The sequence below is a fragment of the Janthinobacterium sp. MP5059B genome, assembly GCF_001758645.1.
Taxonomy (GTDB): domain Bacteria; phylum Pseudomonadota; class Gammaproteobacteria; order Burkholderiales; family Burkholderiaceae_D; genus Janthinobacterium; species Janthinobacterium lividum.
Window position 1 is genome coordinate 57,672 of sequence record NZ_LRHX01000009.1, and the last position, 57,301, is coordinate 114,972.

Annotated in this window: 50 protein-coding genes (2 of these 50 only partly in view); 27 read left to right on the forward strand and 23 right to left on the reverse strand. The window is 61.7% G+C overall.

The window, feature by feature from the left end; all coding sequences use genetic code 11:
- Positions 1-539, forward strand: partial view of a GGDEF domain-containing protein gene (locus tag JAB1_RS12180; protein WP_070280104.1) — the 3' portion only. The gene continues 523 nt to the left of window position 1, outside the view; the window shows 539 of its 1,062 coding nt (coding positions 524-1,062); the start codon falls outside the window, past its left edge; its stop codon occupies positions 537-539.
- On the opposite strand, the gene JAB1_RS12185 is transcribed toward JAB1_RS12180, so the two are convergent.
- A complete protein-coding gene (locus JAB1_RS12185; RefSeq protein ID WP_070280105.1) occupies positions 536-886 on the reverse strand; it encodes a hypothetical protein in 351 nt (116 codons plus the stop codon). The genes JAB1_RS12180 and JAB1_RS12185 overlap by 4 nt on opposite strands.
- Before the next feature lie 123 nt (positions 887-1,009).
- Here JAB1_RS12185 and JAB1_RS12190 point away from each other — a divergent pair, with 123 nt between their 5' ends.
- Positions 1,010-2,020 (forward strand): hypothetical protein, encoded by a 1,011-nt coding sequence (locus JAB1_RS12190; protein WP_139144536.1) that lies wholly within the window; start codon positions 1,010-1,012, stop codon positions 2,018-2,020.
- A 163-nt stretch (positions 2,021-2,183) separates the two neighbouring features.
- Complete coding sequence (locus JAB1_RS12195; RefSeq protein WP_070280107.1) at positions 2,184-3,335, forward strand: AI-2E family transporter; 1,152 nt, start codon at positions 2,184-2,186, stop codon at positions 3,333-3,335.
- A gap of 1 nt (position 3,336) precedes the next feature.
- Here JAB1_RS12195 and JAB1_RS12200 read toward each other — a convergent pair whose 3' ends face one another.
- The 3 genes from JAB1_RS12200 to JAB1_RS12210 form a co-directional block, all read right to left on the reverse strand.
- On the reverse strand, positions 3,337-5,070 hold the full coding sequence (locus JAB1_RS12200; protein ID WP_070280108.1) for a methyl-accepting chemotaxis protein: 1,734 nt from the start codon (positions 5,068-5,070) through the stop codon (positions 3,337-3,339).
- 350 nt (positions 5,071-5,420) lie between these two features.
- The gene (locus JAB1_RS12205) at positions 5,421-7,034 is read right to left on the reverse strand and encodes a hypothetical protein (protein ID WP_070280109.1); all 1,614 of its coding nucleotides are present in this window, start codon (positions 7,032-7,034) and stop codon (positions 5,421-5,423) included.
- A 41-nt stretch (positions 7,035-7,075) separates the two neighbouring features.
- On the reverse strand, positions 7,076-7,990 hold the full coding sequence (locus JAB1_RS12210; RefSeq protein WP_070280110.1) for a DMT family transporter: 915 nt from the start codon (positions 7,988-7,990) through the stop codon (positions 7,076-7,078).
- Between the two features lie 102 nt (positions 7,991-8,092).
- On the opposite strand from JAB1_RS12210, the gene JAB1_RS12215 reads away from it, so the two are divergent.
- The 6 genes from JAB1_RS12215 (at position 8,093) to JAB1_RS12235 (ending at position 15,984) form a co-directional block, all read left to right on the forward strand.
- Positions 8,093-8,881, forward strand: a complete 789-nt coding sequence (locus tag JAB1_RS12215) for a helix-turn-helix transcriptional regulator (RefSeq protein ID WP_092613323.1) — start codon at positions 8,093-8,095, stop codon at positions 8,879-8,881.
- Between the two features lie 116 nt (positions 8,882-8,997).
- Positions 8,998-9,597: a MarC family protein gene (locus JAB1_RS12220; protein ID WP_070280111.1), complete on the forward strand. Its 600-nt coding sequence runs from the start codon at positions 8,998-9,000 to the stop codon at positions 9,595-9,597.
- An 18-nt stretch (positions 9,598-9,615) separates the two neighbouring features.
- A complete protein-coding gene (locus JAB1_RS12225) occupies positions 9,616-10,161 on the forward strand; it encodes a DinB family protein (protein WP_070280112.1) in 546 nt (181 codons plus the stop codon).
- Positions 10,162-10,385: 224 nt separating this feature from the next.
- Positions 10,386-10,556 carry a hypothetical protein gene (locus tag JAB1_RS29885; RefSeq protein ID WP_175445054.1) on the forward strand — a complete coding sequence of 57 codons (171 nt, stop codon included), beginning with the start codon at positions 10,386-10,388 and terminating at the stop codon, positions 10,554-10,556.
- A gap of 208 nt (positions 10,557-10,764) precedes the next feature.
- A complete protein-coding gene (locus JAB1_RS12230; protein WP_070280113.1) occupies positions 10,765-12,471 on the forward strand; it encodes a methyl-accepting chemotaxis protein in 1,707 nt (568 codons plus the stop codon).
- A gap of 174 nt (positions 12,472-12,645) precedes the next feature.
- Positions 12,646-15,984, forward strand: coding sequence for an AAA domain-containing protein (locus JAB1_RS12235; protein WP_254672070.1), 3,339 nt, complete (start codon positions 12,646-12,648; stop codon positions 15,982-15,984).
- 90 nt (positions 15,985-16,074) lie between these two features.
- Here the strand turns inward: JAB1_RS12235 and JAB1_RS12240 are convergent, their stop codons facing one another.
- The gene (locus JAB1_RS12240) at positions 16,075-17,541 is read right to left on the reverse strand and encodes a heavy metal sensor histidine kinase (protein WP_254672071.1); all 1,467 of its coding nucleotides are present in this window, start codon (positions 17,539-17,541) and stop codon (positions 16,075-16,077) included.
- Entirely contained in the window at positions 17,538-18,248 is a 711-nt protein-coding gene (locus JAB1_RS12245) for a heavy metal response regulator transcription factor (RefSeq protein WP_070280115.1), read from the reverse strand. The genes JAB1_RS12240 and JAB1_RS12245 overlap by 4 nt, the downstream gene beginning before the upstream one ends.
- A 138-nt stretch (positions 18,249-18,386) precedes the next feature.
- On the opposite strand from JAB1_RS12245, the gene JAB1_RS12250 reads away from it, so the two are divergent.
- Both JAB1_RS12250 and uraH read left to right on the forward strand, forming a co-directional pair.
- The gene (locus JAB1_RS12250) at positions 18,387-18,881 is read left to right on the forward strand and encodes a heme-binding protein (RefSeq protein ID WP_070280116.1); all 495 of its coding nucleotides are present in this window, start codon (positions 18,387-18,389) and stop codon (positions 18,879-18,881) included.
- Positions 18,882-18,892: 11 nt separating this feature from the next.
- Positions 18,893-19,303, forward strand: a complete 411-nt coding sequence (uraH, locus tag JAB1_RS12255) for a hydroxyisourate hydrolase (RefSeq protein ID WP_070280117.1) — start codon at positions 18,893-18,895, stop codon at positions 19,301-19,303.
- Positions 19,304-19,310: 7 nt separating this feature from the next.
- Here uraH and JAB1_RS12260 read toward each other — a convergent pair whose 3' ends face one another.
- Positions 19,311-20,009, reverse strand: coding sequence for a glutathione binding-like protein (locus tag JAB1_RS12260; protein ID WP_034781272.1), 699 nt, complete (start codon positions 20,007-20,009; stop codon positions 19,311-19,313).
- 177 nt (positions 20,010-20,186) lie between these two features.
- Here JAB1_RS12260 and JAB1_RS12265 point away from each other — a divergent pair, with 177 nt between their 5' ends.
- The gene (locus tag JAB1_RS12265) at positions 20,187-20,612 is read left to right on the forward strand and encodes a hypothetical protein (protein ID WP_070280118.1); all 426 of its coding nucleotides are present in this window, start codon (positions 20,187-20,189) and stop codon (positions 20,610-20,612) included.
- Positions 20,613-20,616: 4 nt separating this feature from the next.
- On the opposite strand, the gene JAB1_RS12270 is transcribed toward JAB1_RS12265, so the two are convergent.
- Entirely contained in the window at positions 20,617-22,269 is a 1,653-nt protein-coding gene (locus JAB1_RS12270; RefSeq protein ID WP_070280119.1) for a methyl-accepting chemotaxis protein, read from the reverse strand.
- Between the two features lie 288 nt (positions 22,270-22,557).
- Between JAB1_RS12270 and JAB1_RS12275 the strand changes: the two genes are divergently transcribed.
- Positions 22,558-22,986, forward strand: a complete 429-nt coding sequence (locus JAB1_RS12275) for an EamA family transporter (RefSeq protein WP_070280120.1) — start codon at positions 22,558-22,560, stop codon at positions 22,984-22,986.
- A gap of 73 nt (positions 22,987-23,059) precedes the next feature.
- A complete protein-coding gene (locus JAB1_RS12280) occupies positions 23,060-23,425 on the forward strand; it encodes a hypothetical protein (protein ID WP_034781254.1) in 366 nt (121 codons plus the stop codon).
- A gap of 112 nt (positions 23,426-23,537) precedes the next feature.
- Here JAB1_RS12280 and JAB1_RS12285 read toward each other — a convergent pair whose 3' ends face one another.
- Positions 23,538-23,963 (reverse strand): hypothetical protein, encoded by a 426-nt coding sequence (locus JAB1_RS12285; RefSeq protein WP_034781252.1) that lies wholly within the window; start codon positions 23,961-23,963, stop codon positions 23,538-23,540.
- A 171-nt stretch (positions 23,964-24,134) separates the two neighbouring features.
- Between JAB1_RS12285 and JAB1_RS12290 the strand changes: the two genes are divergently transcribed.
- Positions 24,135-24,977: a helix-turn-helix transcriptional regulator gene (locus JAB1_RS12290; protein WP_254672072.1), complete on the forward strand. Its 843-nt coding sequence runs from the start codon at positions 24,135-24,137 to the stop codon at positions 24,975-24,977.
- A 54-nt stretch (positions 24,978-25,031) separates the two neighbouring features.
- Here JAB1_RS12290 and folE read toward each other — a convergent pair whose 3' ends face one another.
- Both folE and nudC read right to left on the reverse strand, forming a co-directional pair.
- Positions 25,032-25,598: a GTP cyclohydrolase I FolE gene (gene folE, locus JAB1_RS12295; RefSeq protein WP_034781250.1), complete on the reverse strand. Its 567-nt coding sequence runs from the start codon at positions 25,596-25,598 to the stop codon at positions 25,032-25,034.
- A 74-nt stretch (positions 25,599-25,672) separates the two neighbouring features.
- Entirely contained in the window at positions 25,673-26,512 is an 840-nt protein-coding gene (nudC, locus tag JAB1_RS12300) for an NAD(+) diphosphatase (RefSeq protein WP_083299706.1), read from the reverse strand.
- A gap of 291 nt (positions 26,513-26,803) precedes the next feature.
- On the opposite strand from nudC, the gene JAB1_RS12305 reads away from it, so the two are divergent.
- From JAB1_RS12305 to JAB1_RS12325, 5 genes are all read left to right on the forward strand, one after another.
- Complete coding sequence (locus JAB1_RS12305) at positions 26,804-29,149, forward strand: catecholate siderophore receptor Fiu (RefSeq protein WP_070280121.1); 2,346 nt, start codon at positions 26,804-26,806, stop codon at positions 29,147-29,149.
- Between the two features lie 384 nt (positions 29,150-29,533).
- Complete coding sequence (locus JAB1_RS12310; RefSeq protein WP_034781235.1) at positions 29,534-30,847, forward strand: dicarboxylate/amino acid:cation symporter; 1,314 nt, start codon at positions 29,534-29,536, stop codon at positions 30,845-30,847.
- A gap of 108 nt (positions 30,848-30,955) precedes the next feature.
- Positions 30,956-31,948, forward strand: a complete 993-nt coding sequence (locus JAB1_RS12315; RefSeq protein ID WP_070280122.1) for a porin — start codon at positions 30,956-30,958, stop codon at positions 31,946-31,948.
- A gap of 121 nt (positions 31,949-32,069) precedes the next feature.
- The gene (locus JAB1_RS12320) at positions 32,070-33,980 is read left to right on the forward strand and encodes an ATP-binding protein (RefSeq protein WP_034781230.1); all 1,911 of its coding nucleotides are present in this window, start codon (positions 32,070-32,072) and stop codon (positions 33,978-33,980) included.
- Positions 33,973-35,316 (forward strand): sigma-54 dependent transcriptional regulator, encoded by a 1,344-nt coding sequence (locus tag JAB1_RS12325; RefSeq protein WP_034781227.1) that lies wholly within the window; start codon positions 33,973-33,975, stop codon positions 35,314-35,316. Before JAB1_RS12320 ends, JAB1_RS12325 begins: the two co-directional genes overlap by 8 nt.
- On the opposite strand, the gene JAB1_RS12330 is transcribed toward JAB1_RS12325, so the two are convergent.
- Entirely contained in the window at positions 35,317-36,054 is a 738-nt protein-coding gene (locus tag JAB1_RS12330) for a metallophosphoesterase family protein (RefSeq protein ID WP_070280123.1), read from the reverse strand.
- Positions 36,051-36,617, reverse strand: coding sequence for a GNAT family N-acetyltransferase (locus JAB1_RS12335; protein WP_070280185.1), 567 nt, complete (start codon positions 36,615-36,617; stop codon positions 36,051-36,053). The genes JAB1_RS12330 and JAB1_RS12335 overlap by 4 nt, the downstream gene beginning before the upstream one ends.
- Before the next feature lie 177 nt (positions 36,618-36,794).
- Here JAB1_RS12335 and JAB1_RS12340 point away from each other — a divergent pair, with 177 nt between their 5' ends.
- Positions 36,795-37,643: a MipA/OmpV family protein gene (locus tag JAB1_RS12340; protein ID WP_081345816.1), complete on the forward strand. Its 849-nt coding sequence runs from the start codon at positions 36,795-36,797 to the stop codon at positions 37,641-37,643.
- Between the two features lie 6 nt (positions 37,644-37,649).
- Here the strand turns inward: JAB1_RS12340 and JAB1_RS12345 are convergent, their stop codons facing one another.
- A complete protein-coding gene (locus JAB1_RS12345; RefSeq protein WP_070280124.1) occupies positions 37,650-38,159 on the reverse strand; it encodes a GNAT family N-acetyltransferase in 510 nt (169 codons plus the stop codon).
- 254 nt (positions 38,160-38,413) lie between these two features.
- On the opposite strand from JAB1_RS12345, the gene JAB1_RS12350 reads away from it, so the two are divergent.
- The 3 genes from JAB1_RS12350 (at position 38,414) to JAB1_RS12360 (ending at position 43,486) form a co-directional block, all read left to right on the forward strand.
- On the forward strand, positions 38,414-39,331 hold the full coding sequence (locus tag JAB1_RS12350; protein ID WP_070280125.1) for an ABC transporter ATP-binding protein: 918 nt from the start codon (positions 38,414-38,416) through the stop codon (positions 39,329-39,331).
- A 10-nt stretch (positions 39,332-39,341) separates the two neighbouring features.
- Positions 39,342-42,923 (forward strand): M1 family aminopeptidase, encoded by a 3,582-nt coding sequence (locus JAB1_RS12355; protein WP_070280126.1) that lies wholly within the window; start codon positions 39,342-39,344, stop codon positions 42,921-42,923.
- 134 nt (positions 42,924-43,057) lie between these two features.
- Entirely contained in the window at positions 43,058-43,486 is a 429-nt protein-coding gene (locus JAB1_RS12360; protein WP_070280127.1) for a hypothetical protein, read from the forward strand.
- 6 nt (positions 43,487-43,492) lie between these two features.
- Here the strand turns inward: JAB1_RS12360 and JAB1_RS12365 are convergent, their stop codons facing one another.
- The 6 genes from JAB1_RS12365 to ssb form a co-directional block, all read right to left on the reverse strand.
- Positions 43,493-44,716 (reverse strand): MFS transporter, encoded by a 1,224-nt coding sequence (locus tag JAB1_RS12365; protein ID WP_070280128.1) that lies wholly within the window; start codon positions 44,714-44,716, stop codon positions 43,493-43,495.
- Between the two features lie 19 nt (positions 44,717-44,735).
- A complete protein-coding gene (locus tag JAB1_RS29560; RefSeq protein ID WP_070280129.1) occupies positions 44,736-45,494 on the reverse strand; it encodes a nucleotidyltransferase domain-containing protein in 759 nt (252 codons plus the stop codon).
- Positions 45,491-46,576, reverse strand: coding sequence for a DUF455 family protein (locus JAB1_RS12375; RefSeq protein ID WP_070280130.1), 1,086 nt, complete (start codon positions 46,574-46,576; stop codon positions 45,491-45,493). The genes JAB1_RS29560 and JAB1_RS12375 overlap by 4 nt, the downstream gene beginning before the upstream one ends.
- Positions 46,577-46,684: 108 nt before the next feature.
- Entirely contained in the window at positions 46,685-47,875 is a 1,191-nt protein-coding gene (locus JAB1_RS12380) for a hypothetical protein (RefSeq protein ID WP_139144537.1), read from the reverse strand.
- Positions 47,876-47,940: 65 nt separating this feature from the next.
- Entirely contained in the window at positions 47,941-48,165 is a 225-nt protein-coding gene (locus tag JAB1_RS12385) for a hypothetical protein (RefSeq protein ID WP_131688859.1), read from the reverse strand.
- Between the two features lie 283 nt (positions 48,166-48,448).
- Positions 48,449-48,958 (reverse strand): single-stranded DNA-binding protein, encoded by a 510-nt coding sequence (ssb, locus tag JAB1_RS12390; RefSeq protein ID WP_034781209.1) that lies wholly within the window; start codon positions 48,956-48,958, stop codon positions 48,449-48,451.
- Between the two features lie 381 nt (positions 48,959-49,339).
- On the opposite strand from ssb, the gene uvrA reads away from it, so the two are divergent.
- Positions 49,340-52,189, forward strand: coding sequence for an excinuclease ABC subunit UvrA (gene uvrA, locus JAB1_RS12395; RefSeq protein ID WP_070258657.1), 2,850 nt, complete (start codon positions 49,340-49,342; stop codon positions 52,187-52,189).
- Positions 52,190-52,252: 63 nt separating this feature from the next.
- Here uvrA and JAB1_RS12400 read toward each other — a convergent pair whose 3' ends face one another.
- Together JAB1_RS12400 and JAB1_RS12405 are read right to left on the reverse strand one after the other, a co-directional pair.
- A complete protein-coding gene (locus JAB1_RS12400; protein WP_070280131.1) occupies positions 52,253-52,786 on the reverse strand; it encodes a hypothetical protein in 534 nt (177 codons plus the stop codon).
- A 317-nt stretch (positions 52,787-53,103) separates the two neighbouring features.
- The gene (locus JAB1_RS12405) at positions 53,104-54,975 is read right to left on the reverse strand and encodes a phosphoenolpyruvate carboxykinase (GTP) (protein WP_070280132.1); all 1,872 of its coding nucleotides are present in this window, start codon (positions 54,973-54,975) and stop codon (positions 53,104-53,106) included.
- A 356-nt stretch (positions 54,976-55,331) separates the two neighbouring features.
- Here JAB1_RS12405 and JAB1_RS12410 point away from each other — a divergent pair, with 356 nt between their 5' ends.
- Complete coding sequence (locus tag JAB1_RS12410) at positions 55,332-56,345, forward strand: D-2-hydroxyacid dehydrogenase family protein (RefSeq protein WP_070253896.1); 1,014 nt, start codon at positions 55,332-55,334, stop codon at positions 56,343-56,345.
- On the opposite strand, the gene JAB1_RS12415 is transcribed toward JAB1_RS12410, so the two are convergent.
- Positions 56,333-57,106, reverse strand: a complete 774-nt coding sequence (locus JAB1_RS12415) for an L-asparaginase (protein ID WP_070280133.1) — start codon at positions 57,104-57,106, stop codon at positions 56,333-56,335. The two genes, JAB1_RS12410 and JAB1_RS12415, sit on opposite strands and share 13 nt — an antisense overlap.
- A gap of 178 nt (positions 57,107-57,284) precedes the next feature.
- On the opposite strand from JAB1_RS12415, the gene JAB1_RS12420 reads away from it, so the two are divergent.
- Positions 57,285-57,301, forward strand: partial view of an asparaginase domain-containing protein gene (locus JAB1_RS12420; RefSeq protein ID WP_034781194.1) — the 5' portion only. 469 nt of this gene lie beyond the right edge of the window; 17 of the gene's 486 nt are visible here — the first part of the coding sequence; its start codon is at positions 57,285-57,287; the stop codon falls past the right edge of the window.

The following is a 57,301-nucleotide window of genomic DNA, read 5'->3' on the forward strand; positions in this document are numbered from 1 at the left end:
GCCTGGCGCTAAATATCTATTTTCTCGTCTTGCGCATCCACAACTACCGCGCCCAGCGCGAACTGGCGACGATGGCCTACAAGGATGGCTTGACCGGGCTCAACAACCGACGCATGTTCACGCAAAGCGCCCGCACCTTGCAGCGCACGGCGCGCACGCCTGCGTATTTCCTGATGATCGACATCGACGACTTCAAGCAAATCAACGATGTGTATGGCCATGACGTGGGCGACGAGGTGCTGAAAAAGATCGCCGAGGTCATCGGTGGGCTAGCGGGCGAGCACCTGTGCGGCCGCCTGGGCGGCGAGGAGTTCGCCGTCATTTACCTGGGCGAAAAGAACGCGGCCTGCGCCTTTGCCGCGCAACTGGTCGATGCCGTCGAAGCGGCCTTTGTGCCGGAACGCAAGGTGTCCGTCAGCATCGGCATCGCGGAACTGATCAAGGAAACGGACTTGTCGCACAGCTACCGGCGCGCCGATGAATCCTTGTACCAGGCCAAGAAAAACGGCAAGAACCGCTACGTGCTCAACGCCGCCTAGGCATTGGCGTCCTGCTTGGCATCGAGCAGCGCCAGCAAGGCTTGCGGGGAAATCTTCCAGGGATCGCGCTGCTCGGGATCTACCTCGTACCAGCTGTCCTGGGCCCCGATCTTGAGGATCGTCAAGGGGATGTCCTTGCTCTCAAAGAACGCCAGCATGCGGCGGATCAAACGGCTCACCTTGGCGTGGTCATCCAGAAACAAGGGACAGGTATAAAAACAGCCCGTCTCTCCCATACGCAACAGTTTGGCCGAGCCGACGCGCGAGCGGCCCAGATATTTGTGCAGGAACTCGGTCACTGCCGCATCGTCGACAGGGATACTGCAGGAAATAGTAATCTGGGCCATGGCAGCGAGAACAGTGATTCAATAGCCAAGCTTAGCAGAAAGCGATTTATTCCTGAAATGCTAAGATCGCTGCCCGCGCATGCCCGCAAGCCGTCCGGCATGGCGTCTCGACAAGGATAGCCATTGAACACCCGAGGAAACATCACTTTTCGCATGCTGTCGCTGTGCGCCACCCTGTGCCTGCCGCTGTCCAGCATGGCGCAAGCCATTCCTGCCGAGGATGCCGCCTTCGTGGCCGCCACCGTGCCTGTCCCATCGCCGCTGCTGCGCCTGAGCGCGCATCCCGAGATCCGCGCCGACGTCTTGAAACTGCTCGGCTATGCGCGCGGCAGCTATACGCAGGGCGATACCCTGATCGCGCGCCAGGTGCTCGACAGCATGCATTCACTCGATGACATCACGCGCACCATGCTGCCCGACGGGCGCTCGGTGCTGGCCTCCATCGATGCCAGCACCGACGGTGCATGGCGCGCCGCCATGCTGTTCGATCCGCAACGCAAGCTGTTGGCGCTGGGCCTTGTCAACGGCCATTGCCAGGCCGCCATCGGCGACGCCGCGCCCGCCTGCCTGCCATCCACGCATGCCGTGCTGACGCTGTTCCTGCCGCCCGGCGCGGAGGACGAGATGGCCGCGCCGCTGCTGGTCTGGGCGCGGCAGTTGCCGACTATGCTGGCACAGGCTGCGCCGGAACAGCGGCAAAGCATTGCTGTGGTGGAATACATCACGACCCGCCCCGGCCAGCCCGGCTGGGAACAGCGCGACGTGCCGCCCGGCTTTCCCGCCAGCTTGCTGCACCTGCTGCTGCCGAATGCGGAACTCAACAGCAGTTCCAGCGGCGGCAAACTCATCGCGCCGGGGGGCCTGGCGGGTTTGCCCATGCGCACACCCACGGAAGCGGCCGAGGCCGGCGACGAGCCCATGCCCGATGCCAGCATCACCCTGCGCAGCTATGCCGATTTCCATTGGGTGCTCAACACCTATGCCAAACTGGCCAAGGGCGCGCAAGTGAAGGGGCATGAGGAGAAGGTCGTGTTCACGGGCAGCGATACGAGCGGCCGCTACACGGTGACCTTGCGCGAGCCGGACAAGGAAAACGGCGTCTTCATTACCGTAGCCAGCTGGCGGACAAAATAAGCGGAAACAGACAGGGAAAACATTGCCATTCCGCACAAGGGCATGGCATTTTGGCATTTTGCGGTATGATTTCCGGCCGTGCGGCGCGGCCCGATCCCTGCCTTGCCCACCCTGTCCTTCAAGCCAGCCACGCTTGCGTAGCATCCTGCCCTAAGGAATTCATATGTTCGGTTTTAACTTGCGCGTCGCCAAGATGGTGTGGACGGCTTTTCTCGTCGCTTTTTTGTTATTCATCACGTACAAGGTGTCGTCGACCCTGATCGTGGTGGTGTTCGCGGTGTTCTTCAGCTACCTCGTGTATCCGCTGATCGGGCTGCTGGAGCGTTATGGGCCGAAGCGCCTGCCGCGCACGGCCAGTATCGGCATCGTCTTCCTGGTGGTGATCTTGCTGGTGGCGGTGCTGGGGTCGATCTTCGGGGCGCGGATCGAGGAAGAGGCGATCAAGCTCAGCGATCAATTGCCGACCTTGCTCAAGGGGAATAATTTTGCCGAGCGCATTCCTTTGCCGGAATTCATGGAACCGTTGCGCGCGCGCCTGCTGTCGTTCATGCAGACACAGCTGAGCAGCGGGACGGGACAAGCCATGCCGCTGGCGAAAGAACTGGGCTTGACCGTCATGCATGCGGCCAGCAACCTGATCTATCTGGTGCTGGTGCCCGTGCTGAGCTTTTTGCTGATCAAGGAAGGGCCGGACATGCGCGACGGCTTGCTCTCCTTGCTGAACCGCCCGAACAAGAAACTCTGGGGCGCCATCATCGATGACCTCGACATCTTGCTGTCGCGCTATGTGCGCGCCCTGCTGCTGTTGTCGATCGCCACTTTTGTGTCCTACAGCATCGCCTTTTCCCTGATGGGCGTGCCGTACAGCCTGCTGCTGGCCGGCGCGGCCGCCTTGCTGGAATTCATCCCGTTTGCCGGCCCGCTGGCGGCGGCCGTCATCGCCGTGGTCGTGGCCGGTTTCAGCGGCTTCGAGCACGTGTTCTGGTTGATCGGCTTTATTGCCGCCTACCGTTTGTTCCAGGATTACGTGGTCAACCCATACTTGATGAGCGAAGGCGTTGAAGTAAGCCCGCTGATGGTGATCGTCGGCTTGCTGGCAGGCGACCAGCTGGGTGGCGTGGTCGGCATCTTCCTGTCCGTGCCCGTGATGGCGGCCATCAAGATCGTCTTCGTGCGTGCCAGGGCGGCCTTGCAGGCGCGCCATGATGCGCATGAGAAAGCGGAACAGGCGGCGGAAGAAGCGCGCGCCCAGGCCCTGGCCGAGGCGGCGCGCTTGCAGGAACAGGGCAGCAAGGCCACCCTGCCAGCGCAGTAACTTAGAACTCTTCCCACTCGCCGCTGTTGTCGGCAGCAGGCTTGGCGGGACGCGGTTTTGCGGCAGCGACAGGTGCAGCAGCGGCGCGGGCCGGCGCCAGGCGCAGCGCCGGGCGTTTCAAGGCCGTGCTGGCGGCGGCCACGACAGGCTTGCGCAAGGCAGGCTTGGCCGCTGCCGGACCGCTATGGTTGGCGTCGAGTTTAAAAATGCTGACCATCTCGGCCAGCGCGGCCGCCTGCTCCTGCATGGATTCCGAAGCGGCTGCCGCTTCTTCCACCAGCGCCGCATTCTGTTGCGTCACGGTATCCATTTCCGCCACGGCTTGATTGATCTGGCCGATGCCCAGTTCCTGCTCGCGGCCGGCGGCGCTGATTTCGCCCATGATGTCCGTCACGCGGCGGATGCTGGCCACGATCTCGTCCATCGTCGTGCCCGTCTGGCTGACCAGTTCGCTACCGGCGCCCACGTTCTGTACCGACGCTTCGATCAGCATCTTGATGTCCTTGGCGGCGCTGGCCGAGCGGTGCGCCAGGTTACGCACTTCCGTGGCGACGACGGCAAAGCCACGGCCCTGTTCGCCGGCACGCGCCGCTTCCACGGCCGCATTCAAGGCCAGGATGTTCGTCTGAAAGGCGATGCCATCGATCACGCCGATGATGTCGGCAATCTTTTTCGACGATTCGCTGATGGTGCCCATGGTATCGACCACTTGCGCCACCAGTGCACCACCCTTGACGGCCACGTCCGATGCGGACACGGCCAGCTGGTTTGCCTGGCGCGCATTGTCGGAATTCTGCTTGACGGTCGAGGTCAGCTCTTCCAGCGAGGAAGCTGTTTCTTCCAGGCTCGACGCTTGCTGCTCCGTGCGGCTCGACAGATCCAGGTTGCCCGAAGCGATTTCATTGCTGGCCGTGGCGATGGCGCCGCTGCCGTCGCGCACGCCGCGCACGGTGTTCGACAGGCGTTCCTGCATTTTCTGCAAGCCCGTCAGCAAGGCGCCCATCTCGTCGTTGCGCGTGATGACGATGTCATTGGCCAGGTTGCCGTCGGAAATGGCGCCGAAATGGCGCAGGGCCTGGTCCAGCGGGCCGAAGATGGCGCGCAGCAGCAAGATGCTGGAAATAATCGTCAGCAAGGCGCCGACGATCATACCGCCGATGGCCATGGCCACCTGGGTGCGGTAACTGGACTGGCTGGTCGCATACATCGCGGCAGCCGACGTGGCCTGGTATTGCGTCAATGTTTCGGCTGCCTGGTCCAGGGTGCGGTACAGCGGCGTCAGCCCCGTCATCATCAAACCGTCCGCTTGAGCGACGTTGCCTTCACGCAAAGCCTTGCTCATGACCAGCAAGCCGTTGCTCATGTAATCGCTGCGTTTCTTGTCCATGTCGTCGGACAGGCGCTTTTCGTCCGTGCTTTGCGGCAAGGCCAGGTACACCTTCCAGGACTTGTTGGAGGCTTCCATGAATTGTTCCGCACGGGCCAGGATATCCTTGGCGTCGGCCGCATCGGGATGCACCATCACGCGGTCCATCGTGAAACGGGCGCGGCCCAGCAGAATCTGCGACTCGCCGATGGCTTGCGTCGATACCAGCTGATTGCTGTAGACCTCGTTGAGGTTGTGGTTGGCCGATTTCAGGCTGATGATACTCATGACGCCCAATACGGCGATCAGCAAGCCCAGCACACTCATGGTGGCAATCAGGCGCATTTTTATTGTTATATTCGACAGCATGCAGTTTCCTTGGTAGGGGCGTAACCATGCCTGCGCTCACCAAACGGGATAGCAACAAGCGCCAGATGGGCGGGTCACGTGAATTGTTCAGGACAGATCGATATGGCGTGTAAGGCGGCAGGGGGGAAGGCGGCCCGCGCATATCGTCAGGAGTGCAATACAGGGCAACGAGGTCGAGGTTTCCTGTACTTTTAATTTCCTGACTGCAAGATACAGGGAAAGTTTACTAGTAGCAACATCCAGTATTGATTTTCACGCTTTGTAACAAGCGGATGATGTTTTTTGCGCAGAACTGGCATTCCGCTGCCGTGCAAGGTCGCGTGGGAATGCCATTTATGCTAGCTAACAAGTTAATACATGGTTTCTTCGATGAGCTGGCCATCGTCGCGGAAATACTGGAACCGGCCCGTTTTCATGCCCATGTTGTAGGCGCCTATCCGCTTTGGTTTGCCGTTCTGGAAATTCTCGATATTGACGCCATGCAGCACGCCCTTGTGCCAACTACGGTGAAATTGCGGCACTTCGCCATCGGGATAAAACAGGGTTTCCGCCCCATCGCGCTTGCCGTTGGCAAACGCGCCCTGGTAACGCCGCTTGCCATCCGGATAAAAACTCTCCATCGGGCCCTCGAGCTCGCCAAAGCGGTAATGTTCGACCAGTTCCAGCTGGCCACCGGCCGCATATTGTTCCAGCTTGCCTTCCGGTTCGCCATCGCGCATGGTCAGCACTTGCCAGCCGCCATCCGGCGTCGCCTTCTTCCACGGCCCCTGCTTGATGTCATCAACATACAGACCGCCACCGCCCGGCTCGATCCACTGGCCCTGCTTCTTGCCATTCACATAGTTGCCCTGCCAGTGCACCAGCGTACCAATACGGCGCTCGCTGGGGCCGTCCAACCTGTCTTTGACGTAGGTATCGAAACCCTCGTAATTGCCCTTGCCCTCGTCGCGCCATTCGTCCACGCCCGGGTTCACTTCCCAGCGGCCCGTGCGCTGGCCCCGCTGCATCATGCCCGTTGTCGTTTCCTCGCCGCTTTCATACGTCCACGGCCCTTCGGCCTTGTCGTCGACAAACGCGCCAACCGAGCGGATGGTGAGCGGCTCTTCATAGTGCCACTGCCCAGTGCGCTTGCCTTGCGCATACCGGCCACGGGCATACACGTTGCCCGTGCAGCAATTCACGTCGTATTCGATGAGCAGCCCATCCTGGCTGGCGGCAAAGCGCTGCGGCTGCGTTTCCCAGGTGATCCATTTGACGTGATAGCTGGGCGCGCGCCCGCCTTCCCAGCCCTTGCCCAGCAGATAGGTGACCGTGAGGAAATGGCCATCCTTTTCCTGGAAGGTTTTTTTATAGGCAAATGCCGGGGCGTCCGTCGGCTTGCCGGGCAATAACTCGCCATCGATATTGAAATAGCCGACCAGGGTGCCGTGGCCATGCTCGATGGCGTCGAACTCGGCCACGCCCGTGGGTGCGTACGCGATGCTGTAGTCGATCAGCTGCAAGCGGGCCAGCGCGGCGCGCACCCGCGCCTCGTCCATGGTTTTCGCGCCGCGCACGATGGCGTCCAGGGTCGGCTGCAGGGTGGCCACCTTGAACATCCTGCCGCCGCTGCGCTCGTAGCGGTAGGCATGCAAGCCAAAGAGCTTATCGCTGCTGCGGCTGAGCACGAACGTGGTTTCACCTTCGCTGTCGAGGTCAAGCTGGAACACGGCCGCGATGCTGGCCTTGCCATACTTGTCCAGGTTCATGCGCTTCTCGCTATCCCCGTTGCACTGGCAATAGTAGCCGTTGACTTCGCCATTTTCCCGCAGGAAGGCCAGCACCACGCCGCCATCGCGGCGCTCGACAACGCTGGCGGTGGCCATCGGTTTACCCTCGTAGAACCGGACTGCCGCCTGCACCGGCGCCAAGGTGCCCAGCGCCAGCAGCGCCGCCATCGTGCTGATCCAAAATGTTTGCCGCATGCCAACTCCACTGCCTGAAAACCGCCATTATGCATGGCTGTTCAGGCAAGACCGGACACGCCAGGACGCTGGCGCCACAGGGGCCGCTGCACCGTCTGCGCCAGCAGCACGCCCAGCAGCGAGATGCCGCCGCCGACCAGGTGGTACACATGCATGCTTTCGTGCAGCCAGACGATGGCCAGCAAGGCCGTCAGCAGGGGCAGCAGGTTGACGTAAATGCTGCAGCGGTTCGGTCCCAGCAGTTTTACCCCTTCAATCCACAGGTAGGACAGCACGATGGACGAACCGATGCCGGCATAGCCGATCAGCGGCAAGGTCGTAGCGTCCAGCCTGGCGCTGCCGGCCGGCAGCAGCAGGAACAGCGGCAGCATGCACGCCAGGGCTGCCAAGGCCTGGCAATAAATGGCTTGCCAGGCGGGAATGGACAAACGCCAGCGGCGCAGCAGCACGCCATACAGGGCAAAACTCAGGCAAGCCAGCAGCATCAGCGCATCGCCCGCATGCACGCCTTGATGCAGCAAGGCCAGCACGTCGCCGCGCCCCACCAGGTACAGCAAGCCGCCAAACGACAGCACGCCGCCGGCCGCCATGCCGACCGTCAACCGCTCGCCCAGCATCAGCACGCTGAGCAAGGCCGTCATCAGCGGCGCCAGCGCCGTGACGATGGCCATATTCGTCGCCGTCGTCGATTCGGCGGCGCGGTAGGACAGGCTCTGGAACAGCGCCATCGACATCACGCCACACAGGGCCAGCTGCCACCACTGGCGGCGGATGGCGGCGCGGTTGCGCCACAGGGGGCGGGCGATAAACGGCGTCATCACCAGCAAGACCAGCACCAGGCGGTAAAAAGTGATGGCGGTGGGGGCGATGCTGGACGCGGCCAGCTTCGAAACGACGACATTGCCGGCCCACAGCAGCATGGCCAGAAACGGATACAGATAGGCGCGCACAGGCATGCGAAGCTCCAGGAATAGTTGCGGGAAACCATCATGCCGCAGGTGCGCCGCGCCTTCTCGCGCTAAAATGTCTGGACCTATCGCAAAACTGACATCATTTTCATGGATTGCACCTCGCCCGCCTTTCAGGAATTGCTGCCCGTCACGGCGCGCGCCATGGCGCTGGCCGTCGACTATGCGCATGGCCACGTGATTTCCGTGCACCGCCACACACATGCACAATTGCTGTATGCCATCGAGGGCGTGATGACCATCGAGGCCCAAGGCGGGCGCTGGGTGGTGCCGCCCACGCGCGGCGTGTGGCTGCAGCCCGGCATCGCGCACCAGGTACGCATGAGCGGCGCGGTGAAAATGCGCACCGTCTTCATCGACTGCGCCAGCTCACCGCTGCTGCCGCGCCACAGCTGCGTGCTCGACATCAGCCCCCTGCTGCGGCAATTGATCGTGGCGGCCGTCGACATCGCACCCGATTTCACGGAAGGCAGCCGCGACTGGCATCTGTTGCAATTGCTGTTGCACGAGCTCGACAGCCTGCCCGTGCTGCCCCTGTATCTGCCGCTGCCTGCCGATGCGCGCCTGCGCGGCATCTGCGCGCGGCTGATGGCGCAGCCGGGCGAACAGCAGACGGTGGCGCACTGGGCGCAGGAACTGGCGATCACCGAGCGCAGCCTGCACCGGCTGTTCCAGAAACAGACAGGCATGCGCTTTGGCCAGTGGCGCCAGCAGGCGCGCCTGCTGCGGGCGCTGGAACAATTGGCGCACGGCAGCAAGGTCATCGACGTGGCCATGGACAATGGCTATACGAGCCAGAGTGCCTTCACGGCCATGTTCAAGAAGCATTTCGGCACCACGCCCAGCGCGTTTTACCAGGCAAAAGTCATCGCTGCGTAAAAAAAATGCTGCTATGCATCAATAATCATGGGCGATAGCCGCCGCTCTTGTTATCATCGCAAGCCTTATCGCACCGCGCCCATCCTGGCAGCGGTGTTGACCTCAATCACATCACCATGACACAGAATTTTTTCCAGACATTTATCCTGCTCTTGCTCGTGACCGATCCGTTCGGCAACGTTTCCCTGTTCGTCAATGCCCTGAAACGGGTGCCCATCGAGCGGCGCTGGAAAGTCGTGGTGCGCGAATGCCTGATCGCCTTCGGCATCTTGCTGCTGTTTATGTTCTTCGGCCGCCATTTCCTGAACGCCTTGCAATTGTCGGAAGTGGCGCTGCGCATCGGCGGCGGCGTGATCCTGTTCCTGATCGCCATGCGCATGGTCTTTCCGCAGCCCAACGCCGGCAATAGCGACCACGAGATGGGCGGTGAACCGTTCATCGTGCCGCTGGCCATCCCCGCGCTGGCCGGCCCGTCGGCGCTGGCCACCGTGCTGCTGTTTTCCTCGCATGAAATGAACGAAGTCATTGCCCATGTGGCGGGGCTGACGGCCGTGGCCGCCGTCTGGCTGGCCGTCTTCCTGTGCGCCGAACGCTTGCAACGGGCCCTGGGTCCAAGAGTCATGACGGCGTTTGAACGCCTGATGGGCTTGATCCTGACGGCGATGGCCATTGAAATGCTGCTGGCCGGCATACGCGCGTTTTTGAAATCCGTCTGATATAGAACATTCATCACCATGAGCCGTTGCGCCCACATTTTCCTGATGGCCGATTACAACCAGTGGATGAATGCCAAGGTGTACGCGGCGGCGGCCAGCCTGCCACCCGGCGAGCTGCAGCGCGAGCGGGGCGCCTTTTTCGGCTCCCTGCTGGCCACCCTGAACCACGTGATGGTGGGCGACACGCTGTGGCTACAGCGCTATGCGAAGCACCCGGCCGGCTTTCCCCTGCTCGACCCCATCCGCGCCATCACCCCGCCCGCCTCGCTCACGCACCCGCTGTTCGCGGCCGACGATTTTGCCGCCATGCACGCGCACCGGCAATGGCTGGACCAGCTCATCATCGACTGGACCGCCTCGATCACGGAAGCCGACCTCGACTATTTGCTCGACTACCGCAACAGCAAGGGCCCGAACCGGCGCGAGTTTTTCAGCCTGCTCATGCATTTCTTCAACCACCAGACGCACCACCGGGGCCAGGCCAGCACCCTGCTGTCGCAAGCGGGCGTGGACATCGGCGACACGGATCTCCTATTTCGCATCCCCAACCATATTGCCGACTGACGACGGGCGGTAGCGCCATGCCTTGAACAAGATCAAGGCCAGCGCAAGAAAGACAATGGGATGCGGCAGAGTCATGGCATTTCCTTTGCCGCATACACGGCTTGCCACAGTTCCGTCACAATGACGAACGAGGGAACCGTGTCTCTCGCACGCTGCCGGCGCCTCCTGGGAGAGATCAAAGCGGCCGAGCAGGAATTATCCAGCAGCAAGAGCGCACCCCGAGGATGCCTGCGCGTCAGGCTGCCGCAGGTGGGCAGCTGGCTCACTCCGTACTGGACGCGCACCGCCAGCACGACGGCGCCTTTCGCATCCTGTGGCCCAGCAGCCGCCACCTGACGCCGAAATTGCGCGCCTTCATCGACTTCCTGGCCACCCGCGTGTTTCCGGAAAGCTGAGTCCGCGTCCGGCGCCGCGCTCGTTGTTTCCACACGACAACTTATTTAATTTGCTACCAATTTTTAAACTTTTCGCGGACTTGATACAAGTTTTTGTATTGCAGTGCGGAATTTTGAGGAACAATTACAGGCTGGCCGCCCTTACGTATAAACCCGTAGCCCTGGCTTGTCCGACGTTTTCCCTCACTTCCGCAATACGAAAGCAATCATGTCACTCACACAATTCAAAATCGGCACAAGGCTCGGGATCGGGTTTGCTGTCGTTCTCGGCCTGCTAGTAGCCGTCTTGCTCGTCGGCCTGTATTCCATGGGGCAACTGAGCGCGCGCACGCACGACATCGTGGCCGACAAGAACGTCAAGATGGCGGCCGCCAATACCATGAGCGACAACGTGCGCAACATTACGCTGGCGATCACGAGCATCGTGGTGGCGCCGACGGAAGCGCTGGTGCAGGCGGAACTGGCAAAGATTGGCGAAGCGCGCAAGAAATATGGTGCCGCCAAGGAAACCTTGCAAAAGAAAATCTCGACGGACAAGGAAACGGCACTGATGGCCGAGCTGGACGCTGCACTGAAATCGGGCGCGCCGCTGAACAACAAGGTCATCGAGCTGCGCAATGCGGGCCAGACGGAAGAAGCGATCGCCTTCTTGACGCAGCAGGCGGCACCGAGCCTGAAGCGCGTGCTGGGCGCGCTCGACAGCCTGGTCGCGTATGAAGGCGAGCAGGCGGCGCAGGCGGCGACGGATGCCGAGACGCTGAGCGCCAGCGCGCGCGCCTCCATGATTGCCCTGGGCAGCGTGGCCGTGCTGCTGGGCGCTTTTGTTGCCTGGATCATCACGCGCTCGATCACCCGCCCCATCAATGCAGCCGTGGGCGTGGCCGAAACCGTGGCCTCGGGCGACTTGTCGTCGCACATCGTCGTCAATTCCAGCGATGAAACGGGCCGCCTGCTGGGCGCCCTGAAAGCCATGAACGACAGCCTGTTGGGCGTGGTGGCGCAAGTGCGCAACGGCACGGATGCGATCTCCACGGCATCGAGCGAAATTGCCGCCGGCAACCTCGACCTGTCGTCCCGCACAGAAGAGCAAGCCAGTTCGCTGGAAGAAACGGCGTCGGCCATGGAAGAGCTGACCTCGACCGTGAAGCAGAACGCGGACAATGCGCGCCAGGCCAACCAGCTGGCGAAAAGCGCGTCGGAAGTGGCCGTGCGCGGCGGCAGCATCGTCTCGCAAGTGGTCGACACCATGGGCACCATCAACGAGTCGTCGAAGAAGATCGTCGACATCATCGGCGTCATCGACGGCATCGCCTTCCAGACGAATATCCTGGCCTTGAATGCGGCCGTGGAAGCGGCGCGCGCGGGTGAGCAGGGCCGTGGCTTCGCCGTTGTGGCAACGGAAGTGCGTAATCTTGCCCAAAGATCCGCTGGCGCAGCGAAAGAAATCAAGGAATTGATCGCCGCGTCCGTCGCCAACGTGGACACGGGTTCGCGCCTCGTCAATGAAGCGGGCCAGACCATGGGCGACATCGTCGACAGCATCGTGCGCGTGACCGACATCATGGGAGAGATTACTTCCGCCACGCACGAGCAGACCATCGGCATCGAGCAAATCAACATGGCCATTGCCCAGATGGATGAAGTGACGCAGCAAAACGCGGCCCTGGTGGAAGAAGCAGCGGCCGCTTCGCAAAGCATGCAAGAGCAGGCGGGCGAACTGGCGCACGTGGTGGGTTTCTTTAAAACCGGCAACCATGTCGCCAGCGCACCCAAGCTGGCGCCTGTGCGCGCCGCACCGGCAGCGCCCGCCATCGCACGCCCCGCCGCCAAGCCCGCACCCGCGCGCAAGGCTGTCGCGGCCGCGCCGGCACGCCGCAGCAATGCTGCCGCCGAGAGCGAATGGGAAGAGTTTTAACCAATAGCAACGTCCTCCCCACGGGAAAGCCAGGCAGGAAGTTGCTGCCTGGCTTTTTTTCGTCCGCAATCACCACTTTTTTTGCGGCAAAGCCCGCGCAATAGGCAAAAGTGCAAAACGTGCACCGCGCATACGCTTTACAATCCTCGCTCGCTTTACAAAATATTGGTCATCATGAATCAGGCAGAACAGCAGCGCCTCCTGGCTATCCTGGAGTATTGGCACAAGATCGAATTCTTTATCCCGTTTGACCTGAATCAAATCACGGACGTTGAAGACCAGTCCACCGTGCGCCTCCTGCACCGCGAACAGCTGGCGCAATTGCCGCTGCAGTTCGCCACGCAATGGCAAGTGCCGTCCGACCGCGAGATCGACGGCTTCTCGCTGTTCCTCGGCGTGTTCGACAAGGCCGAAATCAACAAGGCCTGTCCGCCGGCCAATGGCCCGGAAAACATTGCCGAAACAGAAAAAACAGAACTGCTGGGACGCTCGTGCTTTGCCCGCCTGAACCTCAATGCGCTGGGCGAGCCGCAATTCGACCCCGTGTCCGTCTCGACCTTGCCGTGGGCCCTGGGCCGCGCCCGCACGCCGGACTGGTCCGGCCTGAACCTGGATGCCTTCAGCGACAGCCAGCTGGCGCTGCAGGACAGCTTGCGCAACTTCGCGGCAAGCCGCGCGCCGCAGCAAGTGACGGACGAGGCAGGCAATGTCTCGTCGCCCCTGTCCGGCATGGAAATCGCGGCCCTGGCCGACCTGCTGCGCGACTGGGCCGGCTTCCACCCGTCGGCAGGCCAGCCGCTGGCCGTGCTGGAATTGCGCACGCGCAAAAAACGCGCCGCCGTGACGGAAGCCGATGCGCTGGAGTCCAGCCAGAACCGCAGCCTGGACTTTGGCGACGCGGTGGAACCATCGATCGATATCCTCAACAGTTTTTACCTCGACGACCTGGAGCAAATCATCCGCGCCTTGCGTGGCGGCAAGCTGCCGGCCACCGTGGCCGCCTACCTGACGCCACTGGCGCAGGATGAACGCATCGACCTGTACAGCCCGGCCGGACGCCAGGCGCTGGCCGCCATGCTCAATCCGGCCAATATGAACCGGGGACACTGGCTGGAAGACGCCAGCTACGCCATGAGCCTGATGCAGCAGTTCGCCATCCACGGCGCGCGCACGGGCTTGAACGAGCGGGGCATCTTTTCCGTCAACGGCCCGCCGGGCACGGGCAAGACAACCTTGCTGCGCGAATTGTTCGCCGACAACATCGTGCGCCGCGCCAGCGTGCTGTCCTGTCTGGACCGCGCCGGCGACGCCTTCATCGGCAAGGTGGCAGTGGCCTTCGAAGGCGTGCGCGACCCGATTACCATCGCCCGCTTGCGTCCGGAACTGACGGGCTTTGAAATGGTCGTCGCTTCGTCGAATAACGCGGCGGTGGAAAACATTTCCGGCGACCTCCCTAAACCGAAGCAGCTGGGCAAGGAATGGGCGCGCACGCGCTATTTTGAAAGCGTGGCGCGCCGGGTCGTGGCCGATGGCAATGGCGCCAACCGCGCCTTGGGCGAGGCGGAAGCGCCATGGGGCTTGATGTCCTGTGCGCTGGGAAACAGCGCGAACCGCCGCCGCTTCGTCAGCAATTTCTATGACGACGACTGGGACAAGAGCACGGCGCGCAAGACGCCGAATGTGCAAAATATCCGCCAGTGGCTGGCCAGCTACCAGGGCGTCAGCTTCGCCCAGGCGGCGCGCGAGTTCCGCGAGACGGAACACGTGGTGGAAAAGGCCCTGGCCGAACACGCCCAATACGCGGCCCTGTGGCAAGCCGTGGGCACTTGCACGGAAGCAGACTTCATGCAGGCCAGCCAGCAAGCGCTGATTGCTGCCGAGCAAGAGATGGACGCGGCGAATGGCGCCCTGGCCGCCGCGCTGGCACAGCAGGACACATTGCTCGCCAGCAAGAAGGAATTGCTGGAAGAAGAACGCCTGGTGGCGCTGACGCAGCCGGGCTTCTTTGCCCGGCTGTTCCGCACGGCGCCGGCGCGCGCCTTCAAGGATGCCGTCGTCGCCAACGCGGAAGCGCAGCGCCAGGCCGCGCGCGACGTGTCCGCCATCAAGCTGCTGCTGAAAGGCGAACTGGAGCCGCGCTGCGAGCGCGCCCGCAACAGCCTGCACATCGCGCTGCGCACGGCGCAATCACGCCAGCGCGAATGGGATGACAGCACGGAACTGCTGCGCCGCGCGCGCATGCGTTTCCCCACCATCATCGCGCCGGCGACCCTGGACGAGCTGGACGGTGACGCCCTGCAAATTGGCGGCCTGTGGCATGAACCGGCCCTGGCGCGCCTGCGCTCGCGCCTGTTCGCCAAGGCCCTGGCCCTGCATGAAGCGTGGCTGGCCGAGGTGGCAAAAAAGGGTGGCCCCGGCTTTGGCGGCAACTTGCTGGCCGTGTCGAAATTGCTGAAAAACAAGCGCGCCTACGACCAGTCGCACATCGCCATGGTCTGGCACAGCCTGTTCATGGTCGTACCCGTCGTGTCGACCACGTTTGCCTCGTTCGCGCGCCAGTTCCAGGGCATGGGCCCCGAATCGCTGGGCTGGCTGTTCATCGATGAAGCGGGCCAAGCACCACCGCAAACGGCGCTGGGCAGCCTGTGGCGCGCCAAGCGCGCCGTCGTCGTGGGCGACCCGCTGCAGATCGAACCCGTCTTCACGGTGCCGGGCCGCCTGGTGCAAACCTTGTCCGCCCTGTCGCCGCACACGCGCGATGGCAGCTATGCGCCAACCTCCGTTTCCGTGCAGACCCTGGCCGACAAGGCCAACCGCTACGGCGCCGTGGTCGGCGCCAACGGCGAAAAACCCTTGTGGATCGGCAGCCCCCTGCGCGTGCACCGCCGCTGCGTGGAGCCGATGTTTTCACTGGCCAACAGCATCGCCTACGAGGACAAGATGGTCTACGGCTTGAGCGAACGCACGCCGCCGGATGGCGCGCGGGGACTTACGCGGGGCCCCAGCCGCTGGATCGACGCCGTCGGCGCCGTCAGCTACAAGCAGGTTGTGCCCGTGCAGCTCGACTTCGTGCTGGAAGTGCTGCTGAAACTGTACCGCCGCGACGGCAAGCTGCCCGACATGTATGTGATTACGCCGTTCAAGGCCGTACGCAACGAATTGCGTTCGCGCATCGTCGACATGGACTGGGACCGCCGCCTCGGCTACGGCAAAGCGCCGACGGCGCGCGAATTGCGCCAGTGGAGCAGCCAGATGGTGGGCACCGTGCACACCTTCCAGGGCAAGGAACAAAGCGTGGTGATGCTGGTCCTCGGCGCCGATGACAGCACGGTAGGTGCCGCGCAGTGGGCGGCGGCCACGCCGAACCTGCTCAACGTGGCCCTGACGCGCGCGCAGCATTACGTGTACATCGTCGGCAACCCGTTGCTGTGGGGGCAGTTGCCACACTTTGCGCCAGCGTGTGCGCAACTGGCGCATACGGGCATGCATGAGTTTTTGGTGGAAATGGGCTGACGGCCCCGAGACCATACGGGACCACGTAATCCGACAATATTATTGACGGCTCTTGTCGGATTACGCTTGGCTTCGCCTCGCTAATCCGACCTACCCTGTGCCGGAATGCGGCGTAGGTCGGATTAGCGTAGCGTAATCCGACACCACCCCAGTCAATTGCGCCGGAAAAACCAGGGTAAACGTCGTGGCGGCCGCGTCGGACGCCACGGTCGCGCTGCCGCCGTGCAGCTGCATGATGGCCGTGACGATGGCCAGGCCCAGGCCCGTGGAAGCGGCCGAATCGCTGCGGGCCGGGTCGGCGCGGTAGAAACGCTCGAACAGGTGCGGCAAGTGGCGCGCGGGAATGGCGGGGCCGAGGTTGCTCACGCTCAATTCCACACCCTCGTTCGTCGCATGCGAGCGCAGCAGAATCGTGCTGCCTGGCGCCGCATGGCGGATCGCATTCGACAGCAAATTGCCCAGCGCGCGGCGCAGCAGTTGCGGCTCGGCCGTCACATTGCCGCTGCCGTGGCAAGCCAGCGCCAGCTCGCGTTCTTCGGCCAAGCCTTCAAAGAAATCCGCCAGCCTTGCGAACTCGTCCTGCACGGGCAAGACTTGCTTGACGAGCACCATTTCATCCTGCTGCGCCCGTGCCAGGAACAGCATGCTGTCGATCATGCGCGACAGCCGCTCCAGCTCTTCCACATTCGACGAGACCAGCTGCTCATAGTCTTGCGCGCTGCGCGGTCGGGCCAGCATGACCTGGCTTTGCCCCAGCAGATTGGTGACGGGCGTGCGGAATTCATGCGCCAGGTCGGCGGAAAACTGCGACAGCCGCGCATAGCCTTCCTGCAACCGCGCCAGCATGGCATTCAAGGCATGGATCAGCGGCAAGAGCTCCGTCGGCGCACCGCGTGCATCGAGTTGCTGCTCCAGCTTGCCCGGCCGCACGAGGGCCGCGTGGGCGGCGATATTGCGCAGCGGCCGCAATCCCCGCAGCAGCATCACGCTCGACAACAAAGCCGCCACCAGCGCGCTAACGGCGACGGACACGACGATCTGCCAGCGGTAGGCGGCAAACATGGCCGTGCGGTCGCCGTAGACCCGGGCGACGGATATGTCGGCCATCTGCGCCGGGTCGCCAATGCGCGCGCTGGCCGCCACCACCCTGGCCGGATAACCGTCGCGGCTGGTCCAGCTGACGATGGCGCTGTCCGTGACGGGCGCATCGACGGCCACGGGAACAGGATGCGCCACCGTCTCGCCGTTTGGATTGACATCGATCAAACGCGTGCCATCGGCGCGCACGATGCGGACCAGGGAATTTTCTTGCCCGCTCATGGTGTCGCGGAAATACTGGGGCCGCTCGCGGATGATGTCGAGGGTGCCCGCATTGCCCAGCAGTTGCTGGATCTGCCGCAGTTTTCCCAGCAACAAAATGTCATCGCGGCGCTCGATTTCCGCGACGAATGAACGGTACAAATGCATGCCCAGCCCGGCCGACACGAGCGCCACGATCAGCACGAACACGAGCGTGACGCGCAGGGTCAGCGAGCGGCGGAGTTGCGCCAGCTTCATTGCGTGGCGCCGCTGTCCGGCACGGTGAGCGCGCGCAATTCGCAGACATAGCCCATGCCACGCAAGGTGTGGATCAGTTTGGGTTCGAACGGGTCGTCGAGCTTGCTACGCAGGCGGCGGATGGCCGCGTCGATGACGTTGGTGTCGCTCTCGAAATTGATGTCCCACACTTGCGAGGCGATGATGGAGCGCGACAAGACCTCGCCCTGACGCCGCGCCAATAAATGCAGCAAGCCGAATTCCTTGGCCGTCAGGGTGATGCGCTGGCCTTGCCGGCTGACCTTGCGTTTCATCACGTCGATTTCCATGTCGCCGATACGGATCACGTCGTCCTCGCGCGGCGGCCCGCGCCGCAGCAAAGTGCGGATGCGCGCCACCAGTTCGGCAAAGGCAAACGGTTTCACCAGGTAATCGTCGGCCCCCAATTCCAGCCCTTTGACCCGGTCCTGCACTTCGTCGCGCGCCGTGAGGAAAATCACGGGCACGTCCGCACCGCCCTCCTGCAGCCGCAGCGCACGCAAGACTTGCCAGCCATCCATGATGGGCAGCATGACGTCGAGCACGATCAAATCGGGCGTGTCGCTACTGGCCATGTGCAGGCCGTCGCGACCGTTGCGCGCCAGGCTCACCGTAAAGCCGGACTCGGCCAGGCCACGCAGCAGGTAGTCGCCCGTCTTCGGTTCGTCTTCGATTACCAGGATACGCATGGCCACTTTCTAAAGAGAATATAAGACCATTCTACGCCGCGCGCAGAGCGCCGCGGATGATAAAAATGTCATGCGGCGATCATCTTCGCGTAGGGTAACACTGGCCATACTGGCGTCACTTGATTCCCTGGACGCCACATGAAAACCCTTCTTTTCGGCAGTACCCTGCTATGCCTGCTGGCCAGCCCCGTCCACGCGCAATTGCGCAGTATCAATGATCTGCCGCTGGCGGCAGCCAACAAGCTGGCCGATGCGGCCATGGCCGCTTGCCTGGCGCAGGGCCGGCATATCGTTGTTACCGTGCTGGACCGTGGCGGCAATGTCGTGACGGTGCAGCGCGCCGACGGCGTCGGACCGCACAACACGGAAGCCAGCCGGCGCAAGGCGTATACGGCGCTATCCACCAAGAGCGATACCTATGCGCTGGCCGTGGCGGCCCGCAACAATCCGGACATGAGTAATTTGACCACCGTGCCGGAACTGTTGCTGCTGGGCGGTGGCCTGCCCTTGCGAGCCCAGGGCGAAGTGGTCGGCGCCATCGGCGTGGCCGGTGGCGGTGGCGCGCAGCAAGACCGTGCCTGCGCCCAGGCTGCCCTGGCCACCATCCCCGAACTCGATTCCCCCACCCTTTGAAAGACACGACGATGACGTACCTGAAAAAGATCACCACCGCCCTGGCCTTCGCCAGCCTGTCCAGCATGGCCCTGGCCGCCGCCAATCCCTTGAGCGTGCACATCCTCGACTTGCAGAGCGGCCAGCCGACAGCGGGCGTGACGGTCACCCTGGAGCAAAAGAAAGGCGAAGGCTGGCAACAGTTGGCCAGCGCCGTGACGAATGCGCAGGGGCGCATCGCGGCCATGTATCCCGAGGATGCTCCCATGCAGGCGGGCGACTACCGCATCGTGTTCAAGACAGGCGAGCACTATGCGCGTCTGAAACAGGAAACCTTCTTCCCGGAAATCCCCGTGCAATTCCACGTGGAAAAGACCGACCAGCACTATCACATTCCCTTGCTGCTCAGCCCTTTCGGTTTTTCCACTTACCGAGGAAACTGACCGTTGATCACGCCACCGTCTTCGCCGTCTGCCCGAACAGCACGCTTTTCGCGTCGCCGCTGACGGTGGGCTGCACATTGATTTCAGCCGCCCGCGCATACGCGCGCACGGTGGCGGGACGGGCGGCAATGGCAGCGAACCAGCGCGCCAGGTGCGGGAAATCTTCCAGCTTCTGGCGCTGGCGCTCGTGCGGCACGATCCACGGGTAGATCGCCATGTCGGCGATGGAATAGCTGTCGCCGGCCACGAATGCGCGGTCCGCCAGGCGCTTGTTCAGCACCCCGTATAGCCGGTTCGTTTCGTTGACGTAGCGCGTGATGGCGTAGTCGATGGGTTCGGGCGCATATTGCACGAAATGGTGGTTTTGCCCGGCCATGGGGCCAAGGCCGCCCATTTGCCAGAACAGCCACTGCATCACTTCGGCGCGTCCCCGCACATCGTCCGGCAGGAATTGCCCGCTTTTCTCGGCCAGGTATTGCAAAATCGCGCCCGACTCGAACAGGGACAAGGGCGCGCCGCCATCTTCCGGCGCCTGGTCGACGATGGCGGGGATGCGGTTGTTCGGCGCGATGGCGAGGAATTCGGGCTTGAACTGCTCGCCCTTGCCGATATGCACGGGAATAATGTTGTAGGGGATGCCCGCTTCTTCCAGGAACATCGTCACTTTGTGCCCGTTGGGCGTGGTCCAGTAATACAGGTCGATCATCGTGGTCTTTCCAGATAGATAAGTAGGGCAGGCGGCCTCCGCATCACTATTGTCGCGCCGCAACTGATATGCATGGATATAATGCCACGTAAGCGAAAAACAAGACGGCGCAAGCATTCACTAGCGCCGTCACGCAGGCATCCCGACATTCCCGAGCACCAACCAAGAAAGCCGACCATGCGCAAACTCCTGATCGTCATGCTGTCCGTCCTGCTGTCAGGCTGTGTCCAGGACTTCGCCATCTACATGTTCGATGGACAGGACCATTCTCTGACCGTGCGCCGCCAGCAACGTTATTTTTGGCAAGATACCGTGGAAGTGCAGCTGATGGCGACCAATCTGCCGCAATGCCAGCGCCTGCATACCCTGTCGACGGATGCGCCAGCCGACATCACCGTCGAGCTGTTTGCCGCCGGCGATGGCATCTGGAATATCCGCATGGGCAAGCAGCTGTGGCAGGCGGAAACGAATACCTGCAATGCGCTGACGGAAATGGAAAACGACCCGAAAGCCGACCTGGGCCAGCCGGTCGGGCAATTCGTGGTCGTCGATGACAAGCTGGAATTCGAACCGGCGCCGCAGGCGGCGGCGCCAGCCCAATAAAGTCCTAGCGCGCCGCCAGGCTGCGCAGCGGCTTTTTCGCCACGGCGCGTGGCGCGCCAGCCGAACTTGCCGCCAGGCGCGGCGACGTCCCTGTCCCAGGCTCCTGCGCCGACAGCTTGAAGCGCGCCACCAGTTGCGCCAGCACGGCCGCCTGGTCCTGCATGCTCGACGCCGCGGCCGCCGCCTCTTCCACCAGTGCCGCATTTTGCTGCGTCACGCTATCCATCTCCGTGATCGCCTGGTTGACGTGGCCGATGCCCGTGCTTTGCTCGTGCGAAGCGGCCGTGATGTCGGCCATGATGTCGGTCACGCGCGAAACGGAAGCCACTACCTGATCCATGGTCGTGCCCGCCTGTGCGACGAGCGTGCTACCGGCCGCGATGCTGTCGACGGAAGCGCCGATGAGTTCCTTGATTTCCTTCGCCGCGCCAGCGGACCGTTGGGCCAGGTTGCGCACTTCCGACGCCACGACGGCAAAGCCGCGTCCCTGCTCGCCGGCGCGCGCCGCTTCCACGGCCGCGTTAAGCGCCAGGATATTCGTCTGGAAAGCGATGCCATCGATGACGCCGATGATATCGACGATCTTGCGCGACGAAGCATTGATGGTATCCATGGTGCCGATCACTTGCGCCACCACGGCGCCGCCCTGGCGGGCCACGGCGGAAGCGGACTGCGCCAGTTCATTCGCCTGCACGGCGTTGCCCGCGTTTTGTGTCACGGTCGAGGTCAATTCCTCCATCGAGGCCGCCGTTTCTTCCAGCGAACTGGCTTGCATTTCCGTGCGTGCCGACAAGTCCATATTGCCGCTGGCAATCTCGCTCGATGCCGTGGCGATCGTCTCGGCGCTGTGGCGGATTTCACTGATCGCATCGACCAGGTTGGCTTGCATGGTTTTCATTGCGTACAGCACGCTGTGGCGGTCGTTGGCATGCGTGCGCACGACGCCGCTCAAATCGTTATTCGCGATCTTTTCGGCCACGTCGGCCGCATACTCGGGATCGCCGCCCAGCGCATGGCGCAAGCTGCGGTTGATCACGACGACGACGGCGGCCAGCAGCGCGCACACGAGGACCAGCACGCCCAGCGAAGTCAGCAGCGACTGGCGGAAGGCCGCATCGATATCATCCATGTACACGCCCACCACCAGGGTCCAGGCCCATGGCTTGTAGGCCACCACGCGGCTCATCTTCGGTTCCGGGGTCTTCTGGCCGGGACGGGGGAAATAATAGTGGACGAAGCCCTTGCCCGCATCGGTCTTGCCGACGGCAACGATGTCGCGGTACAGATAAGTACCGTTGGCATCTTTAAAATCCGACATGTTCTTGCCATCGGTTTGCGGTGCGGCAGGATTCATCACGACGACGGCATCGAGGTTGATGATGGACAAATAGCCGGTTTCGCCGAAACGCATGCTCTTGATGACGGCCGTGGCCTGCTTCTGCGCTTCTTGCTTCGTCAAGGCGCCGCTGGCGGCCAGGTCGCCGAACATCTTGACGGCGCCCAGGCCCAGGTCGGCGGCATTGCTCAGGTCGGCGCTGCGCTCTTCGATGCGGATCTTGCGCACTTCCAGCGCGTTATAGACAAAAATAACGGTGATGCACAACAAGCTGCAAATCAGGGGAATCCATAACTTCTGCTGGAACGTCAATTTCTTCATGCTGTGTCTCCAACTATCTATTTGCGGCGATGGGGCGTGGCCCGCTTCCTGCCCGAGAGGTCAGGAATGCGGCGGCGACGGTGCTCTGGCGGCACCGTTCAGACTGCTTCAGCATACGCTCGAACGACCGATATTTACAATGCCGGGAAGCAATGAATTTTGCCCAGTGTTGTTAATGCGTTGCGACAATTGATGAGAATTGATGCTGCATTGCAATAAAAATGCGGCCAGCGGCCGCCGTTCTTTTGCGCTACAGTCACTGCCATTCCCCACCGCGCGAGGAGTCCCATGTCGACCACCATGAGCTGGCAAGGCTTTGCCATCCTGTCGGCCGTGTTCGCGGCCCTGACGGCCATCCTGGGCAAGCTGGGCGTAGCCCACCTGAACAGCAATATGGCCACCTTGATACGCACTGGCGTCATCCTGCTGGTGACGGCAGCCATCATCTCGCTGCGCGCGGAATGGCAGCGCCCGTCCGGCGGCAATTGGGTGGGCTGGACTTGCCTGATCGCTTCGGGCGCGGCCACGGGGCTGTCGTGGCTCTGCTATTTCCGTGCGCTGCAGCTGGGGCCCGTCTCGCTGGTGGCGCCCGTCGACAAACTCAGCGTGGCGCTGGTGATGCTGGCCGGCTGGCTCGTGCTGGGCGAACCGTTCACCGTGAAAGCGGCCATCGGCGGCGGCTTGATCGTGCTCGGCTCGCTGATTTTGCTGTTGTAATGCATTCCCCGGCACGCGGCGGCGCGCCTGTGTCAGAATGCACGCCGCATAGATCGAATCACGAAAGAACAGCATGACCAAGAATGAAGCCATGAAACGCATCAACGACCGCCTGGGCAAACCCACCCTAACGGACAAGAACACGCATTTTGCCAGCGTCGCCAGCTATGGCACGGACGAAGGCTGGTGGCTGAAGATCCCCTTCCTGACGTTCAAGCAGGAATTGCACTTCATCCTCAACAATGAAAAAACGAAAAGCTTCCAGCACCTGAAAATCGGCGCCAACCAGATCCTCAGCCCCGGCATGAAGTTCCGCAGCACGGGCGGCGCGGCCGACGCCTTCATGTCGGCCTCGGCGCCGAAACGCCTGGTCGACTTGCTCGACGGCGGCAGCAAGTACAACTTCACCAAGCATTTCGTCAACGACTATCGCTACTAGTCCCACCTGACCCAACCTGCTGCGCGTCGGTATAGGCAGCCTGCGATGCTCACCGTACTAGAGTACGGTTGCGCTTCTCGGCTACCTCTCCCTTCCGCTCGCGACGGTTTGGTCAGGCGTCGTGACGCCTTGTCGGATCATTGTGGGGCGGCAGCCACGCCCTGAGCAAATGCTGCGCGATGTCGAGCGCGTCGTCGCGGCTGGTGCCGAAATGCAGGGGATAGCCCCAGAACTTGCCGAACATCACGGCAAAGGCCTTGCCGGCCAGGCGCTTGGCGGCGCTCGGTTCGACCAGCACCATGCCCTGGATATACGCGCGGATGGCCGCCTTGTTCTGCTTCATCCATAGTGAAGCCCGCTTGCGCTCTTCCTGCGGGTGTTCATGCCCGTCCTCGTCAAAGCCTTCTTCGCTGAGGATGACAAACGCCTGGCGGCGCGCCAGCAGCGCGTCAAACTGGGCAAACAGAATATCGGGCTGGACAGGTGCTGCCTCGCGGCGCATCCAGACGAGGGGGAAAGTGGATAGATCAAGCTGCATGGTAATGACTCCTTCAAGGGGGTTGCCGTTCCTCCTCACCTTCATCAGAACACGGGCGGCGGCGGTTGCCGTTGAAGCGGGGCTGCGGATGCCCATACGATAGCGTTGGCAGCGCTGCGCGTCATTGCATAAAATAGCCACAATATTATTCAATCCAGCCAAAGTACTCCCATGCCCCATCCCCTCTTGCCCAGCATGCTGACGGCCCACCTGGGTCTGGACGACGACGCTTCCATCCTCGATTTCGACGTCGATGGCGTGCTGCGCCCCTTGCTGGCCGTGGGCCTGGCCAGCGTGCCCGAGGATGCGGAGCAGGCGCCGCATCAGCACCGCAAGGGGCAGTTGCTGTATGCCACGCGGGGCGTGATTCATTGCGAGGTGGAAAGCGGCGTGTGGATCGTGCCACCGCAGTGCGCCGTGTGGATACCAGGCGGTCTGATGCATGCTGCGCAGGGCGTGGGCGAGGCGGAATGTTATTGCCTGTTTATCGAGCCGGCCATGGCGCCAGCCTTGCCGGCCGTCTGCTGTACCGTGGCCGTTTCGCCCTTGCTGCGCGAACTGATCGCCAAGGCGGCCGGTTTTCCCACCCTGACCGTGCTGCAGGGCGCGCAGGAACGCCTCGTGCTCACTTTGCTCGACGAGCTGGCGGCCGCGCCCGTGGAAGACTTGCATCTGCCGATGCCGCGCGATGCGCGCTTGCGCTGCCTGGCTTCCCTGCTGCTGGCGCAGCCTGCCGATAAAAGTACCCTGGCCGCATGGGCCAGCCGCATCGGCATGAGCGAGCGCAGCATGACCCGGCAGTCACTGGAGGAAATGGGCATGAGCGTGGGCCGCTGGCGCCGGCAATTGCACGTCATCCTTGCCTTGCAACGGTTGGCGCAAGGGCGCAGCGTGAAAGCGGTGGCGCTGGAACTCGGTTATGAAAATACCAGCGGTTTCGTCACCATGTTCCGCAAGGCCGTGGGCAAGCCACCGGCGCGCTACCTGGCGGAACGGGAATCGAAGAGGCTATAAAACGCATAAAAAAAGGCGGCATATGCCGCCTTCATCTTGCATCGTCGCTGAAAATCAGACTTCGCGCGCCAGCGCCAGAAATTCCGTGCGCAGCGCCAGATTCGGCTGCATCTCGCCCAGCATGGCCGAGGTGATGGTTTCTTCGCCCGGCGTGCGGATGCCGCGGCTTTCCATGCACAGGTGGCGGCAGCGTACGACCACGCCCACCGATTTCGGTTCCAGCACTTCCATCAGGGCATTGGCGATCTGCATCGTCATGCGTTCCTGCACTTGCAGGCGCTTGGAGAAGCAATCGACGAGGCGCGTCAGTTTCGACAGGCCGACGATCTTGCCGTTGGGCACGTAGCCGATGGTGGCCTTGCCAAAGAACGGCGCCAGATGGTGCTCGCAATGGCTGTAGACGGGAATGCCGCGCACGACGATCAGCTCGTTGTACTGTTCCGCGCCATCTTCGAAGGCTTTCAGCAAATCCACCGGATCCTGGCCATAGCCGGACGTCCAGTGTTTCCAGGCTTTTGCCACGCGCGCCGGCGTTTCCAGCAAGCCAGGACGCTGCGGATCTTCGCCAAGGCTGCTGATCAACCGGCGCCAGTCGTTTTCGGAGAATTCTTCTTGAGACATGCTAAACCACCCTAAAATTTTCAATTGCCGCCAGTATATAGAAAATGCGGCAAGCTGCCCGAGCAGTCCCCGCTTTACGACACTGCCGGCGGACGGTGGGCGCCGACCAGCAGCGCGGAAATCGACACGCTTGAACTCGCTTCCGGCCACGCATCGCCGGGGCCGAACCAGCGCGCCTCGGCGATTTCATTCTCGTCGAGGCGAATCTCGCCATCGAGGTAATCGGCCGTAAACGCGATCATCAGCGAATGGGGAAACGGCCAGGATTGGCTCATGAAGTACTGCAAGTTATGCACGCGCAAGCCCACCTCTTCCATCACTTCGCGGTGCACGGCTTCCTCGATCGATTCGCCCGCTTCCAGGAAGCCGGCCAGCGGACTGAAACGCTGCGATGGCGAATGCTTGTGCATGGCCAGCAGCACCTGGTCGCCCTTGCGGATGAGTACCATCATGGCTGGCGAAATACGCGGATACGCGAGCATGCCGCAGGCGGCGCATGTGAAGCAGCGCTCGCCAGGCGTGCGCTGCATGGGCGTGGCGCACACGCCGCAATGGCGGTGCGTGCGCGCCCACTCGGCCAGTTGCGCGGCGCGGCTGGCCAGGCCCAGGAAAGCATCGTCGACGGAATTAAACAGTGAACGCATGCCGTGCCAGGCCAGAGTGCTATCGGCGGGCAACAGCTCCTCATCCGTCCAGACGGTCTGGCAATAACGGCCCTGCCACAGGCCCACGGGCTGAGCGCGGCTCAGGTCGATATCGAGCGCGGCCGCCTCGGCGGCAGTGGGCAGGGACAGCTCGAACGTGCGCAACAATAAACGTCCGCGGTGAAAGACGAATGTGAGCGTCTGCTCGGCGGCCGGGGCCGGTTCGGGCGCATCGATCAGGGGGACAAAGGCATCGGGAGTTTGCAGCATGCTTGGCAGAAATTTGTAAAGGTTGCTCATCATACTCCCGCCGGCGGACGCCTGCGCGCATAGCAGCGGCCAGGCCGCAAAGCAAGCATTCATGGGCCATGACAGTGTTTTTTTTACGGCACACCCAATCCGTTGCGTAAACGAGACTGATAACGATTCTCATTTACGAATGAGTGCCCAATAATTACAATGTCTGCCAACCCGTCCATCGCCAGCCACTTGCCCGCTTGCCACAGCACAGCGGCGCAGAGCCAGCCAGGAACCACTACCTGACCTTATCGAGAGAGCAAGATGGCAATCAAGAGCCGCAAACACGCCCCAACCCGTTTCAACCAGCACATCGGCGCCGCCCTGGCCGTGATGCTGCTGCCCGTCGCCGCCCAGGCGGCAGACCCGGCCGGCCAAAGCGCCCCCGCATCGCAGCAAACCCTGAACGAAGTCAAGGTCATTGGTTCCAAGGAAAACGACTTCAAGGCCGAAAAAGCCTCGTCGCCAAAATACACGGAAGAACTGGTCAATACGCCGCAAACCATCGTCGTGATCAAGAAGGAATTGATCGAACAGCAAGGCGCGCTGACCCTGACGGACGCGCTGCGCAACACGCCGGGCGTCGGCACTTTCTTCCTCGGTGAAAACGGCAACACCAACACGGGCGACGCCGTCTACATGCGTGGTTTTGATTCATCCGGCAGCATCTATGTCGATGGCGTGCGCGACGTGGGTTCCATCTCGCGCGACGTCTTCAACATCGAACAGATCGATGTATTGAAGGGCCCGGCGGGCACGGACAGCGGCCGCGGTTCGCCGACCGGCTCGATCAATCTGGTCAGCAAGACGGCCACCATGGAAAACAAATTCAATTCCCTGCTGACGGCGGGCAGCGGCAAGCAGAAACGCGCCACGGCCGACTGGAACCGCATCCTCGACAGCGATACCGGCACGGCATTGCGCCTGAACCTGATGACGCAGGACAGCGGCAACGCGGCGCGCGATGAAGTCAAGAACAAGCGCTGGGCCTTCGCGCCCACCGTCACCTTCGGTATCGGCAAGCCGACGCGCATCACGGCCAGCTACCTGCACGTGGATCAAAACAACGTGCCCGACGGCGGCGTGCCGACCATCGGCTTGCCTGGCTACTCGACGCCGGACGTCCCCACGAAGGACAAACCGATCATCCGCACCTACCTGAACAGCGCGGCCAAGGTCGATCCGAAGAATTTCTACGGTTCCACCTCGGACTACGACAAGATCAAGGCCGACATGGGCACCTTGCGCATCGACCATGATTTCTCGCCGAACGTGCAAATCCAGAACACCACGCGCTACGGCAAGACCCAGCAGGACTACCTGCTGACGGCCTTCATGGCCAACACCGCCAACCTGAATACGGACAAAGCTGGCGCAGTGAAAGACAATCCGTCGACCTGGACCCTGGCGCGCTCGCTGCGCACCGTCAAGGACCAGGAAAACACGATCCTGACCAACCAGACCGTGGTCAGCGCGCAATTCGACACGGGCGTGCTGAAGCATTCCCTCGTAGCCGGCGCCGAGTTCACCAGTGAAAAACAGACCAACTACAGCTATGTGCCCGCCAGCCTGGGTACCTTGCCGGCAGCGAACCTGTACAACCCGAATCCGCGTGACACCGTCACCGGCCATAACCCCGTACGCAGCGGCGCCTTCACGGAAGGCGAAGTCAATACGCAAAGCCTGTATGTCTTCGACACCATCAAGTTCGGCGACAAGTGGCTGTTCAACGGCGGCGTGCGCTTCGACCATTTCAATACCACGTATGACGCCATCACCCTGCAAACGGCCGTGACTGCGCCTGCGGTACAGCCATTGCCAGTGGGCACGCCGATTCCTACCCACCTGACCCTGAGCGACACCCTGGCCAACGGCAAGATCTCGGCCATGTACAAGCCGACGCCGGACAGCAGCGTGTACGCCTTGCTGGCCACGTCGAAAGCGCCACCTGGCGTCAACTTCGCCCTGAGCGCCGCCGCCAGCAGCGCGCAAAACCCGAACTATGACCCACAGGAAACCATCACCAAGGAAATCGGCACCAAGTGGGACTTCCTGAAGCAAAAACTGTCGCTGTCGGCCGCCGTCTACCAGACCACCGTCAAGAATGAAGTGGAGCAGGATCCGGTGATCTCGACCATTTATTACCAGACCGGCAAGAAGCGCGTGCAAGGCCTGGAACTGGGCGTGGTGGGCGAGATCATGCCGAACTGGCTGGTCAGCGCCGGCTATACCCGCATGAATACCAAGGTCGAGTCGAACAAGGTCTTCACGGCCAGCGGCGACAAAAACCTCACCTACACGCCAAAACAGGCGTTCACCAGCTGGACCTCGTACACCCTGCCGTTCGGCCTGAAAATCGGCGGCGGCGCGCGTTACGTGGGTGAAATGCTGCGCGGCACCGATGGCGCCGTCGGCACGCCGGCCCGCGTGGATGCCTACTGGGTCTTCGATGCCATGGCAACCTATACCGTCAACAAGAACCTCGACTTGCAGCTGAACGCCTACAACCTGGCCGACAAGACCTATGTGGCGGCCATCAACAAATCCGGCTTCCGCTACACCCCGGGCCAGCCACGTTCGTTCAGCCTGACGGCGAATATCAAGTTCTAACGTCAAGAGAACACGCATTGCGTCACATCAAGCCCCTCTTCGGAGGGGCTTTTTTATTGTCCTGCCAATCTTGTCTTTTTGGCGCACCGCCGCCCTGCCGCGACTAGCGTATGAAAAGTCATACAGCGATATCCCGCCGCGTCCAATATTTCGCGCAAGCATGCGAAGTTGCGACATCTAAACAACAAAAAAGCTTCCTTAAATCAACAACTTAAGAAGTTAGGTTCCAAATTCCCATTTCAGGCATATCCTTTGCTATGTACAGGTTTTGCTGCAAATAATCGCTGGCACGCAAGGGCTTGTTTTTGAGAAATATTGACTCCAAGCTTGAGTTGCTCGCTATCAATAATCCGCTCACAGCGGCGTTTCACCGGAGGAGTCAAAATGAAAAAGAAACGGCCATTAACCCTGTACATCCTGATTGCCATGATCCTCGGCATTGCCGTGGGCTATGGATGCAACACCGCCTTCCCTGATGCCAAGCTCAGCGCTCAGATCGCTGGCAATATTTCCATCGTCACCGACGTCTTCCTGCGCCTGATCAAGATGATCATTGCGCTGCTGGTGTTCTCCACCCTGACGGTCGGTATCGCCCACATGGGCGACGGCAAGACGGCGGGCCGCATCGGCCTGAAAGCCATGTGCTGGTTCGTCGTTGCCTCGCTGGTGTCGCTGGCGCTGGGCATGGTGCTGTCGAACCTGATGCAGCTGGGAACCAACCTGGGTTTGCCATTGCCGGACATCCACGCGTCGACGAATCTGAAAACGGCCGCCTTCACCTTGAAAGATTTCTTCACGCACCTGGTGCCGAAGTCGCCGATCGAGGCCATGGCCAACAATGAAATCCTGCAAGTGCTGGTGTTCTCGATCTTCTTCGGCGGCGCACTGGCCGGCCTGGGCGAATCGGGCAAGACCCTGACGGCCGTCGTCGACCAGCTGGCACAAGTCATGCTGCGCATCACCGGCACCATCATGAACCTGGCCCCGCTGGCCGTGTTCGCTGCCATGGCCTCCGTCATCACCACCCACGGCCTGGGCGTGCTGGTCACGTTTGCCAAGTTCATGGGCGGCTTCTACGTAGGCCTGCTGTGCCTGTGGGCCCTGCTGATCGGCGCCGGCTTCGTCGTCATCGGCCCGCGCATCTTCAAGCTGGTCGGCCTGATCCGCGAACCGTTCTTGCTGGCATTCTCGACGGCCAGCTCGGAAGCGGCGTATCCGAAACTGCTGACGGCGCTCGACCAGTTCGGCGTGGACCGCAAGATTTCCAGCTTCGTGCTGCCGATGGGCTACTCCTTCAATCTGGACGGTTCGATGATGTACTGCACCTTTGCCGTGCTGTTCATTGCGCAAGCCTATGGTATCGACCTGTCGATCGGCACCCAGATCACCATGCTGCTGCTGCTGATGCTGACCTCGAAAGGCATGGCCGGCGTACCGCGCGCCTCGCTGGTGGTGATTGCCGCTACCCTGAACCAGTTCAATATTCCGGAAGCGGGCCTGCTGTTGCTGATGGGCGTCGACCAATTCCTCGACATGGGCCGTTCGGCAACCAACGCGGTCGGCAATGCCGTCGCCACGGCAGTCGTCGCCAAGTGGGAAGGTGGCCTGGCCACCGAGGAAGAAGCAGCCGCGGCCAACGCGGCCAGCCAGAACACGGAAAGCCATTGGGGCGAAGCGGATCACGCTAGCAAAGCCTGATAGCGCCATGGCCCGCCACAAGCGGGCCATTTATTTGTTGTCCATGTTGAGTAACAAGCAGTCAGGTAGTGCGATCAGTAGTCATCCCAACTTATTAGAGAGATTTTCATGAAAAAAGTCCTGTTTACCCTGCTGGCCCTTGGCGCAGCTTCCGGCGGCGCGCTGGCCCAATCGAGCGTGACCATCTATGGCGTGGCTGACGCCGGCCTGGTGTTCGACAAGGATGCGGCTGGAGACCGCCTGAACCGCGTCGCTTCCGGCGTCGCTTCCGGCTCGCGCATCGGCTTCAAAGGCAAGGAAGACCTGGGCGGCGGCCTGGCCGCAACCTTCGTGCTGGAAAGCGGTTTCAATATCGACACCGGCACCTCGGGCCAGGGCGGCTTGCTGTTCGGCCGCCAGGCATATGTCGGCCTGACCGGCAGCGCCGGCGCCGTCACCCTGGGCCGCCAATATTCGCCGTACTACCTGGCCCTGCGCGACGTGGCCGATCCGTTTGTCATCGGCCTGGCCGGCACGGCATCGAACCTGATGGCGACGAATATCCGCGTTGACAACATGGTGCAATACACCACGCCAACCTATAGCCACCTGTCGGCCGACCTGGCGTATGGCTTTGGCGAAGTGGCTGGCGACAATGCGAAAAACCGCAGCATGGGCGGCGCCGTGCATTACATCGACGGTCCGCTGAACGTGACCCTGACGCACCACCGCAAGGAAAATGCGCTGGCGACCCAGCAAACGCGCAACACCCTGCTGGCCACGCGCTACGACTTTGGCGTATTGCAAGGTAACTTCGGCTACGCCGACAACCGCGCCCTCGACAACAGCAAGAGCAACGACATCCTGGTCGGCTTCAGCGCACCGTTCGGTGCCACCAAGCTGGTCGCGTCATACATCCGCCACAACGACAAGAGCAACCTGAACCGTGACGCCCAGCAATGGGCCATCGGCGCGTTCTACGCCCTGTCCAAGCGCAGCGACCTGTACACCGGTTACGGCCACATCAGCAACAAGAACGGCGCCACCTTCGTCGTCGGCAATGCCACCGACAATGGCACCGGCAACAGCGGCTTCAACCTGGGCATGCGCCATACCTTCTAAGGACGTCGAGCTGTCCGTGACATAGAAGTGTGAGCCGCCGGATGCATATCCGGCGGCTTTTTCTTTTTACGCAATATTTAAATGCGATACTGTGGGTTCTTGCAAGTTGGCAGCTGATTTTATGAATAGCAGTACTACGAAACCCTCCCTTTCCTGGCGCCAGCGCCTGTCGCAACGGTCGGGCCGCGAAACGCTGGCCTGGGGCGTGGTGCTGGCCGCCTGTCTCGCCACCGTCTGGCTCGTGTATTTCTGGACCGAACGCATCGCCATCGGCAAGCTGCAGGCCAGCGGTGCGCAACGCCTGGAAGTCTATGTCAGCAGCCTGGAAAATGCGCTGGAGAAATACGACTTCCTGCCCAAGACCCTGGAGCTGAACCGCGACGTGATTCGCCTGCTGCAGCACCCGGAAGACCCGGTGCTGGTCGATACGGTCAACCACTACCTCGAGCAGATGAATGACCAGGCGAAATCCTCGACCATTTTCATCAGCAACCTCGACGGCAACACGCGGGCCGCCAGCAACTGGCAGCAGCCCGACAGCTTTATTGGCGACAATATCTCGTTCCGCCCCTACGCCCAGGACGCGTTGCGCGGCACGCCGGGCCGCTTCTATGGCGTGGGCACGACGCGGCTGGAACCCGGTTACTTCTTTGCCCACGGCATCTACCAGAATGGCCACATGCTGGGCCTGGCAACGGTGAAGGTGAACCTGGAAAACCTGGAAAAACGCTGGGTGCAAGGCGCCGACAAGGTCATGCTGGCCGACGAGCATGGCGTGATCTTCCTCAGCTCCATGGCGGACTGGAAGTACAAGACCTTGGCGCCGCTGTCGCCCGCGATCGTCGAGGAACTCAACCGCACGCGCCAGTATTATTCGAAGCAGCTCGCAGCGATCCCCTTCGTTTCCGACCGCCAGCTGGGCAATGGGGCGCGCGTGATCAGCGTGCGCGAACAGGAACATGCCGACACGCCACCGAAGATCAGTTCCAGCGTCATGACGCAGATCAAGCTCAAATCCCCGCAAGGCTGGACTTTTATTTATTTGTCCGACCTGGCGCAAGCGAAGGCCAGCGCGCGCGCGGCGGCCGCCTTCTCTTGCGTGCTGCTGGGCTTTTTCATGCTGCTGTTCTTTTACCTGCGCCAGCGCCGCGCGGCCGTGGCACAAAAACTGCGCGCCCGCGAAGATCTGCAGCATGCCTATGACAACCTGGAAGCCATGGTCGAGGAACGCACCTCGGAACTCAATGCCATGACGCAAAGTCTGAGCCAGGAAATCGAGGTGCGCAGCAAGGCCGAGCAAAAGCTGCACATCACGCAAAACGAACTGTTTCAAGCAGGTAAGATGGCGGTACTGGGACAAATGTCGGCCAGCATCACGCATGAACTCAACCAGCCACTGACGGCGCTGCGCACCATGTCCGACAATGCCGTCATCCTGCTGGAACGGGGACGGCTCGACGACGCGCGGCGCAATCTGGCGAAGATTTCGCAAATTGCGGCCAGGATGGGGACCATTACGGGCCAATTGAAGATTTTTGCGCGCAAGTCGACCACCAGCCTGACCTCCGTCTCGATCCCCACGGCGATCAGCAACGCCCTGTTCCTCGTAGAACGCCGGCTGCAGGTGGAAAATGTGCGTTTCACCCTGCAACTGCCGCCCGAAGACATTTTCGCCATGTGCGAAAGCAACCGCCTGGAGCAGGTGCTGGTGAACCTGTATGCCAATGCGCTCGACGCCATGAATGGCAGCGACGTGCGCAGCCTGCGCGTGGCCGTGGAATGCACGCCCGAGCACGTGCTGATCCACGTGGCCGACACGGGGCCCGGCTTGTCCACGGAAGTGTGCGAACACCTGTTCGAACCGTTCTTCACGACCAAGCCGCAAGGCTTGGGACTGGGCCTGGGACTGGCCATTTCCGAACAGATCACGCGCCAGTTCGGCGGCGTGCTGCGCGCCGAGAACGCCCCCGGCGGCGGCGCCATCTTCACCATCGAACTACAGATTGCAACGCAGGAGGAAAAACATGTTTGACGGCTTGAAGGTCTTGCTGGTCGAGGACGACCCCACCGTACGCGAGGGCAGCGAGCAGGCACTGCAGCTGGCCGGCCTGGACGTGCTGGCGTTTCACTCGGCCGAGCTGGCCTATAAACTGCTGACGCCGGATTTTCCCGGCATCGTGGTCAGCGACGTGCGCCTGCCCGGCATGAGCGGCCTGGAATTGCTGCAAGCGGTCAAGACACTCGATGCCAACCTGCCCGTGATCCTCGTCACGGGCCACGGCGACATCACGATGGCCGTGCACGCCATGCGCACGGGCGCCTACGATTTCATCGAAAAGCCGTATTCGTCCGAGCAACTGGTCGACGTCATCCTGCGCGCGCTGGAAACGCGGCGCCTGACCCTGGAAGTGCACAGCTTGCGCCGGCAACTGGAAGACGGCGGCGGCATCGAATCGCGGTTACTGGGTAATTCCGTGGCGATGCGCGACATACGGCGCCTGATCCTCGACGTTGCAGACGAACCGGCCGACGTACTGATCTATGGCGACACGGGCACAGGCAAGGAAATGGTAGCCCGCTGCCTGCACGACTTCAGCCACCGCCGCAAGCACAACTTCGTCGCCGTGAACTGCGGCGCGATTCCGGAAAGCATATTTGAAAGCGAAGTCTTCGGCCACGAACCGGGCGCGTTTACGGGCGCGGCCAAGCGGCAGGTGGGCAAGATCGAGCACGCGGATCAAGGCACTTTTTTCCTCGACGAAATCGAAAGCCTGCCCCTGTCCCTGCAAGTCAAATTGCTGCGCGTACTGCAGGAACGCTATATCGAGCGCCTGGGCTCGAACGTGCCCACTCCCGTCGACGTGCGCGTCATCGCGGCAGCCAAACTGGACCTGGAAGACTTGTCGCAGCAACAGAAATTCCGCAGCGACCTGTACTACCGCCTGAATCTGATCGTGCTGCATCTGCCGCCGCTGCGCGAGCGGCGCGAGGATATTCCCATCCTGTTCGAGCACTTCGTGCTGGCCGCCGCCGCCCGCTACAACCGCGCCGCGCCCGTCGTCTCCAGCGCGCAGATGCGCAACCTGATGGCGCATTCCTGGCCCGGCAATGTGCGCGAGTTGCGCAATATCGCCGACCGCTTCGTGCTGGGCATCGCCGGTGGCGCCTCGAGCCTGCTGGCGGCCGGACTGGCCAGTCCCCTGTCGCTGGCGGAACAGGTCAACGGCTTCGAACGCGCGCTGATCGAACAGGAACTGCGCGCATATTCCGGCAACGTCAGCGAAGTGAGCACAGTGCTCGGCTTGCCGAAACAGACTTTGTATCACAAGATGCAGAAGTACAACCTGGTGGCGGAAGAGTTCCGCTAATCAGCCGACCCGGCCCGTGCGCAAGGGCGTGACCCAGTCGGGCCGCCCGTTCGCCAGCGCCAGCCGGGCCGCCTTTTCCCAGTCATATGCCACGGCATGCAACTGCGCCGTCCAGGCACCATCGCTTCCCTGTTCGGCGATGGCATAGCGGGCATGCGGCGTGCCGTTTTCCATCACGTGCGGATAACCATGGTCGTCGTCGTAGGCTTGCAAGCCCACGCTGCCCGGATTGACGATCAGCCGCCCATCGGACAGGCGCACCAGGCGCGGCATGTGTGTATGGCCGCACAGGATCAAGGCCGCGTCCGTCATACCGGCCCGTTCGGCCACCTCCTCCGGCGTGGCCGCGCGGCTGCCTTGCGGCGTGACGCTGTCGAGAAAATACACGAGGTCGCTGCTGGGCGTGCCATGCACGAGCAGCACGTCCTGCCGCAGGCGCACGGTGGCGGGCAGCGCCGCGATCCAGTCCAGCTGCTGCGGCAGCAGTTGCGCGCGCGCATAGGCGTCCGAGACGCCCATGCGGGCCGGATCGCCCAGCAACTGGCGCTCGTGGTTGCCGCGGATGGTGGGCAAGTCGAGCGCCATCAGACGCGCCGCCGTGGCGCGCGGCTGCAAATGGCCCGAAACGATATCGCCAAGGTTGACAGTCACGTCCACGCCACGCCGGGCGATGTCGTCCAGCACGGCTTCAAGCGCATCCAGGTTGCCGTGGATATCGGAAATAGCGGCGATTCTCATGTTACCTCCCTCTGCAACCATTCTGCACGTGTCAGACGATACAGGCAATGCGTGCGCAATGCATGTCCTGCCGGTAAGGCCGGATGCTCGAAAGTGGCGGCCTCGCGGCGCATGCCCAGACGTGCCATCAGCGCGCTCGAGCGCACGTTGGGCAGCGCCGTAAACGCGACGATTTCCGGCAGCTGCAAGCGCTCGTAACCTGCCTGCAGGGCGGCCTGCGCCGCTTCCTGCGCGTAACCTTGTCCCCAGTAATCGAACGCCAGGCGCCAGCCGATTTCCACGCACGGCGAACATGGCAGTTGCGCAGCGGGAATATGCAAGCCCGTCATGCCGATGAAGGCATCGTTTTCTCGCAAGGCAACGGCCCATAAGCCCCAGCCCCGCTCGTCGATCAAGCCGCTACAGCGCCGTGCCATGGCGTCGCTGGCGTCGCGCGACAGGGCCGTCGGGAAATATGCCATCACGCGGGGATCCGCATTCAGGGCCGCGAACGGCGCCAAGTCGCTGTCGCGCCATTGCCGCAACACCAGTCGCGGCGTCATCAGTTCAATAATCTCCTGCATCGTTTCCATCCCTTCCTTACCAGTCGTTACAGTGGATTTACCGGCGGTAGGACAAGTCCGACGGCCACTTGCGACGTGCGGCTACGTAATTTAAAAGTAACAATTGCTACCATTTCCTCATTGCACTGTTGCCCAAAGCGTCGCAACAGTTTTCACTTTATCTTGAGGAGTAGCCCCATGTCTGCCATGTCCGTGTCCACCCGCCTGTCCCCACCACGCCCGCACCACCTCGCCTTGCGCGGCGCCATGATGCTGGGCATGCTGGGCATTGCCACGGCCGCCGCCACGGCGCGGGCCGAACCGTCGCCCACCCTGGACCGTGTCAGTATTTCGGTGGGAGCGTTCTCCGCCGATCCGCGCATTAATGTCGGCGCCGACACGCAGTTTGGCCGCATCGACGCGCCCGAATCGAATCCCAGCCGCACCACCATTCCCCGCATCAAGGCCGAATTGCTGATCGGCGATCATCATGCCCTGGCATTCGACTACTACCGCTACGACAAATCCTACACGCCAACGCTGACCGGCCAGACCACCATCAATGGCCAGCCGGTTTCCGGCACCGCCACGGCGGACGCCGACCTGAAGCTGGACCTGGCCAAGATGTCCTACCGCTGGTGGCTGGGCAGCGGCAACGACACCTTCGGCATCGGCCTGGGCGCCGCCTACTACAATGCCAACCTGAACGGCACGGCCACCGGCGTCGTCAATGGTGAGACGGCCACGGCGCGCGATTCCATCGGCGAGCACGCGTTCGCGCCGCTGCTGGAAGTAGGCTGGCGCCACGCCTTCACGCCGGACTTGCGCATGTATGCGGAAGCGTCGGGCATCAAGAAAAATGGCGGGCGCATCAATGGCCACATCTACGGCGGCAATATCGGCGTGGAATGGTTTCCGTTCAAGAACATTGGCTTCGTGGCCGATTACGGCATCTCGAAAATCAAGCTGCACCGCGACAGCGAACGCGATGCCGACTTGAACGTGCGCCTGACGGGGCCGTCGGCGTATGTGAAAGTACGCTTCTAAACGAGTTCAAGCCGCCGGTTTCAGCAAAGTCAGCTGGAACTGCGGCAAGTCCGGATCGTCCCACGCCTCGACGCTGGCAAACGGCAGGCGCGCAAACGCCTGCCGCCAGAACGCACAGGCAGCGGCATCGTCGCGAAACGTCGCCACCAGCCACGTCTGCGCGCTGTCCAGCAGCACGCGCCGCACCACTTCCAGCGCCACGCCCCGGCGCCGGTATTTCTTCAGGATGAAAAAGTCGCTGAACTCCTGCACGGCCAGCTCGCCCGCCATGCCGGGCTCCGTGATGAAAAAACCGGCCAGTTCGCCATCGACCTCGATCCAGCTGGCCGTGTGGCCGGCGCCATGCACATACGATGCCAGCCCCGCATCGCACACCTCATAGCGGCCGTCGGCCAGCAGCGCCTCGCCGCTCCAGGCGGAATTGTCATAACAGTAGAGCTGGAACAGCCGCGCCAATGCGCCCTCTTCGCCCGGGGCAATGGCGCGCAATGCGATGACCTTGTTTATTGCATGCATGAAGAACTTTCCCGCACGATGGCGTTGATCCAGTCCGCGATCTTATCACCGTCACTCATCCCCGCTCTCCGGCATTTCATGCCTGCATTTCCTCCCTTGGTCGCAAAACCATTTTTTTCCTTTCAGTTGCATATACATTATTGTTTTTAAGTAACATCCGCCATCGCGGCTGATAAAAACAAGGGTGATCCCCTTCCACAGGCCGGCAGGCACGCATCTGCCGGCTTTTAGACCCATGTCCTGGAGAGTGCTGCATGCTAAAGATCAAACAGCTGAACAAAACATATGCGAATGGCGTCAAGGCCATCAACAATGTCAGCCTGGAAATTCCCAATGGAATGTTCGGCTTGCTGGGGCCGAATGGCGCAGGCAAGTCTTCGCTGATGCGTACCATTGCGACATTGCAAGATCCCGATAGCGGCAGCATCCATTTCGACGGTGTCGATGTGTTGCAGGACAAGGCCGGCTTGCGCCGCCAGCTCGGCTATTTGCCACAGGATTTCGGCGTGTATCCGAAGGTCAGTGCGGAAACCCTGCTCAACCACTTTGCCGTCTTGAAAGGCTTGACGGAGAAGGGGCCGCGCAAGGAAGCCGTGGAAGCCTTGTTGCAGCAAACCAATCTGTGGGAAGCGCGCAAGCGCAACCTGGGCACGTATTCGGGCGGCATGCGCCAGCGCTTCGGCATCGCCCAGGCACTGCTGGGCGCGCCGCGCCTGGTGATCGTCGATGAGCCCACTGCCGGCCTGGACCCGGACGAGCGCAACCGCTTCCTGAACCTGCTGGCAAAGATCGGCGAGCAGGTGGTGGTGATCCTGTCGACGCACATCGTCGACGACGTGACGGACCTGTGCCCGCGCATGGCCATGATCGTCAAGGGTCAAGTGCTGGTGCAGGGCGAGCCGCAGGCGGCCATCGACACCTTGCACAACAAGGTGTGGCGCCGCAGCGTCAGCATGGAAGAACTGGCGCAGTACCAGCAGTCGCACAATGTGCTGTCGACGCGCCTGGTGGGCGGCAAACCGCAAATCAATGTGTATGCCGACAGCCAGCCCGACAGCGGCTTCGTGCAGATCGCTCCGGACCTGGAAGACGTGTACTTCCTGCATGTGCGCAACGCGGCCCGCGACGGCGCTGCCGTTCCCGCTGAGGCACCATCCGCCGTCGCGGCGTAAGGAGCACACCATGTGGAAGGAATTTTTCAAGTTTGACCTCAGCTATCAGCTGAAACAGCCGCTGCTGTGGGTATTTGCCGCCGTCATGGCCTTGATGGCCTTTGGCGCCAGCAGCAGCGATTCGATCCAGATCGGCGGCGCCATCGGCAATATCAACCGCAATGCGCCCACCGTGGTGGCGCAGATGCTGGGGATCTTCAGCCTGCTGGCGATGTTTCTCGTCACCGTCTTCATCGCCGGCGCCGTGTTGCGCGACAGCGAAGTCGGCATGGCCGACATGCTGTTCGCCACGCCCATGCGCAAGTGGGATTACCTGTTCGGCCGCTTCGGCGCCGGCTTCGGCGCCTGCCTGGTGATCTTTGTCGCCATCGCCCTGGCCACCATGCTGGGGCCCCTCATGCCATGGGTCGATCCCCAGCGCGTGGGCGCGTTCTCGCTGCACACTTATGCGTGGAGCTTCGCCGTCCTGGTCATCCCCAACCTGCTCTTCATCGGCGCCCTGCTGATGCTGCTGGCCGCCACCACGCGTTCGATGATGCTCGTCTACGTGGGCGTGCTGGGATTCTTCGTGCTGTGGGCCGTGGCCGGCGCCTTTACCCGCGACATCAACAACGAATGGCTTGCCGTCCTGCTCGACCCGTTCGGCGTGCGCGCCTTTGGCCGCATGACGCGCTATTTCACGTCCGCCGAATCGAACGCGGGCCTGCCGCCGTTTTCCGGTTTCCTGCTGGCCAACCGCTTGCTGTGGCTGGGCATCACGGCGCTGCTATTCCTCGCCACCGTCGTGCTGTTCAAGCCGCAGCGCACGGGGACGGGAAAACGCCTGTTCGGCAAGGCCAAGGCCGTGGCCGCCGCACCGGCCGTCACGGCGCCGCTGCACCTGCCGCGCAGCACTCCCGCATTTACTGCCGCGACAGCCTGGCGCCAGTGGTGGCACATCCTGCGCTTCGACGCCGCCGGCGTCTTCAGGAGCCTGCCCTTCCTCGTCATGCTGCTGTTCGGCATGATCAACCTGATCGCGGCCGCCAATGTCGACAAGAACATGTATGGCACGGCCGTGTATCCGATGACGCATTTGCTGTTGCAGCAAATCAGCAACAGCTTCAGCTTCCTCCTGATCATCATCGTCACCTTCTATGCAGGCGAGCTGATCTTCAAGGAACGGCAAGCCAGGATCGCCGACGTCGGCGACGCCTTGCCCGTGCCCGACTGGGTGCCCCTGCTGGCCAAATGCACGGCTTTAATCGGCGTCATCGCCGGCTACCTGCTGGCGGGCGTCCTCACGGCCATCGGCTTCCAGCTCGTCAAGGGCGGCGCGCCCGTGGAACTGGGACTGTACCTGCAAGGCACCTTGCTGGGCGCGCTCTTCTTCGTGCTGATGGGCTTGTGCGCCCTGACCCTCCAAGTGCTGTCGAACAACAAGTTCATCGGCTACCTGCTGGTGATCCTGCTGATGGTGGCGCAAGCCGTGCAGGGCATGCTGCACTTCGAACACAAGCTGTACAACTTCGCCGCCACGCCGTCCATCAAATATTCAGACATGAACGGCTATGGCCACTTCCTGACGGGCTGGGCCTGGTTTGCGCTGTACTGGAGCCTGTTTACCGTGGCCCTCGTCATGCTGGCGCAAGCGTTCTGGGTGCGCGGCCTGTCCAACGGCTGGCGGGCACGCGTGCGCCTGGCAGGCCAGCGATTGCAGGGCCGTACGGGTGCCGCGCTGGCAGCGGTGCTGCTGTGCTGGATAGGCACGGGCAGCTGGATCTTCTACAACACGAATGTGCTGAACCGGTACGAGACATCGAACATCGGCATGGACAAGCAGGCGCGCTACGAAAAATTGTACAAGCGGTACCAGCACTTGCCGCAGCCGAAGATCACGGAAGTCCAGGCCAACGTGGATATTTATCCTGAGCAACGCCAGGTGCTGATCAAGGGCCACTACGTGCTGCAAAACAAGACGGCGCAAGCGCTCGACACCCTGCGCATCCAGCTCGACCCCGAGCTGAAAACGGCATGGCTGAACTTGCCCGCGCACAAGGTCGAACTGGACGACAAGGAACTCGGCTTCAGCATCCTCAAGCTGGCCCAGCCCCTGGCACCGGGCGCCACGCTGCCGCTGGACTTCACGGTGGCCGTCACGCACCAGGGTTTCACCAACAGCGGCGCGCCGGACCAGCTCAACCTGAACGGCAGCTTCTTCAACAACCAGGCCTTTTTCCCCCACTTCGGCTATGCCAAGGAAATGGAATTGCTGGACCGCAATGAACGCCGCAAGCGTGGCCTGGGCGAGCCGCAGCGCATGGCCAAGCTGGAAGACTCTTCCGCGTATGACAACACGGTGCTGGGCGGCGATGCCGACTGGATCCATTTCGACACGACGGTGTCCACCAGCGGCGAGCAGATAGCCCTGGCGCCCGGCTATCTGCAAGGCAGTTGGGAAAAGGATGGCCGCCGCTACTACCGCTACAAGATGGACCAGCCGATGCTGCCCTTCTTTGCCTACCTGTCGGCGCGCTGGGAAGTCAAAAAAGGCGAGTGGCACGGCTTGCCGATCGAAATCTATGTCGACAAGAAACACGGCTACAACACGGATCGCATGATCACTTCCGTGCAAAAGTCGCTCGACTATTACACGACCCAATTCACGCCCTACCAGCACAAGCAGGTACGCATCCTGGAATTCCCCGGCTACCAGAGCTTTGCACAGTCGTTTGCCAATACGATTCCGTATTCGGAAGGCATCGGCTTCATCGCCGACCTGCGCGACAAGGATGACATCGACTATGTGTTCTACGTCACGGCGCATGAAATGGCGCACCAGTGGTGGGGCCACCAGGTGATCGGCGCAAACGTGCAAGGCGCCAGCATGCTGATGGAATCGCTGTCGCAATACTCGGCCCTGATGGTGATGGAAAAGGAATACGGCCGCGACAAGATGCGCCGCTTCCTGCGCTATGAACTGGACCGCTACCTGAGCGGACGCGGCGGCGAAGCCATCGAGGAATTGCCGCTGGCGCGCGTGGAAGGACAGCAATACATCCACTACAACAAGGGCAGCCTGGTGTTCTACCGCCTGCGCGACGAGCTCGGCGAAGAGGCGCTGAACCGTGCCCTGAAACGCTATCTGCAGGACAAGGGCTACCAGCAGGCGCCGTTCACCACCTCGTCGGAATTGCTGGCGTACATCCGCGCCGAAGCGCCGCAGGACAAGCAAGCCCTGATCACGGACCTGTTCGAAAAGATCGTCTTCTACGACAACCGCGTCACGCAAGCGACGGCCGTCAAGCGCCCGGATGGCCAGTGGGATGTCACCATGCAGTTGCACCTGGCCAAACTGGAGTCCGACGGCAAGGGCAAGGAAAGCGCGCGCGCCTATGACGAGCCGGTGGAAATCGCCATCTTCGCGCGCGCGCCGGGCGCCAAGGAGAAAGATGAAAAAGTCGTGTTCACCGACAAGCGCATGTTGTCCGGCAGCGACCCGGTGATCACCATCACGGTGAAGGAAAAACCGTTTGAGGTGGGTGTCGATCCGTACAACAAGATGATCGACCGGGTCTCGCGCGATAACCGCAAGGAAGTCAGTTTCAATTAGGCTTGCGTCAACGTGCTTGACGCAACGCAAACCGGCCGCGCCTTCGACCAGTGCGCGGCCGGTTTTTGTGCCTGGCGTAAGATGGCAAGCATCGCCAGCAACCGCGCTGGTGTCCACTTCAAGGGGAAAACCGCATGCCGCATCGTCCACTGCCCATCCGCGCCAGCCTGTTGCTGGCGGCACTCGTCTTTGCCACGCCCGCCTGGAGCGCCGATCCCATCCACAAGGAAAGCGTGACGTTGACGGCGAACCAGGCCACGCATACGGTCAAGGGCAAGATCAAGGGCTATGCCACGGCCGAATACACGGTGTCAGGCAAGGCGGGACAGACCTTCAGCGTCAAGCTGAAAACCAATCAGCCATCGAACTACTTCAACCTCCGCCAGCAAGGCCAGGATGAAGCCCTGTTCATCGGCTCGACCAGCGGCAACACTTACCAGGCGGCACTGCCGGCCGATGGCGAGTACACGGTGCAGGTGTATTTGATGCGCAATGCGGCGCGCAGGAATGCGGTGGCGAATTACAGCCTGGAAATGAGCATCAAAGAAGCCGCAGCCCATTGATGCGCATCATGCCGGCTTGCTGCCAGCCGAGTATTTGCTGGCGGCAATCGCCAGGCAGGCGGCCAGCAACAGGATGGCGGCCAGGACAAATGCCGCACCGCTGTCGTGGCTGGCAGGATCAACGGCGACCAGCATGGCGAACAGGGCCGGCGTCGCCAGCCCCGCCAGGCTGCCGGCACTCTTGACGGCGCCCTGCAGCCAGCCCTGCTGCCGCGCCGATACGGCACTGGTCAGCAGACCCTGCAGTGCCGGGTTGGCCATCTCTCCCACGCCGAGCAGGAAAATGGCCAGGTACGCCCCCGCCGACTGGCGCGACAGGGCAAGGCACAGGAAGCCGGCACAGCAGCCGGCATACGCCAGCATGGCCGTGCGCCGCGGGCCGTATCGTGTCATCAGAAACGGTGCACATTTCATCTGCGCCACGCCGCCCCAGCCTGCCAGCACGGCAAGCATCAAGCCTACCTGGGTGGAGTCCCAGCCATACCGCTGTTGCGTGTAAAACACGAACGCCACGGAAATCGACCAGTGCGCGCTGGCCACCAGCAGATACGCGAGGGTCAGGAAACGCAGTTCGGGACGTCTGGCCAGCTCGAACACGGCACCGAATGGATTGCTCATGCGCCAGCTGACGGGAACGCGCTTGTCCGGCGGCAAAGACTCGGGCAAGACCAGCACGCCATACAGGAGATTGCCGAGCGACAGCCAGCCGGCAAGGTAGAAGGGCAAACGCACATCGATATTGCCCAGCCAGCCGCCCAGGGCCGGCCCCGCCACCAGTCCCATGCTGTACGCCGCGCCCATCGAGGCAAACGCGCGGGTGCGCGCGGCGCCTTCGGAACAGTCCGCAATAAATGCATAGGCGATGCCAAAGCTGGAGGCGGTGATGCCGCACAAGATACGCCCCAGCACCAATTGGCCCAGCGTTTCAGTATCCGCCAGGCAGAAGAAATACACGGCCACGCCCAGGTTCGACAATAACAGCAGCGGGCGCCGGCCAAAGCGGTCCGACAATGCTCCCAGCAGTGGCAAGGCAAACATTTGCGACAGCGAAAACAGCATCCCCAGATAACCGAGCCATAACACGGGCTGGGCGGGACTGTCCCTCAATTGCAGCAGCAGGCGCGGCAAGACGGGGGCCACCAGTCCCGCGCACAGCACGTCGATCAGGACGGTCATGAAGACCAGCGGAAAACCGAACAGCTGTACCGGCCGGCCTTGCACCGTGCGCATCAACACAGTGCCAGCCGTCTCAGGCGGCAAGCGCTGGCGTGTCACTCTTCCATTCCGCGGGCGCATGCAAGGCATACCCGTCGAGCAAGGGTCCGCCATACGGCTGCAGCGCATGCGCGACCAGGCCGCCAAACGCCTGCTTGCCGGCGGGTGGGTCGAGCAGGATCGCGCGCATGGCGGCATGCAGGTCATCCGCAATCGACGGGCTATGGGCCCTGAGCCGGCGCGCCAGATGCTTGCCGACGCCGCTCCACGCGCCCCCGGCACGCAGCACGAAATTGGCCAGCACGTCATACAGCTTGGTGGCGATCGCCAGTGTTTCCTCGGCTACCGTGCTGTCAACGAGGTCTTCCAGCAAGGTCGTGATTTCATAGCGCCGGCTGGCCAGGGCATCGGGCGTCAGCGCTGGCGGGCCTTCATCGTAAATGGCTTGCGCCAGCTGGTACAAGGCGGCGGACGCGCTCGTCTGCGGCAAGAGATTTCTGCCCTCGATGACCATCATCGCCATCGGGATCCGGCCACCGGGACGGTCCATCTTGCGGCAAAAGTAATCGAAGGAGCGCAAGTCATGGCCATACAATTCCACCGTCTGCTGGCCCAGCTTGAGCGTCTCGCGCCAGGCATGCGGCACGTTCTCGAACAGGATCAGAAGATCGATATCCGAGGTTGCCGTTCCCTGGCCGCGCGCGATGGAACCGCCGATGATCGCCGCCTGGGCATGCGGATAGCCGGGCAGGATGTGTTGTTCCACCAACTGGCGGGCTGCGTCGAAATTCATTCCATCATCCCCTGCAAATCAGGTAACTCCACCGCTTGCGAACGGCCCCGCTGGCGCTCGATTTCCGTCGCGCTGAAACCGACATACTGGCGCGCGGCGGCATTGAAAAACCGCCCGCCGATCACGCTCACCTTGGACGACTCTTCCAGCGTGCGCAAACGCTGCACGGCCTGCGCACCGAGCAGGGTATGAAAACTGGCCAGGCCATTCTTCACGTGGTTGACCTCGTCGATATAAATGCATTCATGCAGCAGGGAAATATCAGCGCGCCCGATGGCACGGTACAGCTCCGCATAGTACAGGTCGGCGCCCAGCGAAAAGCCTTCGCCGATCACTTGCTCGAGGCCGATGCAGTCTGCCGCATTCTGCGCCGCCCGGCAACTTTTCCAGATGCCCAGGGATACCGGCGTTTCGCCGATGCGGCCCCCCTCATTCGCCAATGCGCCCAGCAGCAGCTGCGCGTGGCGGAATTCTTCAGCGCACTGCAAGGTCAGCGATTCAGCCACGGCGCCCGGCAACTCCGGGAATCGCAGCACCAGCATGGCGCACACTTCGCCGGCGCATACTTCCACATTGAAAATCTGCTGGTGCAATTTCCTGCGCGGATAATCACGGTCCAGCTCATAGCGCACGTAGTCGACGATCTCCAGCTGCTCGGGGCGCCCGGGCAGCTCGGGACAATCCCACTGCGCCGGCAGCACCTGGCCTTCGAGGCGCTGGCAGCCGCTCTGCATGGCAGGCAGTAACCACAGGACCTTCTGTGCCGCCAGCTCGCTCTTGGCCCACAAGCCGAGCGAGGCGAGCGCCTGCATGCTGTGCCGGAGGGCGGCGAAATGCGCGTCGATGTGCACGCCCTCATCCCCGCCATGCGGGGCGCCGGACGCTTCGCCCAGGGCAAAACTCTGGCAGCAATCCTGTACCGTCGACAGTGCCTGCTGCGCCGCATGCAAGGTCATGGACCACGCGATCTTGCCAGCCACCTCGCGTTCCGTAATCAACGCGTGCGCCGAGGCGTTCCGGATGGCCGCGAGGGCGTGGGCGGCGGCAGCCAGGTGTGCCGTGTGTTCTTTGATGACGGACATATCATTCCCAACGGTAGCTAATGGAGTATCAACAGCATCTGAACAACCGTGGCGCGCGGCAATGCGAAGGATGCCCAGGGCAAGGCGCGCCAGCGGTTGTCCGGCAGGCTAGGCGGTGGTGCGCAACATCCTGAGGAAGCGCTCCCTCAGTGCCCAGTTCACGGGCTCGAGCGTCTCATAGCCCAGCACCTCATCCACAGGGAACACCGTCTCCCCGGCAGAACCTTCCTTTGCCGCCCAGCGCAACATTTTCTCGGGCAAGCCAGGAAACGCCGACGCCATCCAGTACGCCATCGAATAGTATGCGTTGCGTCCCTCCGCATAGCCGGGATAACGGTCTGCGTAATTCGAGAACGAATACTTGGGGAAGCAGCCATCGATGATTTTCTTGGGCGTCATCCATAGAGGATAGACGAGGGTGACATCGCCGATCGGGCGGGCCGGCAGAGGCAATAAACGGCGTTCCGTCGCCATGATCGCGAACATCTCGCCCAGCAAGTCTTCGAAATTCAGGCCGGTGGCGATGAATTTCGCATCGAGCGATTTGGCCACGCTCGTCAGTACGCGCCGGATGATCAGGGTGCCGAGGAATTCGAAATCATCGTCGGGAAATTCCCGGGCAAAACGGTCGGTGATGCCCAGGCCGCCAGCGCTGGCGCCGAGTATCGCTTTCGATTCTTCTTCCGATACCACGGTCAGCGGCAGATTGTAGGCCTGCGCCAGCTCGCGCGCGCGCGGAACGCCGGAATTCCACTCGCCCGGTCCTTCGATAATGACCGGATGGATGTCAATCGGGAACTCGTCAAATTGCGACAGGGCATACAGCAGGGCATTGCTGTCGCCTCCGCCACTCACGCCGACCACCAGCTTGTCGCCAGGCGACAGGGTGTCGCGCAGCGTTTGCGCCACGGCATCGCGCACGGCCAGCTTGCACTCGTTCGACGAGAGGCGTTTCAGGATATTCGGGCCGCCCTTTGCCGCGCCGTTGGCGTAGATATATTCGGCAACGGCTTCTTCATTGTTGGCCGGCGGGGAAACCTGCAAGGTGTTGTTGGTGTGCAGGAAAGGATCAATATTTCTTTGAAAAAATGCAAAGACTTGCCGGTCCGGCGGAATCGAACTGCCAGTTTCACTCAGGCAAGGAAAAAGGGTATAGGCGCCGGATGGGTCGCGCAGATAGGTCGCCACCGCCGTCCAGGGCACATGATTGCGCGCCAGGGCATCGAGCACGCGCTCGTCTTCGCCGATGTCAAAACTGGATGTTCCATGGGTCGTTACTACAATTAATTCTCGATTCATTGAGCTTCCCTCGGATAAAGCCCAAGGTGGGCTAGGCCTAGCACCACCTTGGGCACAGTCAGTGATTACATCGACGACAGTACGGTGCTCGGGCCAACGATGCACTCGAGGTTGTTGCGCGAGCATTTCGGAGCGGCGCCGTGCATGCGGCTGTTTTCCAGCGCGGCAATATCCAGTGCGGCAACGGCGACATTGCTGGCAGGAGCGATGTCGCGGCTGGCGCGTTTCAGCGAATAGCCAGAGGTATTGAAAGACCCGGTACCATGAACCACTTGAGTGTTACTAATCATAAGTTTCTCCTTGAGTGATGGACCTGCGCTCGGAACCGCAAAAAATGCACGCTTCCGGCCACCGGCAAATGGCGGCGTAGATTATTTTATAAGCTTTCATCTACGACATTCTCTCGTTTTGTCACCACCGGGCAGTAAACTGTATCGACAGCGGTTTTGGCTCCCTCAAACAATAGTGCGCTTCGGCCTGGGCGCTGGACATGCGCGCTTGTGCCGCGCCAAAGAAAAATGCCCTGCACATCAAGGATGTGCAGGGCATTGCTTATGACATGATGTGTTCCGATCAGAACGGGATGTCGTCGTCCATGTCCGAGAAGTTCGGTGCTGGCTTCGGTGCCGGGCGTGGCGCCGGTGCCGGGGCTGGGCGCGGAGCCGGTGCCTGGCGCGGGGCCGGGGCTTCGTAACCGCCACCACCGCCGTAGCTGTCATCGCCACCGCCGGCGTCGCCGCCCATGCCGGAACGGCCGCCCAGCATTTGCATCTGTTCCGCGATGATGTCGGTTGCATACTTCTCGACGCCGTCCTTGTCCGTGTATTTACGGGTTTGCAGACGGCCTTCGACGTAGACGGACGAACCTTTTTTCAGGTACTGGCCGACGATTTCCGCCAGGCGGCCGAAGAACGAGATACGGTGCCACTCTGTCAATTCTTTTTGTTCGCCCGTGTTGCGGTCCTTCGATTTGTACGAAGTGGCCACGGCGATGTTGGCGATCGCGTCGCCGCTAGGCATGTAGCGGATTTCCGGGTCACGGCCCAGATTGCCGACGATGATGACTTTGTTGACTGATGCCATGAATAACTCCTGATGAACTGCGGCGGGAGCCGATGTCCCGCGCGTTAGTTTAGTGTACTAAACGAGGATTATAAGCGACCACGCGGCGCAAAGCACCCGCTTTCTGGCGGACGCCCTCTCCCGTGCGGCAGCACGTTTTTTTCACGGCAGGTGAAAACAAGAAACTTGAATACTGGTATTATATACAGTGTTTAAACGTCTGCACGCATCTGTATCAAACTTTGTCATGGCACGTTCGCCTGGCGGCGCAATCCGCCCGTGGCTGCCCCAGGCATGCAGAGCAAAACCCGGCTATAGTTACAGGTTGACCCGTTGTGGCTCCTCATCCGCACCCAAGCACAATGCGCCGGCCGCACCACTCACTGAAAGCAAGGCAATCACATGGAACAGATCCGCATTCGCGGCGCTCGCACGCATAACCTCAAGAATATCAATCTCGATTTGCCGCGCAATAAGCTGATCGTGATTACCGGCTTGTCCGGCTCCGGCAAGTCTTCGCTGGCCTTCGACACCTTGTACGCGGAAGGGCAGCGCCGCTATGTCGAATCGCTGTCGGCCTATGCGCGCCAGTTCCTGCAATTGATGGAAAAGCCCGACGTCGACCTGATCGAAGGCCTATCTCCCGCCATCTCCATCGAACAGAAGGCAACTTCGCACAACCCGCGCTCGACGGTGGGCACCGTGACGGAAATCCACGATTATCTGCGCCTGCTGTATGCGCGCGTGGGCACGCCCTACTGCCCCGACCACCCGGAAAACGCGCTGGCGGCCCAGTCCGTATCGCAAATGGTCGACGCCGTGCTGGCCATGCCGGAAGACACCAAGCTGATGATACTGGCGCCCGTCGTCGCCAACCGCAAGGGCGAACACGTGGACCTGTTCGAGCAGATGCAGGCGCAGGGTTTCGTGCGCTTTCGCGTGCAGAGCGGCACGCATGCGGCCAAGATCTATGAAGTCGATGACCTCCCGAAACTGAAGAAAACGGAAAAGCACACGATCGACGTCGTCATCGACCGGGTCAAGGTGAACCAGGAGATCAAGCAGCGCCTGGCGGAAAGTTTCGAGACGGCCCTGCGTCTGGCCGATGGCCGCGCCATTGCCTACGAAATGGATACCGCCCAGGAACACGTGTACTCGAACAAGTTCGCCTGCAATGTGTGTGGCTATTCCCTGCAAGAACTGGAACCGCGTCTGTTCTCGTTCAACAACCCCATGGGCGCCTGCCCCGAATGCGACGGCCTGGGACACATTGAATTCTTTGACCCGAAACGCATCGTCGCGTTCCCGAACCTGTCGCTCGCTTCCGGCGCCGTCAAGGGCTGGGACCGCCGCAACCAGTTTTACTTCCAGATGCTGTCGAACCTGGCCGCGTATTACGAGTTCGACCTGGACATGCCGTTCGAACAGCTGGACTTGAACTCACAGCAAGCCGTGTTGTACGGTTCCGGCAAGCAAGTGATTCCGTTTAGCTATGTCAACGAACGAGGCCGCACCGTCATCAAGGAACACACGTTCGAAGGGGTGGTCAACAATCTGCAGCGCCGCTACCGCGAGACGGATTCGATGGCCGTCAAGGAAGAGCTGGCCAAGTTCATCAATGAAAAATGCTGCCCCTCATGCGATGGCGCGCGCCTGCGCGTGGAAGCGCGCTTCGTCAAGGTCGGCACGGGCAAGCAGCAACGGGCCATCTATGAAGTGGCGGAAAAGCCACTGCGCGAGACGCTGGAATTCTTTGAAAAACTGAAACTGACGGGCGCCAAGAAAGAGATCGCCGACCGCGTGGTCAAGGAAATCATTTCGCGCCTGAAATTCCTCAACAACGTGGGCCTCGACTACCTGTCGCTGGACCGCAGCGCCGACACGCTTTCCGGCGGCGAAGCACAACGCATCCGCCTGGCGTCGCAGATCGGCTCCGGTTTGACGGGCGTCATGTATGTGCTCGATGAACCGTCGATCGGCTTGCACCAGCGCGATAATGACCGCCTGATCGAAACCTTGAAACACTTGCGCGACATCGGCAACAGCGTGCTGGTGGTCGAGCATGACGAAGACGCCATCCGCACGGCCGACTATATCGTCGACATGGGCATCGGCGCGGGCGTGCACGGCGGCGAAATCATCGCCGAAGGCACCCTGCCCGAGATCTTGAAGAACAAGAAATCGCTGACGGCGCAATACCTGAACGGCAAGCTGAAGATCGCCGTGCCCGCCAAGCGCCACGCCAGCAATCCGGAGAAGCAGCTGGTGATCACGGGCGCGACGGGCAACAACCTGAAAAAGGTGTCGCTGAGCTTGCCGGTGGGCTTGATGACGTGCGTGACGGGCGTGTCCGGTTCAGGCAAATCGTCGCTGGTCAACGATACCTTGTATCCTGCCCTGTCGCGCCATTTGTACGGTTCGCAGACGGAACCGGCGCCGCACGATTCGATCAGCGGCCTGGAGCATTTCGACAAGGTCATTTCCGTCGACCAGGCACCGATCGGCCGCACGCCACGTTCGAATCCGGCCACCTACACGGGCTTGTTTACGCCGATCCGCGACCTGTTCTCCACCGTGCCGACGGCCAAGGAACGCGGCTACAGCGCGGGCCGCTTCTCGTTCAACGTCAAGGGCGGACGCTGCGAAGCGTGCCAGGGCGATGGCGTAATCAAGGTCGAGATGCATTTCTTGCCCGACGTCTACGTGCCATGCGACGTCTGCCACGGCAAGCGCTACAACCGCGAAACGCTGGAAGTGCAATACAAGGGCAAGAACATCACGGAAGTGCTGGGCATGACGGTGGAAGAGGCGCATGAGTTCTTCAAGCCGGTGCCACTGATCGCGCGCAAGCTGCAAACCCTGCTCGACGTGGGCCTCGGCTACATCAAGCTGGGCCAGAGCGCCACCACCTTGTCCGGCGGCGAGGCGCAGCGCGTGAAATTGTCGCTGGAACTGTCCAAGCGCGACACGGGCCGCACCCTGTACATCCTCGATGAACCGACGACGGGCTTGCACTTCCACGATATCGACTTGCTGCTGAAAGTCATCCACCGCCTGCGCGACCAGGGCAACACCCTCGTCATCATCGAGCACAACCTCGACGTCATCAAGACGGCCGACTGGATCGTCGACCTGGGTCCCGAAGGCGGCGCCGGCGGCGGGCAGATCATCGCCACGGGCACGCCGGAAGACGTGTCACTGAACCCGGCCAGCGTGACGGGCAAGTACCTGGGACCGCTGCTGAAGCAATAAGCAGCGGCACTTAAGAAAACGGCGCGGATTGCCTCGGCATCCGCGCCGTTTTTTTATGCCGGTCTACGGCAATGTCGGCAGGCTCACGTTCTTGTCCTTGGCTACTGCCGCAACTTTCATTTCCATATAGCTCCAGACCTTTTCCAGCGCATCGTAAAAGACCACGGCCTCATCAAGTACCCGGGGAGCAAGCAAACACATGCCGCGCGCCTTCTGCGCTGGGTGGTCGTTCATGGTCGCGTCCCAGGACTGTACCGCCAGTACTTGAATCTTCCATCGCTCGCTCGCCTTCTTCCGGTCAGCCTCCACAGCCTTCCCACGCTCATCCGCCCACATATTCGTAAAGAATGCCACGGAGTCGTCGTCCGACCACGCACCGCTTTGTTTCAAGGCCGCCACCATGCCGTCCAGGTTTTTTTGATGTCCAGCCTGCTGCTGCCTGAGGCGCTCGACATGATTCTTCATGCCTGCGGCAAACGTGTCGTCATATCGCTTGGCATAGTCCGCACTGTCACAATCCTGGCGGTGGTCGGCATGGGCACCGCTGCCGAACAGGCAGGCGACCACGGTACTAATGATGATGAGCTTTTTTTTCATTTTTGAACAGGTATGACGGCAAATAATTTCCACAGGACAATTATTATACCGGCAATAAAAAACGGCGCGGATTGCTCATGCAATCCGCGCCGTTTCTCTTTTTGCTAGCACCCCAGTCATTGCCGGCGTGTCATTTATCGCACGCCAGTCTTTGCCGGCGTGTTTCTCCCCCACTACAACTCTCAACACCTGACAAGCTACTGCGCGGCGCGCTTTGCGGCCTGCGATGCTCACCGTACTAAAGTACGGTTGCGCTTCTTAGCCACAAATCACTGCCGCTCGCTACGCTTTTCAGGTGCCGCTTTACGTTAACTTACTTATGCACTCAGCCGCTTTTCCAGCGCAGCCTTGTTATCTGCCAATTCTTGCGGCAGATGATACGCGAGTTTTTCAAACAACTCCGTATGCAATTTCAATTCTTCCACCCACGCGGCCTTGTCGATCGAGGTGATGGTGTCGAACTGTTCCTGCGTGAATGGCAAGCCATCCCAGTTCAGGTCGCCATACTGCGGTGTCGTGCCGAATAGGTTTTCCACGCCGCCCGCCTTGCCTTCGATACGCTCGAGCATCCATTTCAGCACGCGCATATTGTCGCCAAAGCCAGGCCAGACGAATTTGCCAGCCTCGTCCGTACGGAACCAGTTGACGCAATAGATCTTCGGCAGGGCAGCCGGGTTGACCTTGCCCACCTTGACGCCCATGTCCAGCCAGTGCTGGAAGTAATCGCTCATGTTATAGCCGATAAACGGCAACATGGCAAATGGATCGCGGCGCACGACGCCCATCTGGCCCACGGCCGCGGCCGTCGTTTCCGAGCCCATGGTGGCGGCCATGTAGACGCCTTCAACCCAGTTGCGCGCTTCCGTGACCAGCGGCACGGTGGTCGAGCGGCGGCCGCCGAAGATGAAGGCCGAGATCGGCACGCCGGCCGGATCGTCCCAGGCAGCGTCGATCACCGGGTTTTGCGTAGCAGCAACAGTGAAGCGCGCGTTCGGGTGCGCCGCCTTGGTGCCGGACGCTGGCGTCCAGTCCTTGCCCTGCCAGTCGATCAGGTGGCTTGGTGCTTCTTTCGTCAAGCCTTCCCACCACACGTCGCCATCGTCCGTCAGCGCCACGTTGGTGAAGATCGTGTTGTCGCGCATGGACGCCATGCAGTTGTAATTGGTTTTTTCGTTCGTGCCCGGCGCCACGCCAAAATAACCGGCTTCCGGATTGATGGCGTACAAACGGCCGTCGGCGCCCGGCTTGATCCAGGCGATATCGTCGCCGATGGTGGTCACTTTCCAGCCGTTAAAACTTGCCGGCGGGATCAGCATGGCGAAGTTGGTCTTGCCGCAAGCGGACGGGAACGCTGCCGCCACGTAGTGTTTCTTGCCTTCCGGCGATTCCACGCCGAGGATCAGCATGTGTTCGGCCAGCCAGCCCGGGTTGTTATCGGCCGATTGCGCTTCCTGGTAGCCCATGTTCGAGGCGATGCGCAGGGCGAAACATTTCTTGCCCAGCAAGGCGTTGCCGCCGTAGCCCGAACCGAAAGACCAGATTTCACGCGTTTCCGGGAAATGCACGATGTACTTGGTGCTGTTGCACGGCCATTTCACGTCGGCCTGGCCGGCTGCCAGCGGTGCACCCACGCTGTGCACGCACGGCACGAACTCGCCATCGGTGCCCAGCACGTCGTACACGGCACGGCCCATGCGGGTCATGATCTTCATGTTGACGGCGACATATGGCGAATCGGACAATTCCACGCCAATGTGCGCGATCGGCGAACCCAGCGGGCCCATCGAGAAGGGCACGACGTACATGGTGCGGCCGCGCATGCAGCCATCGAACAGGCCGTTCAAGGTGTGGCGCATTTCGCCGGGCTCGGTCCAGTTATTCGTCGGGCCGGCCGCTTCTTTCGTTGCCGAGCAGATATACGTGCGGTCTTCGACGCGGGCTACGTCGCTCGGGTCGGAGCAGGCCAGGTAGGAATTCGGGCGCTTTTGCGCATTCAGTTTTTTCATGGTGCCACTGGCAACCATTTCGGCGCACAGGCGCTCGTACTCTTCTTGCGAACCATCGCACCAGTAGATGCGCTCTGGCTTGGTCAGCGCAGCAATGTCGGCCACCCAGTTGATCAGTTTCTGTTGTTTAATATAAGCTGGGACGTTGAGTGCGGCGACGCCACCCATGACGGGCTGATTCATATTACCTCCAATACCAATAAAAGAAATTCTGGTCGTTCTGCAAGACAGGCAGCATCGTTGAGAGGTGGCTGCGGCTCACTGCGGGCGGCGTGTTCACGCGGGCAGGGCTCTGGTGTCGTATCAGCCGCGGCGTTCGCGCCAGCGGCATTTACCTGGATCATGCTCCCAGGCTGCAAGAACAGTTTGCGCTATAACTATAATCAGGAAGCTTCAAAAGTGCCGGCGATTGTACACCCGCCAAACAGCTATTCTCGCAAAAATGTAGGAGAATAGCTTGACTAATGTAGTAGGCTATTCAGCATTTCCCGTATCCTGTTATTTCCCTACCAAATCCTCACTAAAATCGGCCATCCACCATGAAAATTGCCATACTTGATGATTACCAGGATGCCGTGCGCAGCCTCGATTGTTTCCAGTTACTCGATGGCCATGAGGTCAAAGTGTTCAGCAATACGGCGCGGGGCCTGGGCCAGCTGGCGATCCGTCTGGCGCCGTTCGATGCGCTGGTGCTGATCCGTGAGCGCAGCAGTTTCAACCGGGCCTTGCTGTCGAAACTGCCGAATCTGAAACTGATTTCGCAAACGGGCAAGGTCAGCGGACACATCGATGTGCCGGCCGCCACCGAGCTGGGCATTGCCATCGCGGAAGGCATCGGCTCGCCCACGGCGCCGGCCGAACTGACGTGGGCGCTGATCATGGCGGCGCAGCGCAAGATCGTGCCGTACGCGCAACATTTACAGGAAGGGCTGTGGCAAACGTCATCTATCGAGCCGGCGCGCAACACGCTCGGCACGGTATTGAAAGGGCGCACCCTGGCCATCTGGGGCTATGGCAAGATCGGTCAATTGATCGCCGGCTATGGCCGCGCCTTCGGCATGACCATCCTCGTGTGGGGCAGCGAAGCGAGCCGCGCGGCAGCCGTGGCGGCAGGCGATACGGCGGCAGAATCGCGTGTAGCCTTCTTCGAGCAGGCAGACGTGCTGAGCTTGCACCTGCGCCTGTCCGACAAGACGCGCGGCCTGGTCACAAAAGAGGACCTGGCGCGCATGAAACCGACTTCCCTGTTCGTCAACACCAGCCGCGCCGAACTGGTCGCCGATGGGGCACTGGAAGCGGCACTGCCGCAGGGACGCCCGGGCGCCGCGGCGCTGGACGTGTTTACGGACGAGCCGCTACCGCCAGGCTCGCCATTGCTGCTGCTGCCGAACGTGCTGGCTACGCCACACCTGGGCTACGTCGAGCGTGACAGCTATGAGCTGTATTTCCGCTACGCCTTGCAAAACATCGTCGATTTTACGCAGGGTCAATGCACGCGCCTGCTCAATCCCGAGGCATTGCAACACGCGCGGCAAGCCCCTCAGGAGCGCTGAAAGCCCTTCAACAAATCGGGCTCGCCCGTGAGGCGGATGGCGGGCGCGGGCAACACGTGCCGGCCGCGCCACAGGCCGGCCCAGCCGGGCGGCCAGGCGATGTCCGGCCCACCGTACGGCGCCACGCCGGCCCGCACGGCGACGACCGGCACGGGCGGCATGTCTTGCAAGGGCTCGCCTGGCGTGCGCTGCATGTCCAGGCTGTACATGTAATTGGGCAATAAAGCATCGCAGACGCGGCCAAACCAGTCGCTATGGTCGTCGTCGCGCCCCAGCGCCTGCGCCAGGCCTTGCGGATCGAAACGGGCCAGGGCATCGATCAGCTCGCCAGTGGTGGCGCCGGGCGTATCGCCCCAGCCCATCACGGGGTTGACGTTGTAATCGGCGCCCGAGCCGTACCAGCCTTCGCGCCAGGGCCGCTGCATCCAGTCGCGCGGCCCCGCAAACAAATGCCAGCGCCAATGCAGGCCGGACGGCTTGGGCCAGGAATACAGATACAGTTTTTGATAGCCAGCCTGGTGCAGCTCGCGCACCATGGCCATCAGGCGTGCATGCGGCATGCGGTCCGGCGGCGCGCGGCGAAACAGGATCGCTTCGCCATCGGCGAATTGCACGTCATCGGTCGACAAGTTCAGGTCCAGGGTCCGCGCTTCGCTGCCGAAACGGGCGGCAATCCAGCCCGTCAGCAAATTGACGGACGTAATCACCCCGTAGCCGCGGTGGCGGTGAAAAATGACGGTGCCGGGAGCGAGCGCTTTCATACGGAGTCGGGGTGGCAGGCAAACAAAGAAACCAGTGTACTCACAGATGGCCAAATTTTCCAGATGCGGCGCGGCAGCAGGGCGGCAAGCACGCTGCCCCATCTGCGGCGGCATTCACGCAACGGTGCCAATCCACGCTATCATGCGCGTCATTCTCCACTGACATCGTGACCACATCATGACTTTGCGCATACT

What these genes read in the sequence shown, in the direction of transcription:
- JAB1_RS12245 (WP_070280115.1), bottom strand. Translation starts at nt 18,248, where the DNA reads ATGCGTATCCTGGTAATCGAAGACGAACCGAAGACGGGCGACTACCTG.
- JAB1_RS12310 (WP_034781235.1), top strand. Translation starts at nt 29,534, where the DNA reads ATGAAAAAGAAACGGCCATTAACCCTGTACATCCTGATTGCCATGATC.
- JAB1_RS12220 (WP_070280111.1), top strand. Translation starts at nt 8,998, where the DNA reads ATGACACAGAATTTTTTCCAGACATTTATCCTGCTCTTGCTCGTGACC.
- JAB1_RS12285 (WP_034781252.1), bottom strand. Translation starts at nt 23,963, where the DNA reads ATGCAGCTTGATCTATCCACTTTCCCCCTCGTCTGGATGCGCCGCGAG.
- JAB1_RS12360 (WP_070280127.1), top strand. Translation starts at nt 43,058, where the DNA reads ATGCCGCATCGTCCACTGCCCATCCGCGCCAGCCTGTTGCTGGCGGCA.
- JAB1_RS12365 (WP_070280128.1), bottom strand. Translation starts at nt 44,716, where the DNA reads ATGCGCACGGTGCAAGGCCGGCCGGTACAGCTGTTCGGTTTTCCGCTG.
- JAB1_RS12265 (WP_070280118.1), top strand. Translation starts at nt 20,187, where the DNA reads ATGCGCAAACTCCTGATCGTCATGCTGTCCGTCCTGCTGTCAGGCTGT.
- JAB1_RS12240 (WP_254672071.1), bottom strand. Translation starts at nt 17,541, where the DNA reads ATGAAGCTGGCGCAACTCCGCCGCTCGCTGACCCTGCGCGTCACGCTC.
- JAB1_RS12330 (WP_070280123.1), bottom strand. Translation starts at nt 36,054, where the DNA reads ATGAGAATCGCCGCTATTTCCGATATCCACGGCAACCTGGATGCGCTT.
- JAB1_RS12355 (WP_070280126.1), top strand. Translation starts at nt 39,342, where the DNA reads ATGTGGAAGGAATTTTTCAAGTTTGACCTCAGCTATCAGCTGAAACAG.
- JAB1_RS12185 (WP_070280105.1), bottom strand. Translation starts at nt 886, where the DNA reads ATGGCCCAGATTACTATTTCCTGCAGTATCCCTGTCGACGATGCGGCA.
- JAB1_RS12195 (WP_070280107.1), top strand. Translation starts at nt 2,184, where the DNA reads ATGTTCGGTTTTAACTTGCGCGTCGCCAAGATGGTGTGGACGGCTTTT.
- JAB1_RS29560 (WP_070280129.1), bottom strand. Translation starts at nt 45,494, where the DNA reads ATGAATTTCGACGCAGCCCGCCAGTTGGTGGAACAACACATCCTGCCC.
- JAB1_RS29885 (WP_175445054.1), top strand. Translation starts at nt 10,386, where the DNA reads ATGCCTGCGCGTCAGGCTGCCGCAGGTGGGCAGCTGGCTCACTCCGTA.
- JAB1_RS12290 (WP_254672072.1), top strand. Translation starts at nt 24,135, where the DNA reads ATGCCCCATCCCCTCTTGCCCAGCATGCTGACGGCCCACCTGGGTCTG.
- JAB1_RS12345 (WP_070280124.1), bottom strand. Translation starts at nt 38,159, where the DNA reads ATGCATGCAATAAACAAGGTCATCGCATTGCGCGCCATTGCCCCGGGC.
- JAB1_RS12200 (WP_070280108.1), bottom strand. Translation starts at nt 5,070, where the DNA reads ATGCTGTCGAATATAACAATAAAAATGCGCCTGATTGCCACCATGAGT.
- JAB1_RS12235 (WP_254672070.1), top strand. Translation starts at nt 12,646, where the DNA reads ATGAATCAGGCAGAACAGCAGCGCCTCCTGGCTATCCTGGAGTATTGG.
- JAB1_RS12275 (WP_070280120.1), top strand. Translation starts at nt 22,558, where the DNA reads ATGTCGACCACCATGAGCTGGCAAGGCTTTGCCATCCTGTCGGCCGTG.
- JAB1_RS12335 (WP_070280185.1), bottom strand. Translation starts at nt 36,617, where the DNA reads ATGCAGGAGATTATTGAACTGATGACGCCGCGACTGGTGTTGCGGCAA.
- JAB1_RS12280 (WP_034781254.1), top strand. Translation starts at nt 23,060, where the DNA reads ATGACCAAGAATGAAGCCATGAAACGCATCAACGACCGCCTGGGCAAA.
- JAB1_RS12305 (WP_070280121.1), top strand. Translation starts at nt 26,804, where the DNA reads ATGGCAATCAAGAGCCGCAAACACGCCCCAACCCGTTTCAACCAGCAC.
- JAB1_RS12385 (WP_131688859.1), bottom strand. Translation starts at nt 48,165, where the DNA reads ATGATTAGTAACACTCAAGTGGTTCATGGTACCGGGTCTTTCAATACC.
- JAB1_RS12230 (WP_070280113.1), top strand. Translation starts at nt 10,765, where the DNA reads ATGTCACTCACACAATTCAAAATCGGCACAAGGCTCGGGATCGGGTTT.
- uraH (WP_070280117.1), top strand. Translation starts at nt 18,893, where the DNA reads ATGACGTACCTGAAAAAGATCACCACCGCCCTGGCCTTCGCCAGCCTG.
- JAB1_RS12215 (WP_092613323.1), top strand. Translation starts at nt 8,093, where the DNA reads ATGGATTGCACCTCGCCCGCCTTTCAGGAATTGCTGCCCGTCACGGCG.
- JAB1_RS12210 (WP_070280110.1), bottom strand. Translation starts at nt 7,990, where the DNA reads ATGCCTGTGCGCGCCTATCTGTATCCGTTTCTGGCCATGCTGCTGTGG.
- JAB1_RS12400 (WP_070280131.1), bottom strand. Translation starts at nt 52,786, where the DNA reads ATGAAAAAAAAGCTCATCATCATTAGTACCGTGGTCGCCTGCCTGTTC.
- JAB1_RS12375 (WP_070280130.1), bottom strand. Translation starts at nt 46,576, where the DNA reads ATGTCCGTCATCAAAGAACACACGGCACACCTGGCTGCCGCCGCCCAC.
- JAB1_RS12380 (WP_139144537.1), bottom strand. Translation starts at nt 47,875, where the DNA reads ATGAATCGAGAATTAATTGTAGTAACGACCCATGGAACATCCAGTTTT.
- JAB1_RS12415 (WP_070280133.1), bottom strand. Translation starts at nt 57,106, where the DNA reads ATGAAAGCGCTCGCTCCCGGCACCGTCATTTTTCACCGCCACCGCGGC.
- JAB1_RS12410 (WP_070253896.1), top strand. Translation starts at nt 55,332, where the DNA reads ATGAAAATTGCCATACTTGATGATTACCAGGATGCCGTGCGCAGCCTC.
- folE (WP_034781250.1), bottom strand. Translation starts at nt 25,598, where the DNA reads ATGTCTCAAGAAGAATTCTCCGAAAACGACTGGCGCCGGTTGATCAGC.
- JAB1_RS12320 (WP_034781230.1), top strand. Translation starts at nt 32,070, where the DNA reads ATGAATAGCAGTACTACGAAACCCTCCCTTTCCTGGCGCCAGCGCCTG.
- JAB1_RS12270 (WP_070280119.1), bottom strand. Translation starts at nt 22,269, where the DNA reads ATGAAGAAATTGACGTTCCAGCAGAAGTTATGGATTCCCCTGATTTGC.
- JAB1_RS12260 (WP_034781272.1), bottom strand. Translation starts at nt 20,009, where the DNA reads ATGATCGACCTGTATTACTGGACCACGCCCAACGGGCACAAAGTGACG.
- JAB1_RS12350 (WP_070280125.1), top strand. Translation starts at nt 38,414, where the DNA reads ATGCTAAAGATCAAACAGCTGAACAAAACATATGCGAATGGCGTCAAG.
- uvrA (WP_070258657.1), top strand. Translation starts at nt 49,340, where the DNA reads ATGGAACAGATCCGCATTCGCGGCGCTCGCACGCATAACCTCAAGAAT.
- JAB1_RS12225 (WP_070280112.1), top strand. Translation starts at nt 9,616, where the DNA reads ATGAGCCGTTGCGCCCACATTTTCCTGATGGCCGATTACAACCAGTGG.
- JAB1_RS12340 (WP_081345816.1), top strand. Translation starts at nt 36,795, where the DNA reads ATGTCTGCCATGTCCGTGTCCACCCGCCTGTCCCCACCACGCCCGCAC.
- JAB1_RS12205 (WP_070280109.1), bottom strand. Translation starts at nt 7,034, where the DNA reads ATGCGGCAAACATTTTGGATCAGCACGATGGCGGCGCTGCTGGCGCTG.
- JAB1_RS12325 (WP_034781227.1), top strand. Translation starts at nt 33,973, where the DNA reads ATGTTTGACGGCTTGAAGGTCTTGCTGGTCGAGGACGACCCCACCGTA.
- JAB1_RS12250 (WP_070280116.1), top strand. Translation starts at nt 18,387, where the DNA reads ATGAAAACCCTTCTTTTCGGCAGTACCCTGCTATGCCTGCTGGCCAGC.
- JAB1_RS12405 (WP_070280132.1), bottom strand. Translation starts at nt 54,975, where the DNA reads ATGAATCAGCCCGTCATGGGTGGCGTCGCCGCACTCAACGTCCCAGCT.
- JAB1_RS12315 (WP_070280122.1), top strand. Translation starts at nt 30,956, where the DNA reads ATGAAAAAAGTCCTGTTTACCCTGCTGGCCCTTGGCGCAGCTTCCGGC.
- ssb (WP_034781209.1), bottom strand. Translation starts at nt 48,958, where the DNA reads ATGGCATCAGTCAACAAAGTCATCATCGTCGGCAATCTGGGCCGTGAC.
- nudC (WP_083299706.1), bottom strand. Translation starts at nt 26,512, where the DNA reads ATGCTGCAAACTCCCGATGCCTTTGTCCCCCTGATCGATGCGCCCGAA.